Genomic DNA, 55,010 nt, shown 5'->3' on the forward strand with positions numbered 1-55,010 from the left:
CCTCCCCTCCCCCCCCCCCCCCCCCCCCCCCCCCCCCCCCCCCCCCCCCCCCCCCCCCCCCCCCCCCCCCCCCGCCACCGGGATGCGCGAGCAGATCCGCGAGGGCTGGCGGTTCGTCACCCGGCACCCGGTGATCCGGCCCTGCGTGGCCGACGCCACCGCGGTGAACTTCGTCTGCGGCGGGCTGATGACGCTCACCCCGGTGTTCCTGGTCCGCACCCTCGACGCCCCGGCCGCCGCCGTCGGCGCCCTGATGGCCACCGGCGGGCTGGGCAGCCTGCTCGGCGCGGCCGCCACGCCCCGACTGGTGGCGCGGTTCGGCAGCGCTGTCGCGTTGCGCTGGGCGGCCGTGGTCGCCACCGCCTTCGCCCTGCTGCTCCCGCTCGCCGGGCCCGGATGGGCGACGCTCTTGTTCGCACTCGGCAACGCCGGGTTCTCGGCGGGGGTCGTGGTCACCAGCATCGTGACCCGCACCCACCGGCAGACCCACACCCCGCCGGAGCTGCTGTCCCGGGTGATGGCCACGGTCCGCTTCGTCTCCTGGGGCGCGATCCCGGTCGGCGCCCTGGCCGCCGGGGCCGCCGCCGCGGCCTGGGGACCGCGGACGGCGCTGCTGCTGGTCGCCGTGGTCAGTGTGGTGAGCCCGGTGATCCTGCTGGCCGGCCCGATCCGCCGGATGCGCGACCTGGCCTGAACCGGGGGCGGGGCGGGGGCCGGTGCACGGTCCCCGCCCGCAGGCGCGTCGGCGGTGAGCGGCTTGTGGTAGCGGGTGCCGTCGACGCCGATGACCAGGGCTCTGGCCCGCTCGGTGCCGTTCGGCAGGCCCGGGGCGACCCAGCCCGGCCCGCCCCGGCGGACCCGTGCTCAACGGACCCGTTCTCGACGGACCCATGCCCAACGGCCCCGTGCCCAACGGTCCCGTTCTCAACGGACCTTCGCTCAACGGACCTTCGCTCAGCGGAACGCGGCGACGTTGCGCGCGGCCCAGTCCGCGAACGGGCGCGGCGGCCGGCCGAGGACCCGCTGGACGTCCGGGCTGATCCGGGTCTCGGCCGGGCTGGGCGCGCCGAGGATGTCCAGGGTGTCGTCGGCCAGCTCCACCGGCATGTTCCGGGCCATGCCGGCCATGGCCTCCTCCCGGCTGAGCTCGTGGAAGCGCACCGGCTCGCCCAGCGCGGCGGCCAATGCCGCCGCCTGCCCGCGCGGGGTGATCACCTCCGGCCCGGTGAGCTCGTAGCGGCCGCCGGCGTGCCGCTCGTCCAGCAGGCAGGCCGCCGCCACCTCGGCGATGTCGGCCGGATCGACGATCGGCAGGCCGACGTCCCCGAAGGGCGCGGCGACCAGCCGGTCGGTGCGCACCGACTCGGCCCACCAGAAGGCGTTGGACGCGAAGCCGCCGGGCCGCAGGATGCTCCACTCCACGCCGGACCCGCGCAGCTTGTCCTCCAGTGCGCGCAGCGCGATCCGCGTCGGGCCGACGGGCCTGGTCACCACGGCCTGAGTGGAGAGCAGGACGATCCGCCGGACCCCGGCGCCCACGGCGTCGGCGACGAGGTCGGCCGGGCGGGCCCCGGCGCCGTGCAGCTCGCCGGACAGCAGCAGGAACAGCGCCTCCGCCCCGGCCAGCACCGGCTTGAGGGCGCCCGGCTCGGCCAGGTCGGCCGCCACGTGGCGGACGCCGTCCGGCACCGCCGCCGCCCGCCGCGACACCGCCGTCACCTCCCGGCCCGCCTCTGCCAGCGCCTGGGTCAACGGCCGGCCGATGTTGCCGGTGGCCCCGGTCACCACGATCATGTTCAGCTCCCACCACTCGTCGTGCTCGTCCTTCTCGGAGGTCCTCCGAGGCCCTCAACCTAGGAGCATCGACTTACCTTTGGTAAGGACATACCTTGAAGTAAGCTCCACACATGAGGGAAGGCCCGCAGTACAGAGCGGCCGCACCGGGGTGCCGGTATGACGTGTTTCACACCGACTGCCCCGCGCGCGACGTCGTCGACCACGTGACCAGCCGCTGGGGGATCTGGGTGCTGATCTCCCTGCGGAGCAACGACCTGCGCTTCTACGAGCTGCGCGAGAGCATCCAGGGCATCAGCGAGAAGATGCTCACCCAGACCCTGCGCGCCCTGGTCCAGGACGGCCTGGTCCGGCGGGAGGTCGCACCGACCACACCGCCCCAGGTCACCTACGGGCTCACCGAGTTCGGCCGCGAACTGGGCGAGCCGCTCAGGGAACTGTTCGACCGGATCACCCGACGGCTGCCCCCACTCGACGGCGGTTCACCGCCGGGCGGAAGGCCCCTGCCGGCTCAGAGTCCGCTCGGCCAGTCGTAGCCGCTCGGCACCTTGACGGCGGCGTTCTCGGCGGCCGTGCCGTACACCAGGGCGATCTCGTCGTGGGCGTGCAGCACGATCGCCGCCGGGTCGCCGCCCACCGCCTTGCCGTCCACGTACGCGGTGAGCGTGTGGGTGGCGTCGGTGCGCAGCCCGCCCAAGTGGTCCGCGGAGGCGGAGACCTGCCACTCGGTCAGGAACTGGCCCAGGGTGAAGTCGGCCGCCACCGGCGACTCGATGTGGACGACCCCGCTGGTGTCGTGGGTGTGCAGCGGGCTGATCCGCTGGGCGCTCTCGTCGATGCCGACCAGCGCGGGGACGGTCACGGGCTGCCCGTCGGCGTAGACGTCGAGGTGGGTGTGGATGTGCAGGGCGGTGCCCTCCGCGCCGAGCATCGGCAGGCCGGCCGCCTTGACGGCCGCCGCGGCGTCGGCCGGCGCGTCCCAGGGCGGCGGGGTGGTCCGGCCCTCGGCGGTGGTCCGGGGCTGCGCCGGGACGCCCGACGGCGCTGAGCTGCCCTGGTTCTCGGCGATCACGACCGCGATCGCGCCGACCACCGCGAGCACCACCAGGACGACCAGACCGCGCACCAGCCACCGCCTGGTCCGCGCGTGCCGGACCTCCGCGGCCCGGATCGCGGCGAGGTGGGCCTTGCGCCCGGACGGCTCCGGGCTCTGCGCTGACATCGGTGCGGGCCTCCTCGATCGAGGCTGCTGTCCCTCTCAGCCTCGCAGAGTCCGCCCGGGCGGGCGCGCCGAGCCGGCCCCGGCCGCGGACCCGCCGCGCCCGGCGACCGCCGCCTCACCCCCGGTGGCCGGCTCCCCGGCGCCCGGGCCCGGGTCCAAACCGAAGGCCGCGGCCCCGGCTCCCGCACGGGGAACCGGGGCCGCGGTCGGCGCGGGCGCGCGGTCAGCGCTGGCCCGGGTAGCCCTGCTGCCCCGGGTACGGCACGTTCGGGACCTGCGGCGGGTACGGCTGGCCCTGCGGGGGCACCGGGGCCCCCGGCTGCGCCGGGTACGGCTGGGCCGGCGGGTAGGCCTGCGGCGCCGGGTACGGCTGGCCCGGCTGCGCCCCCGGGTACGGCTGCGGCTGCTGCGGAGGGTACGGCTGCGCCTGCGGCGCGCCGAAGCCCTGCTGCGGCTGCTGGTGCGGCGGCTGCGGCGGGATCATCTGCTGGCCGGGCCCGGCCTGGACGCCCATCGGGTACGCCGGCGGCGGGAAGCCCTGGTTCTGCGGGGTGTCGAAGGGCTGCGAGCTCGGGTCGATCGCCCCGGGCGGGAAGGCGGCACTCAGCTGGTCCATCTCGGCCCGCCAGATGCGGTGGATGTTCAGCCGCACCGGGTTGGCGTTGCCCGGCATCTGGACGTACATCGAGCTCCAGATGCTCGCCCGCTTGACCCGGCTGACCGGGAAGGCCTGCCGCGGGAAGGCCGCGACCACGTCGCCGGGCCGGTTGTTCCAGCGGTTGGCCGAGTTGATCACCACGTGGCTGTTGGTGAGCGTCAGGAAGTAGTACCTGCGGGTCAGCACGATGATCAGGCCGACGAGCGGAATCTCACCGAGCGCGGCCGCGAGCCACGGGCTGGGCCCGCTCTCCGCGTGCACACAGGCGATGAAGGTCTCGCCGGGCGGCGCCACCTGCGACAGCTTCTCGATGACCTGGGCCTTCTGCTTGGCCCGGAGGAATGCCATGTCTTCTGTACCTCTTACCCCGTCGTGTCCGCCGGCTCGGTGCGGCGGGAAATCGGCTGAGGTTAGCAGGTGGTGATGACACCTCGAACACCAGCGCCCCCGGGGGCGGCCGGGGCCCCGCCGGGCCGCTTCCCGGCGAGGTCGAGTCGGCACACGGAGCACCCGACGGTGGCCCGGGTGACGGGAGTTCACCGAGGGCGGACGGCTGTCGGCCGGCCGACGCCCGGTCCGCCGGGCGACGCAGGACCTTCACGAGACCCTCAGACCGTGATGACGGTGAACCCCTCCGGGGCGCGCAGCCGGACGGCGCCGGTGTGGTCGGTGGCCACCTCGATCGGCAGCCCGGCCACCGTCAGCCCGTCGATCCGCAGCGACTCGTACCCGGCCGGTACGCTCCCGCGCACCCACAGCCGGCGCCCGGGAGCGTCCGCGGCGAGCCCGAGCAGCGCCTGGAGCACCAGGACGGCGGAGGCCGCGGCCCAGGCCTGCGGGCGGCAGGAGGCGGGGTACGGGACGGGGCGGTGGTAGCGCTCGCGCGGGTGGCCGCCGTACAGCTCGGGCAGCCGGTGGTCGAAGGCCGCGGCGGCGCGCAGCAGCCCGGCGGCCAGCGGCGCGGCGTCCTCGTGCCGGCCGGCCCGGGCCAGTCCGTGCACGGCGACGGCGGTGTCGTGCGGCCAGACCGAACCGGTGTGGTAGCCCAGCGGGTTGAAACCGGCGGTGGCGGAGTCCAGGGTGCGCAGGCCGAAGCCGCTGTCCAGGCCGGGGGCGGTGAGGCGCCGCGCGACCAGCGCGCTCTCCTCGGCCGAGAGCAGGCCGGTGCCGAGCAGGTGGCCGAGGTTGGAGGTGACCGAGTCGACCGGCCGCTTGTCCCGGTCGAGGGCGACCACCGGGTGGCGGCCGTGCTCGTCCTCGGTCCAGAACCGGTCGCGGAAGCGCTCGCGCAGCCGCTGCGCCCACTGCCGCCACCGGTCGGCGCCGGGGCGGCCGAAGGCCTCCAGCAGGTCGGCGGACTTGACGGCGGCCTCGTGGGCGTAGGCCTGGACCTCGCTGAGGGCGATCGGGGCGGCGGCGATCCGGCCGTCGCGGAACCGGATGCCGTCCGAGGAGTCCTTCCAGCCCTGGTTGGAGAGGCCGCGGCCGGTGCTGTCCACGTACTCCAGGAAGCCGTCGCCGTCCGCGTCGGCGTAGCGCTCCAGCCAGTCGAGGGCGGCCTCGGCGTGCGGGAGCAGCTCCTCGACCTGCTCGGCGGGCAGGCCCCAGCGCCAGGCGTCGTGCAGCAGCAGGAGCCAGAGCGGGGTGGCGTCGGCGGTGCCGTAGTAGTGGGGCGGCAGGCGGGAGCCGGTGTCGAGGTGCTGTTCGGCGCGGCGGACCTCGTGCAGGATCTTGCCGGGCTGCTCCTCGGTGGCCGGGTCGACGGTGCGGCCCTGACGGCGGGCCAGGGTGCGCAGGGTGCCGGCGGCGAGGTCGGTGCCGAGCGGGAGCAGCATCCGGGCCGCCCAGAGCGAGTCCCGGCCGAACAGGGTGAGGAACCAGGGCGCGCCGGCGCCGAGGAAGGTGTCGGCGGGGCGCAGCGGGTCGGCGAGCAGCAGGCCGCGCAGGTCGTGGTGGGAGCGGGTGAGCCAGTGGGCGAGGTGGTGGTCGCGGCCGGTGACCTCGGGGGTGCTCCAGGGGGTGGTGCGGGCGGCGGGGAAGAGGTCGCCGTCGCGGTGTTCGGCGGTGCACTCCAGGACGGCGTGCCAGCTCTGGCCCGAGGCGAGTTCGAGGTCGTAGCCGAGGGTGCCGGTGGCGGGGTCGAGGTGGTGGGGTGCGGGGGTGAGGGTGAGGGCGGCGGTGAGCGGGCCGTCCTGCCAGCGCAGGCCGTCGTCACCGTCGGCGCGGGGTTCGACCGGGGTGCCGGTGCGGCCGGCCTTGACGGTGTCCATGGCGGCGAAGTCGCTCTCGGCGCGGATCTCCAGGCGCAGTCGGGCGGGGCGGGCGCCGGCGTTGTGGAGGGTGCAGTGCTCGACCAGGCGGCCGGGGTGGAGCTCGCGGCGGCGTTCCAGGGTGGTGGCGGGGTCGGCGGTCCGCTCGCCGAGGCCGCGCAGCACGGTGACGAAGACGGTGTGCCCGTCCGGGAGTTCGGCGGTGGCGACGGGGGCTTCGGGGACGCCGGGGGCGCCGATCTCCAGGCGGGAGAGGATGCGGCGGTCGCCGTGGTAGAAGCCGTCGGCGCCCTCGCCGATCCGGCCGTCGGGGCGGCTGGCGCAGAAGCTGGGGGCGGCCACGGAGAGCCGGGCGTCGTGCAGGAAGGGCTGGCGGTCGGGAGCGGGCATGGTCTCCTCGTTCTCGGTGCGGGGCTTGACAGTTGCTTCCACCCGGGCGCAACCTTTCTGTCATTGGAGCGTTCCAAGACATTAACTCCCCTGGTGGGGTTGATGGAACCCCCGCTTGGAACGCTCCAAGCCAAGCCTTGCGGCGACAGAACCTAGGATCACCGTCATGCATGCACACTCATCGCCCAGGATCGGCCACGGGTCCGCGGTGACCCTCGAAATGGTCGCCGCCCGGGCCGGCGTGGGCCGTCAGACGGTGTCCAACGCGATCAACTCGCCCGAGCTGCTGCGGCCGCAGACGCTGGAGCGGGTCCGGCGCGCCATCGACGAACTCGGCTACCGCCCGCACCGGGCCGCCCAGGCGCTCAAGACCAGGGCCAGCCGGCTGATCGGCTACGGCATCCGCTCCAGCAGCACCGGTGTCCCGACCCCCGTCCTCGACCAGTTCCTGCACTCGCTCTCCGAGGCCGCCGACCGGGCCGGCTACCGGGTCGTGCTGTTCGCCGTCGCCCCCGGGGACGACGGACTCACCCGCTACCAGCAGCTGCTGGACGAACACGGCGCCGACGGCTTCGTGCTCAGCGGCACCGACCGCGGCGACCGGCGCCAGGCCTGGCTGCACGAGCGCGGCGTCCCCTTCGTCGCCTTCGGCCGCACCTGGTCCGGCAAGGACGTCGGGGACTGGGTCGACGTGGACGGCGCCGCCGGCACCTCGGCGGCCGTCCGCCACCTGGCCGGGCTCGGCCACCGCCGGATCGGCTTCCTCGGCTGGCCCAAGGGCTCCGGGGTCGGCGACGACCGGGCCCGCGGCTGGCAGGACGCGATGCGCGAACTGGGCCTTCCCACCCGGGGCCGCCGGATGGAGAGCCCGGACGACCCGGAGCGCGCCACCGAGGCCGCCGAGAAGCTGCTGGCCGGCGGCGCGACCGCCGTCGTCGCCGCCAGCGACACCCTCGCGCTGGGCTGGTACCAGGCCCTGCGCCGGGCCGGCCGCACCCCCGGCCCGGAGGCCGCCGTGATCGGCTTCGACGACTCCCCGATCGCCCCGCTGCTCTTCCCCTCGCTCTCCAGCCTCGCCCAGCCGCTCGACGCGGTCGGCCGGGTCTGCATGCAGCTGCTGCTGGAGCGCCTGGGCGACCGCGGGCGGCCCGTCGAACACGTGCTGCTGGAACCGGAGCTGGTGCTCCGCGAGAGCGCGTAGCGCCCGCGCCGCCCCCGTCCCGTCCACTCCCCCGGATCCCCGCCGCCGAGGCCCACCCGAAGCACCCGTCCCCCGAAGGCCGTTCACCACCCACCCCCGCAAGGAGATCCGCATGGCCACCTCCCGCACCCTCGCCACGGCCGCCGTCTGCACGGCCGTCGCCCTCGGCGCCGTCACCGGCTGCTCCTCCTCGGGCGGATTCGGCGACACGTCGGCCAAGCAGTCCTCCGGCGCCGGTCAGAGCCTGACCGTCCTGATCGCCAGCTCCGGCGAGGCCGAGACCGCGGCGGTCAAGGCCGCCACCGCCGCCTGGGCGCAGCGGACCGGCAACACCGTCACCGTGCAGATCGCCAGCAACATCAACCAGCAGCTCGGCCAGGCCTTCGCCGGCGGCAACCCGCCGGACCTCTTCTACGTGAACTCCGACCAGTTCGCCAACTACGCCAAGGGCGGCTCGTTGTACGCCTACGGCGAGCAGATACCCGACGCCTCGGACTTCTCCGAGCAGCTGCGCAAGGCGTTCAGCCACGACGGCAGGCTCACCTGCCTGCCCAAGGACAGCTCCACCCTGGCCCTGGCCGTCAACACCACGATGTGGCAGCAGGCCGGCCTCACCGAGGCCGACTACCCCACCACCTGGCAGCAACTCGCCGACGACGCCGCCAAGCTCACCAAGGACGGCGTGACCGGCCTGGTCACCGCCCCCGACTACCAGCGGCTCGGCGCCCTGTTCAAGCAGGCCGGCAGCTGGATCACCAACCCCGAGCAGACCGCGATGACCGCCGACGCCCCCGGCAACCGGCAGGCGCTGGAGTACGTCCAGGGCCTGTTGAAGGCCGGCTCCGCCAAGTACGTCGCCGACGTGGACGCCGGCTGGGGCGGCGAGGCGCTCGGCAAGGGCAGGGCCGCGATGACCATCGAGGGCAACTGGCTCAAGGGCGCGATGGCCAAGGACTACCCGAACGTCCCGTACCAGGTGCTCCCGCTGCCCGCCGGGCCGGCCGGCCCCGGCACCCTGGCGTTCAGCAACTGCTGGGGCATCGCCGCCAAGAGCCGCCACCAGGCGGCCGGCGTCGACCTGGTCAAGCAGCTCACCTCCGCCGACCAGCAGCTGGAGTTCGCCAAGGCCTTCGGCGTGATGCCCTCCCGCACCAGCGCGCTCGCCACCTACGCCGAGAAGTACCCGGAGTCCAAGGCCTGGGTGGACGGCGTCGCCCACGCCCAACCCCCGGTCACCGTGCCCGGGTTCAACCAGGTGCTGACCCAGTTCAACACCGACCTCCAGTCGCTGCGGACGGCCGACCCGGCGGCCGTGCTGGCCGCCCTCCAGCGCAACGGCGAGCAGGTCGTCAAGAATGCCCGCTGACCCGCGCCCTCGCGTTCGGCGCGGTCTGCGCGGTCTGGGCGGTCTGCGCGAGGGGGCCTGGGGCTGGCTGTTCACCACCCCCATGGTCCTGGTCCTCGGCCTCTTCATGGTGCTGCCGATCGCGATGGCACTGTGGGTGAGCCTGCTGCACTGGGACGGCCAGTCCAACCCCTTCGACGGCAGCGCGGACTTCGTCGGCCTGGACAACTACCGCCGGCTGTTCACCGTGGACGGCCTGGACCGCACCCTGTTCGCCACCTCGCTGCGCAACACCCTCTACTACGTGGTGCTGACGGTGCCGGTGCAGACCGTGCTCGCGCTGGCCCTGGCGCTCGCCGTCAACCAGCGGCTGCTGCGCGGCCGCGGCGCCCTGCGCACGGTGTTCTACTTCCCGTCCGTCACCAGCTCGATCGCCGTCTCGACGGTCTTCCTGTTCCTCTTCCAGGGCAGCGGCGCCGTCAACCGGATGCTGGGCTGGGTCGGCGTCCAGGGCCCCAACTGGTTCGCCGATCCGCGCGGGCTGGTCTGGCTGGTGCTCGGGTGGTTCGGCGTGGACCAGCCCGTGCCGACGGCCGGCGGCCCGCTCGGGCTGGCCTGGTCGGAGTGGTTCGCCGGGCCCTCGGTCGCGATGTGCACCCTGATCCTGATGGCCGTCTGGACCACCTCGGGCACCTTCATGCTGATCTTCCTGGCGGCCCTCCAGGACGTCCCGCGCGAACTGGAGGAGGCCGCCGCCCTGGACGGCGCCGGCCGGCGCCAGGTGCTGCGCCACGTCACCCTGCCCGCCCTGCGGCCGGTGCTGTTCCTGGTGCTGACCCTGGGGCTGATCTCCACCTGGCAGGTCTTCGACCAGGTGTACGTGATGGGCAAGGGCGCGCCCGGCAACACCACCCTCACCCCCGCCTACCTCTCCTACTCCTCCGGCTTCGACAACGCCGACTACGGGCAGGGCGCCGCCATCGCGTTCGTCCTGCTCGGCCTGGTCCTGCTGCTCACCGCCGCGCAGCGGTGGGCCCTGCGGGAGCGGGACGGCGCCCCGGGGCCCCGCTCGAAGGGAGTCCGCCGTGCGGCGCGCTGACCACGGGACGGGCACGGAACGGCCCGTGCTCGCCCGCTTCCCCCGGCCGCTGCGCCTGCTCGGGTACGCCGCGCTGCTCGGCTTCGCGCTGCTCTACCTGCTGCCGTTCCTGCTCCAGTTGGCGAACAGCTTCAAGACCGACCCGGACGCGGCCGCCCACCCGATGACGCTGCTCCCGGACGGCGGCACCCTCGACTCCTACCGCCGGCTGTTCGGGCTCGCGCACGGCGTGGAGAACGTGCCGTTCCTCGGCTGGCTGGGCAACAGCGTGCTGGTGACCGTCCTGGTCACGGCCGGGCGGGTGCTGTTCGACTCCATGGCGGGCTACGCCCTGGCCCGGATCGCCTTTCCCGGCCGCCGGCTGCTGTACGGCTTCGTGCTGGCGGTGATGGCGGTGCCGGGTGTGGTGCTGCTGATCCCGAAGTTCCTGGTGCTCAAGAGCTTCGGGATGTTCGACACCTACGGTGGGATGGTGCTGCCGCTGCTGGTCGACGCCGCCGGGATCTTCATCATGCGGCAGTTCTTCGTCTCGGTGCCGCGCGAGATCGAGGAGGCGGCGCGGATCGACGGCGCCGGGACGTTCCGGATCTTCTGGTCGGTGGTGCTGCCGATGTCCCGGCCCTCGCTGATCACCCTCACCGTGCTGTCCTTCCAGGGCTCCTGGAACGAGTTCACCCACTTCCTGGTCTCCACCCAGTCCAGTGAGCACGACACCCTGACGACGGGTCTGGCGCACTTCGTCTCCGGCGGCCTCGGCTCCGGGACGCAGTACCCGCTCAAGCTGGCGGCGGCGCTGGTCTCCACCGTGCCGGTGGCGGTGCTGTTCTTCTGCTTCCAGCGCCAATTCGTCCGGGGTGCCAACTCCGGCTCGTCAAAGGGCTGAAACCCGGCCAAAAGGTACGCATATCGGCCTGTTCAGTTAAAGCTGAGGTCAATAATCAGGTGCTTTCTTGCTGATAATGTGATCACCTGTGTACGCTGCGGCGCTCCTCACCGCAGGGGAGGGAATGGCCTGACCCGTTTCACTCAGGCCCCGTCAGACCAGGAGTTCCACCATCAACACCGCCATCCGCACGGCCGCCCGCGGTGCGCTGCCCGTCGCCGTCACCGCCTCCGTCCTCGCCGCCGGCCTCACCGCCTGCGGCACCGCCGAGCAGCTCTCGGCCGGCCAGAAGGTGTCGAAGGCCTTCGGCAAGGTCGGTGACGGCAAGTCCGCCGACTTCACCCTCTCCGTGGACGCCACCCCGGAGCAGATCGTCGCCTTCACCAAGGCCAGCGGCGGCGAGGCGATCGACGAGCAGAGCGCGAAGAGCCTGTCCGGCCTCTCGGTCTCCGTCGCGGTCTCGGCCGACAAGCCGCTCAAGGACCTCGACGCCTTCAAGAACGCGGGGGCGGGCGACCGGAAGAACCAGCAGGACATCACGCTCGACAAGTCGGTGCGGATCTCCTACCTCGTCGCGGACAAGAAGGGCACCCCGCTCTTCGAGTACCGCCAGGTCGACGCCAAGGGCTTCCTGCACCTCGACCTCAAGAGCGTGCTCAAGCTCACCGGCCAGGACCCGGCCGAGGCCGACACCATCGCCAAGGACCTCTCCCCCGACCTGGCCCCCGCCAAGAGCCTGCTGGACGGCAAGTGGGTCTCGCTCGACCTCCAGCAGCTCGCGGACGAGGCCAAGAAGCAGGACGGCGCCAAGGGCGGCAAGCCGGAGGCCGTGCCCTCGGTCGACCCGGCCGCTGGCAAGGAGCTCGTCAACTCGCTCAAGGACGTGTTCAACCGGACGGTCACCTTCGAGGACAAGGGCACGAAGGACGGCACCGAGCACATCTGGATGAGCGCACCGGCCCGCCAGGCCGTGGACGAGCTGTACAAGGCCGTCAAGCCGCTCTCCGCCAAGTTCCCGCAGCAGTTCAAGAAGTTCCCGACCGAGGCCCCGACCGACGTCCCGGACCGCAAGGTCGGCGTCGACCTGTACCTCAAGGACGGCGCGCTCAACTCGGCCACCTTCGATCTGTCGCAGCTGGAGAAGAAGGTCGACCCGGGCGTCAGCTTCCCGGTGAAGCTCGCCTTCAACCAGGACGCGCCGAAGGTCGAGGCCCCGGCCGACGCCACCCCGATGACCAGCGAGGACCTGATGAAGTCCTTCCTCGCGCTGGCCACCGGCGGCCAGGACCCGACCGCCGGGGACGACGCCACCGGCGTCCCGCCGTTCAACACCGAGGCCGCGCCGCTGACCGACGCCCAGCTCAAGTCGCTGGCCGCGCTCGGCATGTCGGAGGCCCAGGCCAAGGCGTTCAACAAGATGGGGCTGGGCTTCGAGGACATCAAGGCGATGGCCGAGGAGAAGTGACCCGCTCCTGAGGGGTGCCGCTACCGCCTCTGACGCGCCCCCGCATGCGCCCCTGACGCACCGACCGGCCGGCCGCTCCCGCGGTCGGCCGGTCGTGCCCGTTCAACCGCGCTTACGCGGGCCCGTCCTGGCCCGCACCGGCGCGGCCTCGGGCTCGCCCAGGCTCGCGGCCCGGACGGCCTCCATGGCCGCCACCTCGTTCGGCACCCGGGTGCGGGCGCCCAGACCGAGGATGCCGCCCTCCTCGTTGGCGTCCGCGACCACGGTCGCGATCTCCAGCAGGAGTTCCCGGTACCCGGCGAGTTCATCCGGGGCCCGCTCGGCCACGATCCGGGTGGCGGCCCGGATCGTCTCCAGCGCGGGCCCGCGGTACCCGGCGTAGCGGGTGTCGGGGCGCAGCCCGGTGTCGAAGGTCGAGGCCGCCGCCAACTCGCGGACGAAGCGCCGCGGATGGGTGCTGCTCGCCTCGCGCAGCAGCTTGACGATCGCTATCACCTCCTCCGGGTCCGCGACGCCCTCGGCGAGGGCGACCAGCACGCCGGAGGCCATCAGGGCCCGGCCCAGCGTCGTCCACTCCTCGGGGGTGAAGTCCAACTCCCCCGCGCCGTCGGCGACCCGGCCGATCCGGATCACCTGGAAGCCGACCTCGGCGAGCACGGCGGGGATCAGCCGCACCGACTCCACCGTACGGGCCCGGGCCCGGTCCGACAGCTCCTCCCAGGGCAGGAACACCGCCCGGCCGTCCCGCTGGCCGGGGAGCAGCGCCTCCGGTTCGGCGCCGGTGCCGTAGCGGTGCTCGTGCTCGTGCTCGTGCTCGTGCTCCAGCCGGGCCAGCACCTCGGCCTCCTCCTCGGTGAAGTCCTCGAAGCCGCCGACGGCGTCCGGGGCGACCTGCTCGGAGGTGGGCACCATCAGGCAGCCGACCGCGGCGAGGCGCTCGCCGAGCTGGCGGGCCTGGCGCCGGTTGGCCGTCCGCAGTTCCTCGGGCAGTTCCTCCCAGGGCAGCAGGGCCGGGCGGCTGCCCGCCTCCTCGCCGTCCTCGACCGCGGCCGCCACCCGGCTGCGGTGGATGGCCCGGGCCAGTTGCCGGGTGACCTGGGCGTCGGTGTAGTCGGCCAGGCTCTCGATCACCCTCCCCTGCGCCTCCAGCCGGGCCTTCATCCGGCCGCACTCGTGCAGCACGGCCTCGGCGTCCAGCAGGGTCTGCTCGGCACGGCGGTCGCCGGCCTTGCCCAGTACGTCCTGGCCGACCATGATCACGATCATGAAGACCAGCTGGGCCAGCGTGGACAGGAAGCTCATGAAGGCGAACGGGTACGGGTCGAAGGTCTGCACCCCGAGCTGGGACAGGCCGATCCAGAGCACCTGGGTCACGGCGGCGAGGTAGAAGGCCCACATGCTGCCCAGCCGCCCGGTCAGCCAGGCGGCGATCCGCCCGTTGACCCCGGCGACCTGGTCCAGGGCCTGCGGCGGCGGCTGCACCCGGTGCCGCTGGATCCACGGGTGCCCGCTGGTCTCCAGCAGGCTCACCCCGCGCCCGAGCGCCCGGTCGTGCCGGTCCAGGTGCGCCTGGAGGTCGGCGACCCTGGCGAAGATCGCCTCGGCGTTCTCGTAGGTCTGCACCGCCCTGCGGTCGGCGGCCTGGCCCAGCACCCGCTGGCCGACCAGGATCGCCAGGCAGAGCGCCAGTTGGACGACGTTGTCCAGGAACAGCAGGAAGCCGAAGGGGTAGGGGTCGATCGAGTGCAGCGGCCCCCAGGTCGCCAGCGCCATCCAGCCGGCGACCAGCACCAGGGTCACGTACAGGGCGGGCATCGAGCCCACGGCCCGGGTCAGCGCGGCCGCGATCGCGCCGTTCAGCCCGACCTGTTCGTCCGCCACCGTCACCGGGTGCTGCCGCGGCTGGTCGATCGCCGTACCGGCTTCCGTCACGCCCGCTCCTCATGGTCGAACGCCGGCGCCCGCCGCCGGAGTCGTGCCCATGATGGCAGCGGCCGGGTCGGCCTGGGCGGCCGGACGCTTCCCGGGGCAGGATCTTAACGCTCCGTCAACACCCGTACGGTGCAGGCCGTGCAGCTCGACCCGGCCGTGGCGCAGGTGGTTGCGGTGGCCGTCGGCGAACTCCAGCCGCAGACTGCGGTCCGCGGGGGCGTCCACCACGACGGCGCTCTCCACCGTGCCGTAGGAGGATTCGCGGTACACCCACACCCGGTCGCCGATGTGGAACTCCGCGGTCTCGGAGACGATCACCGGGCCCACCTCCTCGCTCCTCCGGTGCTGGTTCACCGGTCTGCTCGGCCGGTCTGTTCACCCGGCTGTACGGAGCGCGGTGGGTCGGGTACTCAGCGGGCGCGCAGTTGCTTCGGGGCGGTGGGGGCCGGCAGCGTGGTCGGCTCCCCGGCCTGGTCCACCGCGGTGCCGTCGGTGAAGCGGGAGCACTCGGCGCCCGCGCCGACGGTGAGGGTGCGGGCCACCGGGTCGTAGCGGAGCGAGGCGCCCTCGGCGAGGGATCCCGGGCCGTCCGAGGGCGGTGCCAGGCTCAGGCTGGGGACGGGCGCGGACTCGTCCACCGAGACGACCGTCCAGCCCTGGGCGGTCAGGGTCGTCCGGGCGCGCCCCAGGGCCTCCGTCCACTGGGTCGGGCTCACTCCGGCGAGGGTGAAGTGGGCGCCGAGCACGGCCGTGCGGGGCTGGTCGGCGCCCCCGTCGTTCATGCTCTCCAGGAGGTGCTCCAGGCCGCGGGCATGGCAGACGCCCTGGACCCGGGCGGTGATTCCGTCGTCGCCGACCGGCGCCGGGGTCAGTGCCACGCCGGGCGGCAGGGCGAGGGCGTCGTAGACGGCCTGGGTCCGGGCGTCCAGGTGCGCGGCGACGGCGGCCGGGTCGGCCACCGGGTACGGCTCCCCCGACCAGACCCGCGGGACCTTCGCCGCGACCGTCACGGCGCCGCGGTAGCCGACCGTGCCGAGCACCGCCGCTCCGGCGACCGTCGTGAGCAGCGCCACCCGCACCGCCTTGCGGCCGCCCCGGCCGTCCGTCCGAACACGCTTCGTCATGATCACCATCGTGCCCGGCCGGGCCGAGCCACCGCCTGAGTACCCGTACTCAGACGGCGGCCCGGCGGTGCTCAGGCGTGAGCGGCGGCGCACTCCGGGTGGCCCCAGCTGCTGCCGACCTTGGTGATCTTGTCGCCCTTGGCGTACGGGCGGCTGCACGGGCAGGTGCCGGGGAAGCGGGCGTTCAGGGTGCGCGAGCCGCCGCCACTGCGCTTGGCGGCGCCGGATCCGGTTCCGGTTCCGGTGCCGGTTCCGGTGCTGGCGGAGGCGGTGCGCGGCTTCGTGGCCCTGGGCGTCTTGACCGCCGCGGCCGGGTCGGGCACCGGCAGGTCGGCGGCCGTCCCGGCGGCGGCCTGCTGGGTGCGGGCGGCATCGCTGGCGGCCTTGTCGGCGATGGCGTTCAGCGGGTCGCCGTCTACCTGGTGGGCGGGAACGTAGACGAAGGTGACGTCCCGGCCCTCCAGCAGCTCGTCGATCCGCTGGATCAGCTCACGGTTGGCCACCGGCTTGCCCGCGGCCGTCTTCCAGCCGTTGCGCTTCCAGCCCTTGAGCCACTTGGTGACCGAGTCCCGGGTGTACGTGCTGTCGAGCCGGACCTCCAGCGGGACGGCCGGGTCGGTGGCGGACAGCAGCTGTTGAAGCGCCGTCAGCTCGCCGATGTTGTTGGTGCTGTGCCCGAGCGGCCCCGCCTCCCAGCGCTGGGGCGCCCCGGTGGCATCCGCGACCACGTAGGCCCAGGCCGCCGGGCCGGGGTTCCCCTTGGCTGCTCCGTCACACGCTGCAATGACTCGTTCGACCATGCCCCCGATCATGCCTGGTCAGGCGCCTCGGAGCCAAAGCGGGTCAGCTGCGCAGCAGGGGCAGCAGCAGCGCGGCGGACCAGCTGAACGGGAGCCACCGGGCGGCCCTACGCCCGTGGCCCGAGCCCGCCCGCGACCTCCGGCCGATTGCCGCTCGGCCCGCCCGGCGCAGCATGATGGCCCCCATGTGGGGCAAGTGGATCGACTGCCGGGTCCGGCCCGGCGCCCGCGCGGCCTTCGCCGCCGGACAGCGCTGCTGGTCGGCGATCGCGGACCAGCCGGGGCTGCTCGGGCAACTGGGCGGCTGGGACCGCACCGGCGACCGGGCCCTGCTGTACGCCCTCTGGACGGACCGGGCCGCCTACGACCGCTTCATGCGCGAGCGCCACGACGAGGTCGCCACCGAGGCCGCCCAGCAGGGCAGTTGGGACTCGATCCGGGTCGCCACCGGCCCGGTCGTCCAGGCCTTCCCCGGCGCGGCCCCCTCCCTCCCGGAGGCCCTCCGGCACGCCACCCTGCTGCGCGCCGCCGACTGCCACCTCCTCCCGGCCCGCGCCGACCACTTCCTCACCGTCCAACGCGACGTCTGGGCCCCCGGCATGGCCGCGGCCGGCGGCCTCCTCGCCGGCACCGTCACCCGCCTCGCCGCCGACCGCTACCTGGTCACCACCCTCTGGACCTCCCCCGAGGCCCACGCGGACTACACCACCCACACCTTCCCCACCCTGCGCGCCCGCGCGAACGTCCCCGCCGACGTCGCCACCCTGACCGGCCACGTCGTACCCCTGGAACCCACCTGGCACGTCACGTAGGCGGAGTCGCGTCTGCCGCATCAACTCCGCACGGGGTGGGCGCGGCTTCGACCCAGATCGTGTCCGGCCGATCACTGCTCGGCATGCGGGCCCGGCACCGTGGCGGGACGATGGACACAGGGGGAAGTCGTTGGAATGGCCCGGACGTTGTGCCAGTTTACAGGGGCGATGGAAGGAACTCCGACATGGCCACCGTGACGAAGGATGACCCGGGTTGTCGCGGGGACATCGTCTTCATCGGGAACATCCGTCTTCTGCCGCCGACTCCTTGACGGGGTCCACAAGAGCGCCGCGCGGTGCCTGCGGGCAGCCTCCTTCCGTTCAGCCCCCTGCACTGACATCCTCGGGCGTCAGGCGTGACCGCCGACGCCCCTGGCCCTGACCCTGGGTCAGCGCACCACCGGCACCCCCTCCGGCCGACCCGCGAGCAGCGCGGCGACGTGGTCGGCGCAGCGGAGGGCCGCCTCGGCCATGGCACCCCTGGTCATCCCGGCGACGTGCGGGGTGAGCAGGACGTTGGGCAGCCCGGAGAGCGGCGAGACGAAGGCGGCGTGCTCGTGGGCGAAGGTGTCCACGGCGGCCGCCGTCAGTGGGTGGGCCGGGTCGCGGAGGGCCTCAGCGAGGGCCTGCTCGTCGACGATGCCGCCGCGGGCGGTGTTCAGCAGGATCGAACCGGGCCGCATCCGGGCCAGTTCGGCCCGGCCGATCAGCCCCCGGGTGTCCGGGGTGAGCGGGACGTGCAGGGACACCACGTCGCTGGTGGCGAGCAGGGCGTCCAGGTCGGCGACCGGGCGTACGGCGGCGCGGGCCGGGTGCCGGGTGAGGGCCGGCCGGCGGGTGAGGGCCTGGACGCTCATGCCCAGCGCCGTGGCCCGCTCCGCCAGCGCCCGTCCGATCCGGCCCAGCCCGAGGATGCCCAGGGTCAGCTCCGACAGCCCGACCGCCGGCGCGCCCGGTGTGCTCCAACGGCCCTGCTGCGCGGCCTCGTTGTACGGCACCAGGTGCCTGGTCAGGGCGAGCAGCTGGGCCAGCGCGAACTCGGCGACGGCGTTCGCGTTGGAGCCGGGCGTGTGGGTGACGGCAACGCCGTGCCGGGCGGCGGCCGTCAGGTCGACGTGGTCGGTGCCGGCGCCCGCCCGTCCGATCACCCGTAGCCGGTGGGCCAACGCGGGGTCCGTCGCCGCCGCCAGGAGCGCGGCGCGCAGCGGGACCCCCGCACGGGACTTGAGCGCGTGGAAGCCCAGCCCGCCCCGCACCAACTCGGCGGTCAGCGCCGCCTCGTCGAACAGGTCGACGTCGGTGAACTCCACCCGCCCCGCCCACCGGGCCGTCACCCCCGCCGGATCCGCCACCCGCCGCAGGTTCAGCGTGACGGCCAGACCGTGCCCGCAAAGCCGCTCCAGCTCCCGGTCGAGCAACTCCCCGGGCGCCGCGTCCAGCACCAGAACCCGCCTCGGCCCCACGGCCACCACCCCCCTCACGCCCACGCCGTCAGTGTGCAGCCACCCCCGATCATGCCCGGTGCCACTGACACTCCCGCGCCGGCCACCGGCGTCACCGAGGAGCCGGACGGTCTGGTGGACCCGGAGTTCGCCGAGGCCGCCGAGAACCCCCGCTTCGGCGTCGCCATGGTGGGCGTCGCCGGCCTGTCCCCGCTGCTCATCGCCGGTGTCGCGGCCGTCGTCGACGCACTGCTCCACCTCCTGCGGGGACGCCGAAATCCCGTTGCGCGGGCGGCGGGGTCACGACCATGATCCGTGAATGGAGCCGACAGAGCAGACGGAGCAGGCGGAAGAGGAGATCGACCTGGGCGAGGTGACGCTGCGCCGTTTCCGCGGCGAGGCGGACTTCCTCGAGTTCTTCCGGGTCATCGAGGAGTCGCTGGAGCACCTGCGGCCCTGGATGCCGTGGGTCGCGGAGCACAGCGAGGCCAAGACCGCCGAGTTCCTGGCCGAGCGGCCGGGGAAGTGGGAGAGCGGCGAGGACTTCACCTACGCGATCCTGCTGGACGGCGCGATCGTCGGCGCCTGCGGGCTCTTCCGGCGCGCGGACACCGCCGACAACGGCCGGGAGATCGGCTACTGGCTGCACCCGGCCGCCACCGGCCGCGGGATCGCCACCCGTGCCGCCCGGGCGCTGGTCGGCCAGGCCTTCCGGCTCCCCGGCGTGGACTTCGTCGAGATCGTGCACGACCCGGCCAACCTCGCCAGCGGCGCCGTCCCGGCCCGCCTCGGCTTCACCGAGCACGCGCGCCGCCCGGCCGAGGCGCTCGCCCCGGCCGAGACCGGCGAGGAGCAGATCTGGCGGCTCCGACGGAGCTGACGGGCAGCCAACTGACCGCCGGACCAGCTGACCGCCAGACCAGCTGACCGCCGACCGGCCCGGTGGTACGAGGGCCCGGCGGTCCGCCGCCGTGGGGGATTGCGGGCGGACCGCCGGGCGGCGCCGGTCGGACGGGACGATCCGGCCGGGCGCCGTGGGAACGCACGCGACCGGAGACTCACGCCTCCGTGCGGAGCGCCCCATTTCGAACCCCGCAGGCCGGCCGCATACCCTCTGCTGCGGCCTTGCGCGTTCGTTCCCACGCCCAGGAGAGCCCCGCGCGGCATGCCGGATAACACTTTTCCTCCCGCCACCTCCGCGCCGCCCCGCCGCCCCGGCTCCCCGACTCCCCGGCCACGGCCGCCCCCTCCGGCACCCTTGGTCGTCTACCCTCGGCTCCAGCCGCCGCCCCGGCCCCCGCAACCCCCCTCCCCTCGGCGGCGGCGACGAGAAGGACGACGAGAAAGCCGAGCCCCACCGTGCCGAACGCCCCCGTGATCCGCAGCGACGCCCCCGGCTCCTTCGCCTGGGGCGTCTTCCACGAGCGCCACCCCGAACTGGTCCGCCGGGTCCTCGGCGCCCTCCCGTACGGCCCGGAGCAGCGGGCGGCCGTGGAGCGGCTGCTCGCGGAGAGCACCAGCGGCGTCCTGGAACCGCCGGCCGCGGACGGGCCGGACGCCGCCCGCTGGCTGGCGTGGGGCGAGGGCCTGTGGGGCAGGCCGTGGGGCGAGGCCCCGTTCCTGTGGGCGGAGAGCTGGTTCTACCACCGCCTGCTCGACGCCACCGGGTACTTCGGGCCCGGCGCCTGGAGGGGCGTCGACCCGTTCGCCCCGTTCAAGGACGCCGAGCTGGCCGGACCGGCCGTCGACGAGGAGCTGGCCGCGCTCGACGGGCTCGACGCCCTGCCGGAGCCGCGCCGGTCGGACGCGCTGCTGCGGTCCGCGCTGTGGGGCAACCGCGCCGACCTGAGCTTCCAGCTCACCGCGGGGCCCGGCGGCGGACCGGCCGACGCCGACCTGCTCGCCGACGACAGCGCGCTGCTCCGGGCCGAGCTGCAGCGGGCCGGCGGCGGGCGGGTCCACGTCATCGCGGACAACGCCGGCCGGGAGCTGCTGCCGGACCTCGTCCTGATCGACCACCTCCTGCGCACCGGCCCGGTCGCCGAGGTCGTCCTCCAGGTGAAGCCCCGGCCGTACTTCGTGTCGGACGCGACCACGGCCGACGCCCTCGCCGCGGTCGAGCGCCTGCGCACCGCGCCGTCACCGGCGGCCGGGGCCGTCGGCCGCCGCCTGTGGCGGGCGTTGAACGACGGCGCGCTCACCATCCGCACCCACCCGTTCTTCTGCGCACCGCTCCCGTACCACGACCTGCCGGACGACCTGCGGTCCGAACTCGCGGGCGCCGCGCTGACGATCCTCAAGGGCGACCTCAACTACCGCCGCCTGGTGGGTGACCGCCACTGGCCGCCGACCACCCCGTTCCACACCGCGGCCGGGCACTTCCCCTCGCCCGTCGCCGCCCTGCGCACCTTGAAGTCCGACGTGGTCGTCGGCCTCGCCCCCACCACCGTCGCCCAGCTCGACGCCACCGGCACACCGTGGCGCACCACCGGCCGCCACGCCGTGATCCAGGTCCACACGCACCGGTAGCGGGGGCTACGGTGTGACCGTCCGTCACCGAGGCACGCCCGCACCGAAGGAGCCGACCCCCATGGCCGAGCCGCACACCACCTCCGGCCAGGGACGGGGCCGGGGCCGGGGCCGCGCCCACGACCTGGTGGCGGCCGCGCTGGACCGCGCCACCGCCGTCGCGCACCTCAACGCCTTCATCACGCTCGACGCCGAGGGGGCGCTCGCGCAGGCCGCCCGCAGCGACGCCCGCCGTGACGCCCGGGGCGGCGGCCCGACGCCGTGGTCCCTGGTCGTCAAGGACAACACCCATGTCGCCGGCCTGCCCAACACCGCCGGCACCCCGGCCCTCGCCGACTTCGTGCCCGCCGCCGACGCACCCGTGGTGGCGGCGCTGCGGTCGGCCGGGGCGATCGTGCTGGGCAAGACGAACATGCACGAGCTGTCCCTGGGCGCCACCTCGTGCAACCACACCTTCGGCGCGGTCGGCAACGCCACCGACCCGGCCCTGTTCGCGGGCGGCAGCAGCGGCGGTACGGCCGTCGCGGTGGCGGCGGGCGTGGCGGAGGCCGGGCTCGGCACCGACACCGGCGGGTCGGTCACCATCCCGGCCGCGCTCAACGGCGTCTACGGCCTGCGGCCCAGCGCCGGGCGCTACTCCTCGGCGGGGGTCACCCCGCTGTCCACCACCCGGGACACCCCCGGCCTGATGGCCCGCACGCTGGACCGCCTCACCGCGCTGGACGCCCTCGTCACCGGAGCCCGCGAAGCCACCGCAGCCCGCAGAACCACCGGAGCGCGCGGAACCGCCGGAGCCACCGGCACGGCCGACACCCCCACCGCCCCGGCCCGCCCGCTGCGCCTCGGCCTGCCGAGGCAGGTGTTCGCCGAGGACCTGGAAGCCGCGGTCCGTACGGCCTGGGAGCAGGCCCTCGACCGCCTCACCGCCGCGCGGACCACGTGGGTGCCGGTGGACACGGCGCACCTGGTCGAGTACGACGCCCGGATCGGATTCCCGCTGGTCTTCGGCGAGTTCGCCACCGCCCTGGGCCGCTACCTGACGGAGCACGGCGCGGGGGTCGGCCCGGCCGAGCTGATCGCCGCGGTCGGCGACCCGGACCTCGCGGCGCTGCTCGGAGCCACCGCCCTGCCCGGCTCCCCCGGGTACCCGGGCGAGGCGGGCCTGCGCAGTGCGCTCGCCACCCGCCGCACCCTCCAGGAGGCCTACGCCCAACTGTTCACCGCCCACGGCCTGGACGCGCTGTTGAGCCCGACCGTCCCGGTGTGCGCCCGGCCGCTGCGCCGGTACGAGGACAGCCTCCCGCTCAACGGCCGGGACGCGCCCACCTTCCACACCCTGATCCGCAACACCTCCCCGGCGGCCACCGCGGGCCTGCCCTCGGTGACGATCCCACTCCCGGTCACCGGCTCCGCCCCGGTCGGCGTCCAACTGATCGGGCGCCGGCTGGCCGACCGTGAACTGCTCGCCACGGCCGCCCGGGTCGACGCCGTCCTCCGGTGCCCATGAGCACGGCGCACTGACCCGAACCGCGTCGCACCGGCGCATCCGCACGCCGGGACCACGCCTCCGACGCCGTCCGAGAAAGGCTGTACCGGAACCGTCCTGCTCCTCATACTTCCGGACAGCGCCTGTCAGGAGCAGCTCATCCCGTGCTGCTCCCGGAGGCCCGGCCCCCAGGAGGAGGACCATGCGCAGGACCACCGCCCGTATCCCCGGGACCACCGCACTGCTCGCCCTGCTGACCGCCACCACCCTCGCCACCTCCGCGCCCGGCGCCGCCGCCGTGCCCGCCCGCACCGTCGCCGCCGAGCGGCTCGCCGCGGTCAGCGACGCCGTCCTGAACGCCGAGGTGGACGGGACGGCCTGGTACGTCGACCGGGCCGGCGGCCGGGTCGTGGTGACCGCCGACAGCACCGTCTCCCCGGCCGCACTCGCCCAACTCGTGCACGCCGTCGGCCCCGACGCGCCCGCCCTGACCGTCCAGCGCGTCCCCGGACACTTCACCCCGCTGCTGGCCGCGGGCGACGCCGTCTACGGCGGCCGCTACCGCTGCTCGCTCGGCTTCAACGTGGTCGACAGCGGCGCCCACTACTTCCTCACCGCCGGGCACTGCGGGAACGTCGCCGCCACCTGGTACGCGGACAGCGCCCACCGCACCGGGATCGGCCCGACCGTCGCCTCCACCTTCCCCGGCCACGACTACGCGCTGGTCCGCTACGACAACGAAGCGCTCGACCACCCCGGCGGGTTCAGCTCCGCCCCCGACGCGTACGTGGGCGAGGCGGTCACCCGCACCGGCTCGACCTCAGGCACCCACACCGGCACCGTCACCGGACTCGACGTCACCGTCCGCTACACCGGCGGCGGGACGGTCCGCGGCCTGATCCAGACCGACGTCTGCGCCGAGCCGGGTGACTCCGGCGGCCCGCTGTACGAGGGCGACAAGGCGCTCGGTCTGACCTCCGGCGGCAGCGGGGACTGCACCACCGGCGGGACGACCTTCTTCCAGCCGGTGAACGCGGCCCTCGCCGCATACGACGTCAGCGTCTACTGACACACCGGACCTACCGACGCACCGGGCCTACCGCCGCACCGGGTCTACCAACGCACCCGGTCCACTGACACACCGGCCGCCCGGCCGCCGCTCGATCCGAGCAGCGGCCGGGCGGCCGTCCCGCGCCGAACGGGCCCTCAGCCCGCGTACACGTCCTCGACGTAGCGGCCCGCCTCGACCAGGCCCTGCAGCCAGTCCTGCGCCTGCCGCTCGTCCGCCTCCGGCGTGCGCTCCCGGTAGAGCACCCGGAAGGCCTCCCGCACGCCGGGCGCCATCCGGGCGCCGTCGCCGCACACGTACACCTCGGCCCCGGCGGCGAGCAGCTCCCAGACCTCCGCCGCCTCGGCCGCGATGCGGTCCTGGACGAAGCGCCGCCCGTCCTGCGGCCGCTCGCTGAACGCGGGCCGCATCGAGACGGCGCCGGCCCGCTCGGCCTCCTCCAGCTCGGCCCGGTGCAGGTAGTCGGCGTCCGGGGCGTCGCAGCCGAAGTACAGCAGCGCCGGGGCCAGCTCGGCGCCCGTGCCGAGCAGCGCGCGGCGGTCGGCGACGGCGCCGCGGAAGGGCGCCAGGCCGGTGCCGGCCGCGATCATGACCACGGGGGTGCGGTGGCCGATCCGGAACGCCTCCCGGCAGGGCTGGACCCGGGCCAGCACGGTGTCGCCGACGGCCAGCCGGTCGAGGTAGCCGGAGCCGGTGCCCCGGAAGGTGCCCCGGCCCGAGCGGGCGGGCGCGCTGAGCACCGAGACCATCAGGTCGATCTCGTCGCCGTCGACCGACGGCGAGGAGGAGATCGAGTAGTGCCGCGGCCGGATCGGCGGCAGCAGGTCCAGCAGGACCGGCCAGCTCAGCGCCTCCCGCAGGGCCGGGTGGTCCTCGACCAGGTCGAGCAGCGTGCGCGGGTCGTCCGCGGGCAGCGCCCGCAGCGCGGCCTGCTCGGGCGGGCAGGGGTTGAGCCCGGCCAGCACGGCGCGCTGTTCGGCGGTGGGGCGGTCCTGCAACTCGACGTGATGGGTGAGCAGTTCGCGCACGCTCAGCGGGCGGTCGACGGCCGGGCCGGTGCGCCGGTGGGCGACGATCCCGAGCACCGTGTCGAGTTCGGCGCCGAACAGCGCGGCGGCGCGTTCCACCAGGGCCGGGTCGTTGGCCGGCAGCACGGTCAGGTGGTCGGCGGTCCGGTAGTCGGTGCCGTCCGGCAGGGCGAGCCGGACCAGGCGCTTCACCCGGTGGTAGCCGGGGTCGGTCAGGCTGTCGACGGCGGTGACGGTCAGCTCGCTCATGCCGTGCCGGGTGGCGAGCGCGTGCAGCGGGCCGCCGACCAGCTCGGTCACGGTGAACCCGGCCTCCTCCCGGGGCGGGGCCACCGCCTCGGCGTCGCCGTGCCGGGTCAGCAGCAGCTCTACGAGCGCCTCGGTGAACTCCCGTACCGTACCGGCCAGGTCACCGGAGGCGTCGGCCTCGGCGCGGGCGAGCAGCCGGGTGCCGCCGAGGGCGCCGAGCCGCTCGTCGATCAGGGTGGGGACGCGCTGGTAGGTGGCGGCATAGGTCCGGTCGCCGATGCCGAGCACCGCGTACTCGACGCCGTCGGCCGCGCCGTCCGGGGCCTCGCGCAGTCGGCGGACGAACTCGGCCGCGTCGTCGGTGGGTTGGCCGTTGTAGGAGGCGGCCGTGATCACCACCGGGCGGTCGGTGGGCAGCCCGTCGGCGTAGGCGTCGAGCGGCGCGATCGCGGTGTCGCAGCCGAGTTCGGCCGCGACGTCGGCGAGTTGGCGGCTGAACTCCCGGCTGGCACCGTAGTTGGACCCGTGCAGGAGCAGCAGGCCGGTGCCCTGGCGGACCCGCGCGGCGCGTTCCGCCGCGGACCCGGACCCGACCGGCCGGCCCGCCCTGGCCGCCTGCGCGGAGGGGGCAGAGGGGGCGGTGCCGGCCAGCGGCGCGGGGGTGCGCGGGGCGAGGGCGAGGGTGAAGCCGTCGGGCTTGATGGTGAGCGTCTGCTTGAGGGTCAGCCGGTAGTCGGCGTGGTCGATCAGCCGGTAGCGGTGGACCAGCATGCCCAGCAGCATGGTCGCCTCGTGCAGCGCGAACTGCCGCCCGATGCAGGCGCGTTCGCCGGTGCCGAAGGGCTTGAAGGCGTGCGGCGAGCGGGTCGCCTCGCGCTCCGGGTCGAAGCGGGAGGGGTCGAACAGCTCCGGGTTGTCACCCCAGGCCGGGTCGCGGTGCAGCATCGGGGTCAGCACGAAGATCGGCGTCCCCGGACGGACCGGGATCCGCCCGCCGAGCAGGGTCTCCGCGCGCGCCTCCCGGCTGAACTGGGGCGCCGTGGGCCACAGTCGGAGCGCCTCGTTGAGCACCTGCCGGGTGTACCGCAGCCGGCCGACGTCCTCGTACGAGGGCTCCGGGTCGGCCCGGTCGCCCCAGAGCGCGTCCACCTCCTCCTGGACCAGCCGGAGTTCGGACGGGTGCTTGGCCAGGTAGTGCAGTGCGAAGGAGAGCGCGCCCGAGGTGGTCTCGTGCCCGGCGATCAGGAAGGTGATCACCTGGTTGCGGATGTTCTCCATGTCCAGCTTGCTGCCGTCGGCGGGGTGGACGGCACCGAGCATCAGGCCGAGCAGGTCCTGCGCCGGGCCGGCCTCGGCGCCGTTCCCGGCCCGGGCGGCGATCACCTCGTCGACCACGCCGGCCAGGTAGTCGGCGTCCCGCCGGAACGCGGCGTCGCGCTCGCGGTGGTCGAGATCCGGGTCCCGGGTGAGCTTGGTCATCGCCCACTCCAGGCAGCGCACCATCGCCTCCACGAACGGGTGGGGCTCGTCCCGTTCGAAGGAGCCGAAGTCGAAGCCGAACCCGGCCAGCCCGATGGTGTCCAGGGTCATCCGGGTCATGTCGCCGGGCACGTCCACGGTCAGCCCGGCGGCCGCGCGGCGGTCCCAGGCGCCGATCACCCGGCGGGCCACCTCCAGCATCACCGGGTGGTAGGTGCGCATCGAGCCGAGCGCGAAGGCGGGCATCAGGATGTCGTGCGCCCTGGCCCAGTTCGGCTCGTCGTTGTACGCGGTGAACAGACCGTCCCCGGTGAACTCCCGGACGTTCTCCAGCGCCGGGCCGACGGACTTGGTGAAGCGCTCCTCGTCGGCCAGTTCCTCCACCAGCTCCAGGCTGCTGACGATCAGGGTCTCGCGGCCGTGCAGGCGCTGGAAGAACGCGGGGCCGTGCGTTCTGGCGAGTTCCATGGTGCGCAGCACGGGGACGCCGACCGGCGGCAGGTCGGAGATGTCCACCAACGGGACGCCCGGGGCGGCGGCGGCCCGGGGCCCGGCCTGGAGCCCGGTCCGGGGCTCCGCCTGGGGCTCGGCCCGGAACGCGGGCATGGCCTCGGCGGTCGGTGGCGCCGGCACGGCCTCGGTCGTGGTGTCGGTCATCGGTAGGTCCCTCCCACGGCAGGAAAGTTCTCGGTATCTCCACTCTCTGCCCTCGTCAGGAGCGCCGGGCCGCGATCACTACATGATTGTGTAGTGCCGGCGGCTGCCCGACCCTTGCCCACGGCCTGTCAGATCTGGCGTGGGCGGCTGCCGCGGAAGGAGAGACGATGATGCGACCGACCGACGGTTGCGGTCCGGTGCCGGGCACCCGCGTGGACGCCGCGGTGGTCTGGCGCAACCGGGCGCTGCGCCTGCTGGACCACAACCCGGTGCCCATCGCGGTCTGCGAGTGGGGCGGCCGGATCATGATCGTCAACCGTGCGATGGCCGCCGAGTTCGGCGGACTGCCGGGGCAGTTGCGCAACCGCCGGATCCTGGAGTACTTCACCCTGCGGGACGACACCTCGCTGCAGACCCTCGCCGAGGCGATCCGGCTGCACCGCCGCTCGCAGTACTCCGTCGGGGTGTCCTGGACGCCCGCCGGCGGCACCGAGCGCGAGGGCGAGATGACCGTCGACCTGGTCAGCGACACCCCGGAGCAGACCCCGAACATGCTGCTCTCGCTCCGCGCCCTGGCCGTACCGGCCGCCCGCCAGGCGCCCCCGGCGCCGCCCCCGCGCCCGGAGGCCAGCCCGATCGAGGCCCGCATCCTGGCCGCCGCGGCCCGGGGCGCCACCACCGCCCGGATCGCCAAGGAGATCGGCCTCACCGCGGACGGCGTCAACTACCACCTCACCCGCCTCTCCCGCCGCTGGCAGCTTCCCAACCGCACCGCCCTGGTCGCCCGCGCCTACGCCCTCGGCGTCCTCGACCCGGACGCCTGGCCCCCGGCCCCGGCTCACCCGCACTGACGGGCCGGGGCCCGCGAACGGACGTATCTGACTGGCCGTCACCCCCGGCGCGTGCTCTTGTGAGGCACATGTTCATCTCATCGCCGGCCCGTCTGGCCGCCCCGCTCACCGTCCCGCTCGCCGCCGCCGTACTCGCCCTCGCGGGCGCGGCGCCCGCCACCGCCGCCGTGCTCCCCGCCGACGTCACCGCCGAGCAGTGCCAGGAGGCCGGCGGCACCGTGCAGGGCGGGGGCTACTGCGTGGGCGCCGTCGGCGAGGACCAGTGGGGGGCGGACATCGACGGGCAGGGCATCGCCTGACCCACCCGCCGGCGCCCTGGACACCCACCCGCCGAGGCCCGCCGCGCGCCCCGGTGTCACCGTCGGGTCACCGCCGCGTCGGCGGATCGTCGCAGCCCGGTAGCGGACCGGTAAAGCCACCACCCCCCTCCCCTCCCCCGCGCTGACCAGCCGCTACGCTCTGGGCCGCGCCGCGCCACGGGGGCCGGCGGCACCACCACGGGGGGACCCACAGTGCGCTACCTGGTCCGCGACCGCATGTTCGCCTTCCACGAAGAGGCCTGGATAGAGACCGAGCACCGGGAGAAGCTCTACCGCGTGAACCGGAAGTTCTTCCGGCTGCGCCGCACCTTCGCCCTGGAGGACACCCGCGGCGAGCACGTCGCGAGCATCGTCCGCAAGGCCTTCACGATCCACCACACCCTGCTGATCAAGCAGAACGGCCAGCCGACCGCCAAGATCAGCAAGAAGATGTTCACGCTCTTCGGCGACCGCTTCAAGGTCCGCCTCGGCGACGGCCGCCGGCTGCGGGTCAACGGCAACCTGTGGGACCGCGAGTTCGACATCCAGCACGAGGGCACCACCCTGGCGCACGTCTCCCGGCGCTGGTTCACCGTCCGCGACGCCTACGCCGTCGACGTCCTGGAGCAACGGGACGCCCTGCTGCTGGTCGTCCTCGCGGTCTGCGTCGACCACGTACTCCAGGACGCCAAGGGCGACCGGCTGACCAACCTCTGACGGCGGCCCTCCGCTCCGACGGCCGCCCTCAGCTCCGACGGCCGCCCTCCGCCTCGGCAACGCCGTCCGCTCCGACGACGCCCTCCGTCAGGAGGCGCCCAGCACCACCCGGTCCTCGGCGATTTCGGCGAGCAGGGCGTCCAGCTTGGCCCGGTCCACCGAGGGCATCACGAAGACGTGCACATAGCTGCGCCGGGTGCTCTCGTCGCCCGGGACCATCACCACGTCCTGGGAGGACAGCGACCACTTGGCCACCAGCTCCGGGCTCGGCTTGCGGAACCGCACGGTGACCGCGCCCGGGGTGCGGGCCGGCCAGAGCTCGACGCCGAGCTCCCGCTCCATGGCGACCAGGCGCCGCTCCAGGTAGGCCGCGAGCTCCTGGGCCTCGCGGATCCGGCCGACCTGGTCGCGGTAGGAGTACCGGGACAGGTGGTCCCAGAGGACCAGCGGGGAGAACCCGTTGCGGGAGCCGGCGAAGGTGGTGTCCGGCGCACCGATGTAGTCGGGCTGGGACGGCGGCGAGATCTGGTACTTCACCTTGGTCATGTAGATGCCGCACGGCCAGGGCGCGCCGGCCCACTTGTGGCCGCTCATCGCGATCGAGGAGACCATGTCCAGCTCGCCGTGCCCGGCGGTGGGCAGCCGCAGTCCGAAGTCGAACTCGGGCAGCTCCGCCTCCGGCGTCCAGCCGTACGCCTGCGGGTCCTGGGCGGCCATCCGCAGGAACGGCGCGTAGCCGGCGCCGAGCGCCCCGTCCACGTGGATCCAGAAGCCGCGGCGCACGTCGACCAGCGGGCGCCCGGTCCGCTCGCAGCTGCCGTAGACGACCTCGCGCCGCACCAGCCCGTGCCGCTCGAAGATCGGCAGCAGCCGCTCGCAGACCGCGCGGACGTCGTCGTGGGCGCCCTTGAAGGTGCTGCCGAGGTTGAGGTTGACGAAGACCGGGTGGCCCTTGGCGGCGAAGAACTCCACCAGGACGGCGAGGGCGTCGACGTCTATCTCGCCGGAGCCGTCCCAGGACAGGCCGGACGGGCCCGGGCGGGACGGCACCTCGGTGGGCCAGTCGCGGCGGCCGGTCACCGGGTCGACCAGCGGGCACTCGTCCGGGTACTTCTCCAGGCCGACGGCGTGGAAGGTCTCCACGCCCAGCACGGCGACGGCCTTGGCGAAGGAGTAGTGGGTGTCCTCGGAGTAGAACGCCACCGGGTGGTGGGCGTTCGGGTTCCGCCGGTCGGGGTCGGCCTTGACGTAGCGCACGGCGTCCAGGGGCTCGGTCGGCGGCTGGATCAGCGCCTTGCCGCTCAGGTAGTCCCGGGCGTTCCACAGCGCGTACATGTTGCCCTCGGTGGAGCCCATGGACAGCATGTAGCCCCAGTAGGACTCCGGATCGGCCGCGTCGTGCGGGCGCTCGGCGTGCCAGAGCTTCGCGTAGTAGTCGAGCACGGCCCGCTCGACGACCTTGGTGTTGGGCTTGTAGCCGCCGCTCTGGAACGGGTCGCCGAGGTTGTTGATGTTGTTCGGCAGGAACCGGGCGAGGTCCAGCGCGGTGCCCTGCATGTCCTGGGTGGCCTGGTAGCCGACCAGGTGCTTGCGCTTGCGGGTCAGGTACTCGTCCACGGCGTCGAGCGCGCGCAGCCGCCCGGCCTCGTCCAGGCCGCCCTCGGGGAGGGCGAAGTCGCCGCCGTCCAGCTCCGGACCGGGGTCGACGGCGGTCGCTGCGGCACGGAAGGCGGTCGGGCTCATGGGCGGGGCGCTCCGGAGGTGCGGGGACGACGGCGGGAGGTCGCCACCGTCACCCTGGGTGTCGGGGAGGACCGTCGGTAAGGATGGAACTTTTGGACACCCGAGGGAAGGCCTTCCGAAGAACATTCGGTTCCTGGTCGATCAGGTTTGCGAATCTGCGGAACGGACTGGGATCCTGGCAGGCATGCCGAACAATCCGCAGGCCCGGCGGGCAGCCCTCGACGACGTCGACCGGGCGATCGTCCGCGCCCTGGCCGACAACGCCCGCCTCCCGAACAACGCCCTCGCGGCCGCCGTCGGCATCGCCCCCTCCACCTGCCTGGCCCGGGTCCGCGCCCTCCAGGAGCGCGGCATCATCCGCGGCTTCCGCGCCGAACTCGACCCGGCCGCGATCGGCCTGCCGCTCCAGGCGATGATCTCGGTGCGGCTGCGCGCCCACACCCGGGAGCAGAACGAGAGCTTCCGCAGCACCGCCCCCGACCTGCCCGGCGTCCTCGCCGTCTTCCACATGGCCGGCTCGGACGACTACCTGCTGCACGTCGGCGTCGCCGGGCCCGAGTCCCTGCGCGACTTCGTCGTCGACCACCTCACCACCCACCCCGCGGTGGCCCAGACCCGCACCAACCTGATCTTCGAACAGATACCGGGCCGCCGCTACCTCGCCCCCGGCCCCTGACGGCCGGCCCGCACGCCCGCCCGATGGGCCGTCAGTTTCGTGCGGACGCAACCGATCCCGCCCTGGCCGCATGGTAGGACTCGACACCCTGACGACCAGTCACCCCAGGAAGGCGGAACATGCCCATCTCGCTGAACCACACCATCGTCCCGGCCGTCGACAACGAGGCGGCGGCGCGCTTCTTCGCCTCCGTCATGGGCCTGGACTACCCCGGCCCCGACCGGCACTTCGCGCCGGTGCGGGTGAACGACTCGCTGACGCTGGACTTCCTGACGACGGAGGACCCGTCCGGCCACCACCTGGCCTTCGACGTGGACCCGGAGACCTTCGACGGGATACTCGACCGGCTGCAGGCCGCCGGGGTGCCGTACGGCGACGACCCCCGCGAGCCCGACAACGGCCGGACCGACCACCCGCTGTGCGCCCGCGGGCTGTACTTCACCGATGACGCCGGGAACCTCTACGAAGTCATGTCGCCGCGGTAGCACGGCGGTTCGGCCCTACGGCCGGTCGCGGGGCCCGCGGCCGCCGACGATCCGGCGCAGACGCACGGGTGCCCCGCACGTGGGTACGTGCGGGGCACCCGCTCAGGTGCCGAGGTCAGGCCGGGCGGATGTGCTCGGCCTGCGGGCCCTTCTGGCCCTGCACGATGTCGAAGGACACCTTCTGGCCCTCCTGGAGTTCACGGAAGCCCTGGGCGTCGATGTTCGAGTAGTGGGCGAACACGTCGGGGCCGCCGCCGTCCTGCTCGATGAAACCGAAGCCCTTCTCCGCGTTGAACCACTTCACAGTGCCGGTAGCCATGCGCTCCTCCTTCACGGGAACTGACCGGGTCCCGCCGATGCGGGCCCGGAGGTGATCGCCCTGGTCCGGAGAGGCGTCGAAACAGCAAAAACGCCCACGGCACGTAACCGCGGGCGAGAACTTCGGAACCACGACTGCTTGATCAAAACGTTACACCGCGGGGGCTCCCCCTGCCAGGGAACCGCGCACCGGACACGCGGCGGCACATCCCTGCCACCCGTACGCACCCCAACGCACCCCGGTCGCATCGAGCCGCCGGTGCCCGCGGACCCGAACGGGACTCACCCCCGCCGAACGGATGCGCGGGGCCTGGCATCGGCACACCCTGGGAGGGAAGCCGACCTCGGAGGAGAGCGATGACCAGTACCGGTGGCACACGGGAACCGAGTGCCATGGCGCACATGTCGATCTCCGGCGCGCCCGCCGCGGCGAACGTGGTCGCGGACACGGTCGGGCAGTCGTTCCGGCTGATCACCGTCCCCGGCCCCGGTGGCGCGGGGGACTACGTCTCACCCGCCGATCAGGTCGTCCGCACCCGCTGGCAGGTGGACACGTCGGCGCCGGTCGAGGAAGCCCCCGCCCGCCCGGTCACCCTCGCCGAGGCCGGCACCGACGCGGTGAGAGTGGAACTCAGCGGTCGGGCCGACGCCGTCGTCAAGGTCGAGGCACTGATCCGTGCCCGCTTCCGCGCCGGACCGCCGACGGGATTCTCACAGGCGTTCGAAGTGTGGCCGGGGAGCCCGCCGCAGGCCACGGACCGGCCCTGACCGGGTGACGTGCGCCCGGCCTGGCGTCAGACCCGCCGCGCCGCAAGGGCGAGCGGCCGCAAGCGCGAGCGACCGCAAGCGCGAGCGACCGCAAGCGCGAGCGACCGCAAGCGCGAGCGACCGCAAGCGCGAGCGACCGCAAGCGCGAGCGACCGCCAGGCCGCCGACCGGGGAGACCCGGGCGCCGAGCCTGGCGGCCGCTTCGCCCACCGTGGCTGTCAGGAGTCGGAGTAGCTGAGGTCCCCGACCGTCCAACTGCTGACGTCCTCGATGGCGATGCGGTACATGCCACCGGTGTGGGGAAGCCCGAAGTCACCCTGGAGGATCTTCGCCCGATGGAGGTGCAGATGGGTGGGCCGTTCGGGCGCGCCGTCGGCGGGTGGCGCGAAGAGGGCGGCGAACGGCTTCAGGTGTTCTGAGGCCTCGAGGACCTCCGCCACCCGCTCCAGCCACAAGGTCACCGGCGCGAGCCGGCCGGTGATCACGGCTCCGGGGACCACCACGGTCAGGGACATCTGGTTGCTGTGCTCGGACTCGACCATCGCGGCGATGTCGACGAGCAGCCCGTCGGGGTTCGACATGCGCCCCAGGCTACGACAATGCCGCCGCGGCGCCCAGGGGCGGCCTGGCGGCCACGGCGGTTTCCGGCAGCGCTCGCGGTGCGGCGGCGCGCCGCGAGCGCTGCCGCGCCGCCGGGTCAGAGCTTGAACATCGTGGTGTACGGCTGGGTGATGCGTTCCCGTCGCGTTCCGAAGTCGACGAGTACCGCGATGTCACTGTCACCCTCGACGCCGATGGCCCAGCCGAGGCCGTAGGTGTCGTGGGTCACGCGGTCACCGACGGCGAAGTGCTTGCGCGGGGCTTCGGTCCGGGCTTTGAAGGGGCTGGCGGGCAGGACGCGGCGGACTGCTGCAGATTTCGTCATTGCCTGCAGTATGCGCCGAAAACGCGCGGCCGGGCCGTTTCGGCGCACCCGGTTTCGAAGTCATCCCCCCACGGCGGGCCCAAGCCTGCTAGGCTCGTTCCAGTTGCAGTAGTGGTTCCCATGAACTTTGTGTGCGCCTGCTGATGTTTCGCAGGCGCATTTTTGTTTCCCGGGTCTTTCCCGGGTGGGTGCTCATCGCGGCGACTCGAAGCGCGCGCTGTGCACGCTTCGGACAGCCCCTTGAAGGAGATTTTTTATGGCTAATGGCACTGTGAAGTGGTTCAACGCGGAAAAGGGCTTCGGCTTCATCGAGCAGGACGGCGGCGGCCCGGACGTCTTCGCCCACTACTCGAACATCAACGCCAACGGCTTCCGTGAGCTGCTCGAGGGCCAGAAGGTCGAGTTCGACGTCACGCAGGGTCAGAAGGGCCCGCAGGCCGAGAACATTCGTCCGCTGTAGTTTCTGCCACGGCACCCGCCTGGTAGCGAGGGGCCCGCACCGCGTACATGATGCCCGGTGCGGGCCCCTCGGCATTGCGCCACGACGCGCTTCCCCGGCTGTTTCCGGCCCCCTGGCCCCGCCACCCGGCGGTCATCCCCACGCGAGACGCCCAGCGCCGCGTCCGGATCGCCGCCCCGCCGTGACAGCTCACGGTTCGAGGTTCTCCGCTCCCGCCCTCCGCGGTGAGCGGCCGACCGTAGGTGACGTGCCGCACGGTTCCACCGTCCACGCCCCGCTCTCCACACTTTCGGCCCGTTCCTCGTGGCCTCCTGCCGGCGCCTCGCGCTGCGGAGCTTCCTCGCGACGTGCCGCCCCAGGAAGGTCTCACATGAACCGCTCCAGTCGCTCCTCGTACCAGAACGCCAACTCCCGCTCCTCGGCGTCCTCCCGGTCCTCGGCATACTCCCGCTCCACCTCGTCCTCCCGTTCCGGCGGCAGCTCCTTCTACGGAGACCGGCCCGCCCGCGGCCGTAGCGCCCGCCAGAGTCCTTCTCCGCAGGGCGAGTTCGCGATGCCGGTGAGCACCACCCCGGCGCTCCCGGCCGTCGAGTCCTTCGCCGAGCTGGACATGCCCAAGGCGCTGCTGTCGGTGCTGACCCGCCAGGGCCTCACCACTCCGTTCCCGATCCAGGCCGCGACGCTGCCCAACTCGCTGGCCGGACGGGACGTCCTCGGACGTGGTCGGACGGGCTCCGGCAAGACCATCGCGTTCGGCCTCGCCGTGCTGGCCCGCATCGCCGGCCGACGCGCCGAGCCGCGCCGCCCGCTGGCCCTGGTGCTGGTCCCCACCCGCGAGCTCGCCCAGCAGGTCACCGACGCGCTCACCCCGTTCGCGCACGCGCTGCGGCTGCGGATGGTGACCGTGGTGGGCGGGATGTCGATCGGCCGCCAGGCACAGGCGCTCAACCGCGGGGCGGAGGTCGTGGTGGCCACCCCCGGCCGGCTCAAGGACCTGATCCAGCGCGGCGACTGCCAGCTCGACGGGGTCGGCGTCACCGTCCTCGACGAGGCCGACCAGATGGCCGACATGGGCTTCCTGCCGCAGGTCACCGAACTGCTGGAACAGGTCGCCGAAGGCGGTCAGACGATGCTGTTCTCCGCCACCCTGGACCGCAACGTCGACCGCCTCGTGCGGACCTTCCTCAAGGACCCGGTCACCCACTCGGTGGACCCGTCCGCCGCGGCGGTCAGCACCATGGAGCACCACGTGCTGCACGTGCAGAACTTCGACAAGGACGCCACGATCGCCCACATCGCCTCCCGCGACGGCGGGGTGATCATGTTCACCGACACCCGGGACCGCGCCGACGCACTGGTGGAGGACCTGCTCGCCAACGGGGTGAAGGCCGCGGCCCTGCACGGCGGCAAGTCCCAGCCCCAGCGCACCCGGACCCTGGAGCAGTTCCGCACCGGCCAGGTCACCGCGCTGATCGCCACCAACGTCGCGGCCCGGGGCATCCACGTCGACGGCCTCGACCTCGTCGTCAACCTGGACCCGCCGACCGACCACAAGGACTACCTCCACCGGGGCGGCCGCACCGCCCGGGCCGGGGAGTCCGGCACCGTCGTCACCCTCGTCCTGCCCAGCCAGCGCCGCCAGACGGCCCGCCTGATGACCACCGCCGGGATCACCCCCGTCACCACCCGCGTGAGCGCCGGTGACGAGGACCTGGCCCGCATCACCGGCGCCCGCGTCCCCACCGGCGTGCCGGTCGTCATCGCCGACCCCGTCGTCGAACGCCCCCGCCGCGGCGCGGCCACCAACCGCGGCCGCCGCGGCCGCCCCGCCCCCACCGGCGGCGGCACCCGCGCCGACGGAGCGAGCCGCGCCACCCAGGCCTCCTCCGGCCGCCGCCGGGCACCCCGGCGCGTCGCCCTCGCCGCCTAGGAGAGCAGGCCCGGACCGCTCCCACGGTCCGGGCCCCGGCGGCCGTCGCGCCGCCAGCACCCCGACCACCGCCGGCCCCGGCGGAAACGACACCACGGAGCCCTCATGGCCCTCACCCTCGAACGCCCCGCGACCACCACCACGGTCCGCGACCTCATGACCGGCCCCGAGCTGCAGATCAGCGACGACGTCATGCTCGATGTCGCGATCCACATCCTGCACAGCTCCGGCGCCGACCACCTCCTGGTGCGCGACGACGACGGCCGCTGCGCCGGGCTGCTGACCCGCCTGCACCTCGCCCCGTTCCAGAACCGCACCCGGTCCACCGAGCGCACCCCGGTCCGTGACATCGCCTTCGACCGCGCCCCGTTCGCCACCACCGACATGCCCGCCGCCACCGCGGCCTCCGCCATGAGCGCCCGCGGCCTGACCACCTGGCCGGTGGTCGATCCCGACGGCCACGCCGTCGGCCTGCTCAGCCTCTAGCGTCGGGCGCGGGGGCGCGAACTGGACCGGACGGCCGGACTGCCGTCCGGTCACCGATGTTTACGTATCCTCCACGAATGTGTCCAGGAAGTGGAGTTGATGCGTCCTGACCCCTTGTCAGGCGGAACGATCCTCCCTACCTTCGTGCTTCGGGATCCCGGCCCGCTCGGTCAGCCGCAGGGGCCGCGGCCCGCACCATCACCGGAGGCACCACAAGATCTGGAGGTTTCCCATGCCCGGAACCATGATCGACGAGGTCCGCGACGCGGGTCCGCTGCTGGTCGATGACGAGACCATCGCGTTCGAGGACGACGACCGCGGCGACCGCGAGGCCACGGCGTGTCTCGCCGACCCGTGGGTGACCGCCACCACCCGTTTCGCCTGCGACTTCAACTCCTGACGGTGACCGGTTCCATCGCCGGCCGCAGCGGCTGGTCCGACGAGACCTGGTCGTACCTGAACGACCCGCGGATGCCGGCGGTGGAACACGGTTGGAAGCTGCACGTCTCGGCCCGCCCCGGCGGGCTCGACACCGTACTCGCCCTCGCCCTGCCGGTACTGGCCCGGTACGTCTGCCACGCCAAGTGGGCCAACAACCCGGAGGTGCTGCGGGAGCTCAACTCCGGCACCCGGAGCGCCGCTTCGGTCGGAAAGGCACTCACCGTCTACCCGGCGCCGGGCACCGCCGTCGCGCTGGCCGGGGAACTGGTCGCGGTGCTGCGCGGGCAGCAGGGACCGCAGGTCGTGAGCGACCGGCGGGTCGACCCCGACGCACCGGTCTACTACCGGTACGGGCCCTTCACCGGCGACTACCGCACCGGGCGCGGCGGGCGACTGGAGTCCGTCATGGTCGGCCCCGACGGCCGGGCCTTCGACGGGCTGGCGGCCGCCTCCTACCGGTGCCCGCCCTGGGCCGAGGACCCGTTCCCGCGCAAGGCGGCGCCGTCCCAGGACTCCCCCGGCCTCGGCGGCGGCCGCTACCTGATCACCGGCGGCATCGCCCGCAAACCGCAGGGCAACGTCTACCGGGCGGTGGACCTGACCACCGGGCGGCCCGTGGTGGTCAAGCAGGCCCGGGCCTTCGTGGCTGAGGACGAGTCCGGTGCGGACGCCCGCGACCGGCTGCGCAACGAACGGGCGGTGCTCACCGCCCTCGACGGCCTCCCCGGCGTCCCCCGGGCCCTCGACGCCTTCCGGCACCGCTCGGACGAGTACCTGGTGATGACCAGCTGCGGCGACCGGGACCTGCGCCGGGATGTCCAGGAGCACGGCCCGTACGAGGCCGCCCGGCTCGCCGAACTGGCCCTCCGACTGCTGCGCCTGCTGGACGGCATCCACCGCCGGGGCGTGGTCGTCCGTGACCTGAAACCCGACAACATCGCGCTGGACGCCGAAGGCCGCTGCCACCTGGTCGACTTCGGGATCAGCGCGCTGGACGGCGCCGGCCCGGACGGCTCGACACCCGGCTACAGCGACCCGGTGCGGCGCCCGGCCGGGCAAGCCGCGCGGCCCGCCGACGACTTCCACGCCCTGGGCGCGACCCTCGGCTTCGCCGCCACCGGCCTGGACCCGGTGGTCGTCGACGGCAACACCGCCGTCAACCGGGACCGCACCCTGACCGGGCTGGCCTGGGCACTGCCCGGCCGGGAGCACCGGCAACTCCGCGCGTTGATCGCCGAGTTGACCAGCCCGGACCCGGCCGTCCGCACCACCGGTGCGGCCCGGCTCCGCGGTGGCCCGGCTGTCGGGACTCCACCCCCGCCGGTACCGCGCCGGACCCGGCTCGCCCCCGACCGGCTCCGCGCGGTCGTCGAGCACACCACCGCGTACTGCGTCGCCGAGGCGCACCGGATCGCCGACCCGGTGCTCGCCGCCCGGGCGGCCGTCCCGACGCCGATCGACGTCTACGGCGGCAGCGCCGGGCTCGGCCTGGAGCTGCTCCACCACCTCCACCGGCCCGGGGTGCCGGAGGCCGTGGCGGCGCTGGCGGAGTGGACGGCGGGGCAGTCCCGGCGGCTGTCCCCGGGGTTCTACTCGGGCCGCACCGGGGTCGAACTGTTCCTCACCCGGGCCGGATTGCCCGTCGGCGGAGGCGAGGACCTGCCCACCCGCGGTCCGGACGGCGGACCGCCCGAGGCCGACCTGATCGAGGGCGTGGCCGGGATCGGCCTCGGCCGACTGCTGCTCGCACGTTCCCAACCCGCCGCCCGGGACCGACACCTCGCCGTCGCCGCCGAGTGCGCCCGGCTGCTGGCCACCGGCCGGGCCCGCCTGTCACCCGCCGGGGCCGACACGCCCGGCAGTGCCGCACTGCGCGAGGGCCTGGCGCACGGCACCGCGGGGGTCGCGTACTTCCTGCTGGAGTACGGGAGTTCCGGCGGCGATCCGGCCGACCGGCACCGGGCCGAGCAGGCCTGCGCCCGACTCGCCGCCGACACCCCGGGGCTGATCGCCCGGGCCACCGCGCCGGGGGCGACCCGCCGCTACGGCTCCTGGTGCCGGGGCCTGGCCGGGATCGGATCGGTGCTGGTCCGGGCCGCCGACCGGCTGGCCGAACCCGGTTACCTGGACCTCGCCCGGCAGACCGCCCGCACCTGCGCCGCGCTCGCGCCCCGGATGCCGCTGGTCACCCAGTGCTGCGGGCTGGCCGGGGTCGGCGAGCTGCTGGTGGACGTCGCCGTCGCGTCCGGCTCCGGGACCGAGTCGGGTGGCGGTACCGGAGCCGAGGAGTTCTGGGACGCCGCCGACACCGTCGCGGCGATCCTGCTGAGCCGCAGCGGCGGCCCGCCGTCCCGCCCGGTGTTCCCGGACGCCGGCCTGGCCCGGCCGAGCGCCACCTGGGCCGGCGGCTCCGCCGGAGTGCTCGGCTTCCTCCGCCGACTGCACGAGCGGGGCGGACCGCGCCTCGGCCTGCTCGACTGACCGCGCCCGGCCGGCCGTCAACGCTCCCGCTCGGCCCGTCCCGGGCGAGGGCGCTCGGCCTATGCCCGGCGAGGGCGCTCGGCCTGTGCCGGGCGAGGGGTCACGGAAGGACCTCGCCCTCGACCGCCGGCCCGGCCGCCGCCCAGTACCCGCGGTCCGTCGGCGGCCGCGACCGCAGGTCGTCCCGGACCTGCCCGGCCAGCCGCCGGGTGTCCCGCCGGTTGACCGTCGCGCCGATGCCCGCGCCCAGCAGCAGCGGGGTCACGGACGGCATCCGGCGCACCCAACTGCGGGTGAGCCGGCGCCGCACCTGCTGGCGCACCTCCGCGCCCAGGGCCAGCGCCGCGAAGCCCGCCGGGCGGGTCAGCAGCATCGCGTCGATCCCCCGGCGGTTCGCCCAGGCCCCCAGGTAGGCCCCGGCCCGCTGGGTGGCACTGCCCGGCGCCGGGACGCCGTAGACCTCGTGCAGCTCAGCGATCAGCTTCACCTCCACGGCTGCCACCGCCAGCGTCTCGGCCGCGATCTCCAGCGGCATCGCGGGCGGCACCGGCAGCATGGCCGCGGCCCCGACGCCCGCGCCGAGGGCGGCGGAGGCCCGGGTGGCACCGGACACCAGCAGATCGGCCAGCTGCTCGGGGTCGGCCGCGTCCGGGTGCTGGGAGCGCAGGGTCGCGAGGTCGCGGACCGGGATCCGTGGCGCCGTGCGCACCAGCTGCTCGGCCAGCGCCTTGCCGCCGAGCGCCGCGCCGCGGGCCGCCAGCCGTCCCCCGCTGCCCAGCCGCCCCGCCACGCCCGCCACCAGCGCCCGCCCCCGCCCGCGCTCCGCGTGGTACTCGGCGACCTGCCAGGCCCCGGTGGGCCGCTCGGCCTCCTCCACCAGCTCGGCGAGGCCCTCGGCCAGACCCCCCTCCGGACCGGATCCGGACCGGGAAACAGGCTCGGGACGCGCCGGACCGGAACGGCCCGCCCGCTTGAAGCGCCCCGGCTTTCGGAAGACTGCCATGCACTTCGGGTACCCCGTCCGCCCGCCCGACACGCCCAGATCCCGGGCTCGGCCCGGCGATCCAGCCGTTCCCGCAGGTCAGGCGACCCTCGATTCGAGGGTCGGAGCCCGGCCTGCCCCGGCCGGCACTCCAGGTCCCGCTCAGTTGGGGGCGGCGGTCATGGAGGTGACGGCCTCCGCCACGGTGCCCCGGTAGATGCTCATCCTGGGCTCCAGCACCTTGGCGCCGGCGCCGAGCGGGAAGTTCTGGGTGCTCGACAGGGGCATGTTGGTGCCCTCGTCGTCGGCCAGCACGTTGAGCTCGTCGATGCCGGGGGCGGTACCGGTGGTGGCGCCGCTCGGGTCGAGGTCGATCACCGCGTAGGCCTTCTGGCCCGCCGCGACGGTGAACCGCGTGGTCCCGCTGGCGAGGATCGGCTTGATGTTCTTGCTCCGGTCGCGCGCGGTGGCATTGCCGAGGTCGACGCCCGGGGAGGAGCTGAGGGTGCAGGAGCTCCCGCCGGTGTTCTGCACCTCGATCACCCGCTGGCTGGGCGCCCCGGAGCGGGCCGACACGTGGATCGAGAGGTGCTGGACGTCGCACGGGCCACCGGCCGCGGACCCGGATCCGGACTTGGTGCTGCCGCCGGACGGCGCGTGCGTGGCCGGGCGCGAGCCCGTGCCCGTGGTCGGCGCGCCCGCCGTGGCCGCACCGCCCGCCGTCGGCTTCGCGGCCACCGTGCTGCTCGCGGAGGGCGCCGGCCCGGCGGCCGGGTCGGTGTTGTCGGGCCCGCAGGCGGTCAACGCCAGCCCCGCGCCGGCGAGAACGGTGGCGACGAGCAGCGGACGACGGTGACGGACGGACATGGCGGCTCCCCGATGACGGTGTGTGCTGACTGCCTCGAACACTTCACAGGACGTCGGCCCACCGGATTCGGTGGCACACCCGGCGTCACAATCACCAGGACATGACAGGGACGGGACTGTGACACCCGTTCGGGGACGGGCCGGTTGACAACACCCGCCCGGTGATGATCGGTCAGCCCGACCGGTGGTGGCCCGCCAGCTGGCGGAAGTCCGGGTGGCCGTGCAGGAGTTCGGGGTAGGTGCCGGTGGCGGAGGCGGTGCTCCGCCGCCGTCCCACCCCCGCCGCCGCCGCGACAAGGACTTGGTATGAGCACGGCAAAGGGTTCCCCGCCCGCGCGCCCACCATCTGGACGGACGGACGGCCGAGTTGATGTGGTGTCCGGACCCGGCCCGCGGGCCCACAGGCCCGTAGTCCCGCAGGCCCGTACGGACGAACCTCCCACACCCTCACACTCGGGAGCAGACGCATGCGCACCCCCCTCAAGGCCGCCGCCCACACCCTCACGGCACTGGCCCTGGCCGCCTTCGGCACCACCACCCTGGCCGCCGGCGCCGAGGCACAAGCCGCCCCGGCCGCCGCCCACTTCGGAGCCAAGCCGCTCCACCCCGGCACCACCACCAAGAGCCCGACCGCGACCTCCGGCAACACCCTCTCGGTCCGCTCCTCCGCCACCCAGGGCGTGGTCTCCCCCACCCCCAAGGTGTACCTGGTGTTCTGGGGCTCCCAGTGGTCCTCCGACCCGGCCGGGGTCGCGCCCGACATGCAGAACATGTTCAAGGGCCTCTACGGCAGCCAGGACACCTGGGGCACCATCCTCAGCCAGTACTGCGAGGGCGTCGCCAAGGGCACCACCACCTGCGGCACCAAGGGCACCCACGTCCAGCACCCGGCCTCCTCCCCCCTGGCCGGAGTCTGGTTCGACAACGCCGCCGCCACCCCGGCCAACGCCACCGCCGCCCAGATCGCCGCCGAGGCCGGCAAGGCCGCCGCCCACTTCGGCAACACCACCCAGGCGCCCAACCTCAACGCCCAGTACGTGGTGGTGTCCCCCACCGGCACCCACCCGGACGGCTTCCCCAACTCCGGCTTCTGCGCCTGGCACGACAAGACCAGCAGCTCCTACGGCACCCTGGCGTACACCAACCTGCCGTACATCCCCGACAACGGGGCGGGCGCCTGCACCACCTTCACCGACGGCCGGCTGCTCTCCGGCATCGAGTCCACCGAGACCCACGAGTACGCGGAGACGGTCACCGACTTCTGGCCCAGCATCGGCTGGAACGGCGGCGGCGGTGAGATCGGCGACGCGTGCCAGAACCTCGACGCCTACGTCACCCTGAGCACCGGCACCTTCGACCTCCAGGGCCTGTGGTCCAACAGCGCCAACAAGTGCGTGACGCACGGCTGACGGCCGCCCGGTGAGCTGTGGGGGCCGAAGGGGTTCCGTCCTTCCCTCCCCCCCCCCCCCCCGCTGCGGCTTTCCCGTACCGGGCGCCGAGGAGGGCCGCGCGGCCGTCAGGCCTCGGTGGCAGTGTGCTCCGAGGCCAGGATCGCCCAGATCTCCTTGTCGTGGCGGACGCCGTTGTGCAGGAACCACTCCCGCAGCACGCCCTCCCGCTGCATCCCGACCCGCTGGGCCACCGCCCGGCTGCGGGCGTTGGCGGCCGAGCACCACCATTCGGCGCGGTGCAGGCCGCGGGTGGTGAAGGCGTAGTCGAGCAGCCGGCGGACGGCGGCGGTGATCAGCCCGCCGCCCTCGCCGGCCGGCTCGGTCCAGGCGCCGATCTCGCAGTTGCCGCTCCTGGTGTCGAAGTGCACGAACATCACGCCGCCGACCAGCGTGCCGTCGCGCCAGATGCCGTAGATCCGGCTGGAGTCGGCGGCCTGGCCGTCGGCGTAGCGCTGCAGGGTGGCGCGGGCCGAGTCCAGGTCGGTGGTGCGGGTGGCCCACGGGATCCACGGGTCGGTGTGGGCGCGGGCGCGGTCGATGTGGGCCAGGAACTCGGGGGCCTGCCAGGGCTCCAGCGGGCGCAGTTCGGCGTTCTCGGCGAGCGGGACGGAAAACACGGGCGGGCCTCTCGGGGTGGTGCGACGGGTGTGGGGGCGGGTGTGCGACGGGTGTGCGGTGGGCGTGTGGTGGCTGTGCGGTGGGCTGTTCGGATCATTCATAACAAACGTTTGGTATGTACGATAGCCCCCATGACGCCAGCCCGTGGAGACCATGACGCCCGCCGCTCGGAAGTCTCCGAGGGGGTGTGGCGGGTGCTCTCCGCCAAGGGTTTCGAGGGGCTGACGCTGCGCGCGGTGGCGGCCGAACTGGGCGCCTCCACCGGGCTGCTGACGCACTACTTCCCGAACAAGCGGGCGCTGCTGAGCCACGCCCTGGAGGAGCTCGACCGCCGCTCCGCCGCCCGGCCCCGGCGGCTGGCCCCCGCCGACGGCACCCCGCCGCCGCCCGAGGGGCTGGCCCGACTGCGGGCCGCGCTGCTCGACGTGCTGCCCCTGGACGAGGCCACCGAGTCCGGCAACCGGATCTGGGTCAGCTCCTGGGACGTCGCCCTGGCGGACCCGGAGCTGGCGGCTGCGCACGCCGGGCGCTACGCCCGGTCGCGGGTGGCGCTCACGGCGCACGTGGCGGACGCCCAGCGGCTCGGCGAGCTCCCGGCCGGCGCCGATCCCGCCGGGCTCGCGGCGGGTGCGCAGGCCTTCGTGCTGGGGCTGGTGGTGCAGTCGCTGTTCGCCCCGGCGGAGTTCCCGGCGGAACGGCAGATCGCGCTGCTCGACGCCTATCTGGCGGGGCTGGCCGGTTAGTCCGTCCTGGCCGGCGGAAGTTCGAGCGGAGGCCCGCGTCAGTTCGGCCGTGGGCTCGCGGCAGTTCGGCCGTGGGCCGGGTTCCGGCTGCGCGGACAGCGGCGTCCCGGGCGTCTCTGTCCGGCTTTTGTCGGATTTCGCCGGTCGGCCGTTCGGGCGGCTGTTTCGTTCAAGGGTGGGGGATTCGCCCGGAATTCCGGTTTTCCACCCAACCGGCTTTCGTGGCGGCCATGACACGCATTGTCACGGGTTATGCGCGGTGGGTGCTGGATTACCCGGAGGTGATAAACGGCCACGGAAAGTACGCACGGGCGCGATGGCCTGCGGAAATTCGCAGGTGGCGCCCCCAGCAGGATTCGAACCTGCGACCTACCGCTTAGAAGGCGGGTGCTCTATCCGCTGAGCTATGGGGGCGGGACGGACGGCGCCCTGGCGGGCGTGACCGTGGCCGGGATCGGGCGACGAGCGCTGGGCGCGCGCGTTGTCCGGCCCCGTACCTGAGGGTGGGGGTGGGGGTTGGTGGGCCCTCGCCCTGTCGGGGACAGGATAAGGGTGTCCAGTTCCTCGGCCGGTGTGACGACACCGTCGTTGGTGTGTCGGTTCGGTGGAGCGGTCCGATAATCGCAGGTGGAGACCGTGTGTGCAGCGGTCTGGCACTGTTCCGGGCCGGACGTTGTGCAGTCGTTACGGGGCTGCCTCCCCACCCGTTATGGATTCGACACGGAGAATGTCCCGCCGCCGGTGCGGGTGGGGGCTCCTATTCGGCTCGCTCCGGCGTGATGACGTGCGCGGACGGCCCGGCCCGGGTGTTCCGCCGCGTCGCGGAGGCGGCCGCGATCTGCCCGTTTGTTGTCATGAGCGCGAAGAGATGCTACCCGAGCGGTGTACGAAGGCCGAAATTCACCCCTGTGAGTGACGGCCGTTTTTCACCCTGCCGATCGGCCTACTAGTTGTCCACAGGATTTCCGAACCGGGTGGTCGTGATTTCTTCCGGGACGCACTCTGAACTCGCACCGCTCGATTCCGTACGGTGCGTCGGCGAGAACGGAGAGTGCGCTGTGAACGAGGTTCAGGTGACGGTGGTGGGCAATGTCGCGACCGAGGTGAGCTACGGGGAAACCGCCGGCGGGGTGCCGATGGCGAACTTCCTCCTCGGCTGCACCGAGCGGCGGTACGACCGCGAGCGGGCCTGCTGGGCGGACGGCGAGACGCAGTGGCTGAGGGTGACGGCCTGGCGGGCGCTCGCGGTGAACCTGATCGGCTCGCTGGCCAAGGGCGAGCCGGTGCTGGTGACGGGTCGGCTGCGGGTGCGGGAGTGGACGGAAGGGGAGGTGAAGCGCAGCCGGGCCGAGATCGACGCCCGGTCGATCGGACACGACCTCACCCGGGGTACCACGGCGTTCCGTTGGGCGGCGGGCGTGCGCGGGCAGCCGGCGGGCGCGGCGGGGCCACCCGGCGCGAAGCCCGCGGGCGAGTCGGTGCCCGGGTGGATCGCCGACGCGCTGGAGTCGCGCCGGGCTTCGGCGGTGGCCGCGGCGCCCGCCCGGCCGGAGCCGCCGCCGGGTGCGCGGGTGCTGACGGGGCAGCAGGGCGAGGTGTCCGAGGGGGAGCGGGGAGGTGAAGACCGGGCGCTGCTGGGCTGACGGGTCGGTGACCTTCCCTGTCGACAAATATGTTGATCGAGAACGTTGTTGCGCCCGCACGCGCAATCTCGTCCGGATAACGGAAAGTCGCGCGGAGATTCTGTCGCTGCGTCAGCTTGTGTGGAACCTGAGGGGGTTGATAACGATCCAGATACGGAATCGTCCTGATTTCGCATGGGGGTTTCGGGGCCTCCGGGGCTCAATAGGATTCACTTGGTTCACACCCGCAGCAGTGCCACAGGGGGCACGCGCGGCACGGCAAGTCGGCGGGCTGCCCACTCGGTGCAAGCCCGCTCCGGAGGGATCCCAGATGTTCAAGCGGCAGGGGCGGAGTCTGTCCCGCATAACCACTGTCATGCTCACGACCAGCGTTGCACTGGGCGGAGGCCTGTTCGCGGCCGGTGCGGCGGTCGCGGCCGACACCCCGGCCTCGGGCGTGACCGCGATCGTCCAGCCGGAGATGTTCGGCGAGCGGGTCGACGTCAAGGGCAAGGAGAGCGTCGACGCGGGCCTGTTCACCCTCAAGACGACCTCCGGCGAGCTGCTGCAGACCTACTGCATCGACTTCGACAACCCGGTGTACCTGGACAGCAAGGCCAAGTACCACGAGGCCGACTGGTCCGCGAGCTCCCTCAACGGCAACGCGAACGCCCCCAAGATCCGCTGGATCCTGGAGAACTCGTACCCGCAGGTGCCGATCGACGCCCTGCGCAAGGCGATCGGCGACAACGAGCTCTCGGAGAAGGACGCCGCGGCGGGTACCCAGTCCGCGATCTGGAAGTTCTCGGACGACAAGACCGCGACCCCGCGCAACGAGCACGCCAAGAAGCTGCGCGACTACCTGACGGGCGACGCCAACAAGGGCGTCGCGGCCGAGCCGAAGCCCTCGCTGACCCTCACCCCGGACTCCGTCTCCGGCAAGTCGGGCGCCAAGCTCGGCCCGTTCGTGCTGAACACCAGCGCCAACGAGGTCAAGCTCGCGGTCTCCGGCGACGCCGCCGACAAGATCAAGGTGCTGGACAAGGACGGCAAGCAGGTCAACGGCACGCTGGCCGGCCCGGTCGCCAAGGACACCCAGCTGTTCCTGGACGTCCCCGGCGGCACCCCGGACGGCAAGGCCGTGCTCAAGGCCACCGCCGACACCACCGTCCTCAGCGGCCGGGTCTTCATGAGCGGCCTGGACGACCAGGGCAAGCACAGCCAGACCATGATCCTGGCCGGCTCCAAGAAGCTCAGCGCCGCGGCCGCGGGCCAGGCCACCTGGAAGCAGGCCCAGGGCCCGATCGTCGACAGCTCCGCCAAGGAGGAGTGCGCCAACGGCGGTGTGCGCGTCTCCGTCACCAACACCGGTGACCAGCCGGCCGAGGTGACCGTGCAGCCGGGCCAGAAGATCACCGTGCAGCCCGGCAAGACCGAGACCGTGCTGGTCAAGGTCGCCGAGAAGACCAAGTACGACATCACCGTCACCGGCCCGAACGGCTTCTCCAAGAAGTTCTCCGGTGTCCTCGACTGCAAGACCGGCGTGACCCCGACCGGCGCCCCGACCACTCCGGCCGCCACCGGCACCACCACCGCCACCCCGTCGAGCACCCCGAGCTCCGGTGCCGCCCAGCCGGCCCCGTCGACCACCAGCGCCGCCCCGGGCACCGGTGGCCTGGCCCAGACCGGTGCCAATGACTCCACCCCGATCCTCGCCGCCGTCGCCGGTGGCCTGGTCGTGGCCGGTGGCGCCGCGGTCTTCGTCCTGCGCCGCCGCGGCCGTCACGGTCGCACCACCGCCTGAACCGACTGAACCGTGCGAACCGCCTGAGCGGTGCTCCGGGAGGCGCTGACCTCCCGGAGCCCTGAACGAGCGGAACCCGGCCCGGCTCCCCGCACCAGCAGCGGGGACCCGGGCCTTCGCGCTTCCCGGCCCCGGCCCGGTACGGCCACCCCGGTATCCGCCGCACCGGTACGGACACCCCGGTGCGACGGATACCCCGGTGGGGTCACCCCGGCGGTTCGGGGCTCCCGGCCGGGTGCGGCACAATGGAACGCTGCAAGACGAATACTCCCGACGACGCCGGAGCGATCTCACGTGGCGGAATACATCTACACGATGCGCAAGGTGCGCAAGGCGCACGGAGACAAGGTCATCCTTGACGACGTGACGCTCAGCTTCCTCCCCGGGGCGAAGATCGGCGTCGTGGGCCCCAACGGTGCCGGTAAGTCCACCGTGCTGAAGATGATGGCCGGCCTGGAGCACCCCTCCAACGGCGACGCCTTCCTCTCGCCCGGCTACACCGTCGGCATGCTCCTCCAGGAGCCCCCGCTCGACGAGACCAAGACGGTCCTGGAGAACGTCCAGGACGGCGTCAAGGAGATCAAGGGCAAGCTCGACCGCTTCAACGAGATCGCCGAGCTGATGGCGACCGACTACTCGGACGCGCTGCTCGACGAGATGGGCAAGCTCCAGGAGGAGCTGGACCACGCCGAGGCCTGGGACCTGGACGCCCAGCTGGAGCAGGCCATGGACGCCCTGGGCTGCCCGCCCGGCGACTGGCCGGTCACCAAGCTCTCCGGTGGCGAGAAGCGCCGCGTGGCGCTCTGCAAGCTGCTGCTGGAGGCCCCCGACCTGCTGCTGCTCGACGAGCCCACCAACCACCTGGACGCCGAGTCGGTGAACTGGCTGGAGCAGCACCTGGAGAAGTACAAGGGCACCGTCGTGGCCGTCACCCACGACCGGTACTTCCTGGACAACGTCGCCCAGTGGATCCTGGAGCTCGACCGCGGCCGCGCCTACCCGTACGAGGGCAACTACTCCACCTACCTGGAGACCAAGCAGTCCCGTCTCAAGGTCGAGGGCCAGAAGGACGCCAAGCGCGCCAAGCGGCTCAAGGAAGAGCTGGAGTGGGTCCGCTCCAACGCCAAGGGCCGCCAGGCCAAGTCCAAGGCCCGCCTCGCCCGTTACGAGGAGATGGCGGCCGAGGCCGACAAGATGCGGAAGCTGGACTTCGAGGAGATCCAGATCCCGCCGGGCCCGCGCCTGGGCAACGTCGTCATCGAGGTCGAGAACCTCAACAAGGCCTTCGGCGAGAAGATCCTGATCGACGACCTCAGCTTCACCCTGCCGCGCAACGGCATCGTCGGCATCATCGGCCCGAACGGCGCCGGCAAGACCACCCTGTTCAAGATGCTCCAGGACCTGGAGACCCCGGACAGCGGCACGGTCAAGGTCGGCGACACCGTCAAGATCAGCTACGTCGACCAGACCCGCTCCAACATCGACCCGAAGAAGACCCTCTGGGAGGTCGTCTCCGACGGTCTGGACTGGATCAACGTCGGCCAGGTCGAGATGCCGTCCCGCGCCTACGTGTCGGCCTTCGGCTTCAAGGGCCCGGACCAGCAGAAGCCGGCCGGCGTGCTCTCCGGTGGTGAGCGCAACCGCCTGAACCTGGCGCTCACCCTCAAGCAGGGCGGCAACCTGCTGCTCCTCGACGAGCCCACCAACGACCTCGACGTCGAGACGCTCTCCTCGCTGGAGAACGCCCTGCTGGAGTTCCCCGGCTGCGCCGTGGTCATCTCCCACGACCGCTGGTTCCTGGACCGAGTGGCCACCCACATCCTCGCCTACGAGGGCGAGAGCAAGTGGTTCTGGTTCGAGGGCAACTTCGAGTCGTACGAGAAGAACAAGATCGAGCGACTGGGCGCCGACGCCGCCCGTCCGCACCGGGCCACGTACAAGAAGCTGACCCGAGGCTGACACCCAGCTGTCACAACGGCCCGGCAGACTGCCCCCCGGGGCGGCCTGCCGGGCCGCGGCCCGTCACCGAGGTTCGGCGGCGGGCGACCGGACACCGAGGAGAACACCCGTGGCTCGCCACATCTACGCCTGCCCGCTGCGCTGGTCCGACATGGACGCCTTCGGCCACGTCAACAACGTGGTCTTCCTGCGCTACCTGGAGGAGGCCCGGATCGACTTCATGTTCACCCAGGCCGCCGAGGCCGGCGCCGGGGAGTTCGCGGGCGGCTCGGTGGTGGCCCGCCACGAGATCGACTACAAGCGCCCGCTGGTGCACCGGCCGGAGCCGGTCACCGTGGAGACCCGGGTGACGCACATCGGCGGCGCCTCGCTGACCGTCTCCTACGACATCAAGGACGTCCACGAGGACGGCTCCGAGACGGTGTACGTCCGGGCCTCCACCGTGGTGGTGCCCTACGACCTGGCCGCGGGCCGGCCGCGCCGGATCTCGCCGGTGGAGCGGGAGTTCCTCTCCCGGTTCATGGACGAGGCCCCGGTCGGCGCGGCAGTCTGAAAGTCCCTGGACCTCCGAACCGATTCGAGCTGAGCAGCGTTGACCGTCACCGCCCGCCTCGCCCTGACCGACACCGGTGAGGCCGCCGACCTCTCCGCCTTCCTGCTGCGCCTGCTGCGCTTCGACAAGGCGGCGGCCGTGCGGCTGCAGGCGGTCGACCCGGCCGCGGCGGACGGCGTGCTGTCGGCGGACGGCGTGCTGGCGGTCTTCGGACGGCTGCCGCTGGGCGAGTCCGGCGTGCTGGCGATCCGCACCGCCCGGCTGGACGGCCTGGACGAGCCGGTGGACCTGACTGTGTCCGCGGGCCAGTTGCTGGACGGCGTGGACGCCGACTCGGGCGCCGTCGCGCTGCCCGCGCCGGTGACCGGTCCGGCCTGGGCCGGGCTGCTGCCGCCGCGGGTCGGCTGGCGGCCGGTCGGGACCCCGCCGGCGGCCGAGGTGTGCCGCGAACTGATGGCGGCGGTGCGGGAGTTCCGCGAGCGCAGTGAGGCCGTCCCGGCGCACCACCGCACCCGCGCGGTGCTGGACCGGTTGGCGGACGAGGTGTGGTCCCGCCCGGTCTCGGTGCTGCCGGAGCTTCCGCTGCGCGCCGTGCACGCCTCGTACCGGATCGGTTTCCTGAGCCCCGAGGCGCCGCTCTCGGTGCACCGGGCGGGCGGCTGGCTGCGGTTGAGCTCCCCAGTGGGCTCGGTGGTGGTACGGACCGCGGCGGCGCCGGGCGCGGGGCTGGGCCTCAGCCCGCTGCGCTAGCGACCGCTCAGCCCGGGGTGTTGATCATCGAGGCGGCGGCGTAGGTGAGGTAGTCCAGCAGTTGCCGCTCGTGCTCGGCGGGCAGTTCCAGGCTCGCCACGGCGGCCCGCATGTGGGTGAGCCAGGCGTCGTGGGCGGCCTTGTCGACCTTGAACGGGGCGTGCCGCATCCGCAGCCGCGGGTGACCGCGCCGGTCGCTGTAGGTGCGCGGGCCGCCCCAGTACTGCATCAGGAACAGCGCCATCCGCTCCTCGGCCGGGCCGAGGTCCTCCTCGGGGTACATCGGCCGCAGCAACTCGTCCTCGGCGATGCCCTCGTAGAAGCGGCGGGTCAGGCGCCGGAAGGTGGCCTCTCCGCCGACCTGCTCGAAGAAGGTCTCCTCGCTGAACGTGCCTCGTCCGATCTCTGTCACCCGACCATGGTCGCAGACGCCGACGGGGTCGTACACCGGGACCAAAGGCGTACGACCGCGTCGGGGTTCAACGACGTTCACCGACGTTCACCGACGTTCAGTGACGTCCGGCGACGGCTACGCGTCCTCCCACTTGAACAGCTTCCAGGCGATGCCGGTGAACACGGCCGCGAAGAGCAGCAGTCCGCCCATGGCGGGCAGGGCGTCCATGACGCCGCCGCCGCGGGTCAGCACCGACTGGGCGGCCGACACCAGGTGCTTGAGCGGCATGACCTGGGAGACGGTCCTCAACCAGCCCGGGGCGCCGTCCAGCGGGAAGAACGAGCCGGACAGGAAGGACATCGGCAGCACGATGAGCTGCGAGATGCCGTTCGCGGCCTCCTCGGTCCTGGCGACCGAACCGGCCAGCAGGCCGATCGACATGAAGGCGAGCGTCGCGCAGCCCACCAGCGGCAGGATCAGCCACCAGTTGCCGGTGAGCTTGAGCCCGAAGAAGCTCGTTGCGACGATCAGGAAGGCGGTGGTCTGGAGGAAGGCGGTCACCAGCGAGACCACGATCCGGGAGCTGACCACCGCGCCGGCGCTGACCGGGGCCAGTCGCAGGCGCCGCAGCACCTTGGACTTGCGCCAGCCGACCAGGGTCAGCGAGGCGCCGAAGACCGCGCCGGTGGCGACGGCCCAGCCGAGCAGGCCGGGGGTGAGGAACTGGATCGGCTTGAGCGACTGGTCCTCGACCTGCTGGGAGTCCAGCACGTAGGCGGCCGGCTGGTGGGTGGCGGCCTGGTTGGCGCTCTGGACGATCGAGTTGAGGATGCCCTGGACCGCGCCGGCCTTGACCTGGTCGGCGGCGGTGTAGCGCAGCTCCACCTTGCCGTCCGGGCCCTGCTCGATCATCGCGTCGAAGTCGCCCTTGCGGACCTTCTCCAGCGTGCCGGCCTCGTCGTCGGTCCTGGTGATGCTGAGGACCTTGTCCAGGCCGGCCCGCTGGTCGCCCTGGATCGAGTCGAACAGCTTGACCGCGCCGACCTGGGCGACCTTGGCGTGCGGGCTGGAGGAGCCCTTGGAGACGGAGCCGAAGAAGACCAGGAAGACCAGCGGGAACAGCAGGATGAAGAAGGTCGCGGTGCGGTCGCGCTTCATCCCGAGCAGCATCGCGCGGGACAGGCTCCAGAACGCGCTGACCCGCTCCCGCTCGTCGGCGGAGCCGGCCGAACCGCCGCGCTGGGCGGGGACCTTCGGCTCGGTGGAGGTGCTGGTCATGCGCGGAACTCCCGTCCGGTCAGCTGGAGGAAGACGTCCTCCAGGGTGGCGCCGCGCACTTCGAGGCCGCGCAGCGCGTTCTGCTCGGCGAGGACGCTGAGCACCGGGGCGGGAAGGCGGGTGGAGACGGAGAGCGAGACGGTGTCGTCCTCCAGCTGGGCGATGTCGGCGCCGGCCGCGGCCAGCAGCTCGCGGGCCCGCTCGACCGGCAGCTGGCCGGAGGCCACGCTGATCCGGACGGTGTCGTCGATCTCGCGGATCAGCGCCGCCGGGGCGCCGGTGTGCAGGACCTTGCCGTGGTCCATGATCGAGACCCGGTCGCAGAGCACCTCGGCCTCGTCCAGGTAGTGGGTGGTCAGGACGACGGTGCGGCCCTCGGCGTTGATGTCCCGCAGCAGGTCCCAGAGGTTGCGGCGGGCCTGCGGGTCGAGGCCGGCGGTGGGCTCGTCCAGGAAGACGAGCTCCGGGTCGTGCGCCAGGGCGCAGGCGATCGACAGGCGCTGGGCCTGGCCGCCGGACATCTGGTCGGTGAGGGTCGCCGCCTTGTCCGAGAGTCCGACCCGCTCCAGCATCGCATCGGCCCGCTTGGGGCCGACCCCGTAGAACGACGCGAAGGTGTGGATCGTCTCCCGGGCGGTCAGCTTCCGGAAGAAGGCGGAGGCCTGGAACTGCACGCCGATGCGCGGCAGCAGCTTCGGGTTGCGCGGCCAGGGGGCCATCCCCAGCAGCTCGACCCGGCCCTCGTCGGGCTTGCGGACCCCTTCCAGGATCTCCATGGTGGTGGTCTTCCCGGCCCCGTTGGGACCGAGGATCCCGTAGAACTCGCCGGCCTCGACGGTGAGCGACACCCCGTCGACGGCCTGCACATCCCCGTACCGCTGGCGGATGCCGTCAGCGGATATAGCAGCAGTCATGAAGCCAGAGAATAGGGCTCACGGGGCGTCTTGTGCACACCGTGGACGGGAATTTGTGGATTCCCTGAGGGAGGCAGGAAAAAGCCGGGCCGGGCGAAATTACGAATTCCGCCCGGCCCGGCCGGAGTTGCCCCTGACGGGTGCTCAAGGTGCAGGTCAGGCGCGGTGCACCGTGATCGTCGTCCAGGCGCCGATGTGGATCCGGTCGCCGTCTCCCAGGGGGATGGCGGTGTTCGGGGAGATCGGTTCCTCGCCCCCGTTCACGGTGGTTCCGTTGGTCGATCCCTGGTCCACCAGAACCCAGCTGCCGTCCGCCTGTTCGGCGAGCAGCGCGTGCTGGTGCGAGGCGCCCGGGTCCTCCGGCGGCACCGACAGGTCGATCTCCGGGACGGTGCCCCGGTGCTGGCTGCGCCGGCCGATCCGCAGCTGGCCGCGGCCGGTCAGCGGGATGCGGCGCTCGGGGCAGTACGGCGGGAAGAACAGGCCGGCCGCCTCGGGGCCGCTGCGGGCCATCATGTCGGTGAAGTAGTCGCGGTCGGCCGAGACCACCGCGATCCAGTTGGCGCGCACCGGTTCGGCCGGGGCGGGCTCCGGCCGGGCGCCGGGCTGGGGCTGCGGCGGGGCCAGGTGGAAGGACGTGCCGAAGTCGCCGCCGCGGGTGTTCGGGCCGGGGCCGGCGGGCTGGGCGTACACCGGGCCGGAGTCCTCGCGGACCGGGGCCTCCGGGAAGGCGCCTTCGGGCGGCGGGTAGCCGTAGGTGTGGGGGTACTCCGGCTGCTGCTGGTACTCCGGGGCCTGCGGCTGGTGGGGCTGGTGCGGCTGGTGGGGCTGGGGCTGTGGGGCCGGGGCGCCGCCGTAGGCCGCCGGGATGTTCAGCGGCGGGGGCTGGGCCGGGCCGGGCGCGGGCGCACCGCCGGCCGGCGCCTGGCGGCCGGGGGGCGTGGACAGCTCGTAGTCGTAGCCGCACTCCTCGCAGAACCGCCCGGTCTGCGGGCTGCGGCAGATCGGGCAGACGGCCAGGCCCTCGGTGAGTCCGGGGGTGCCCGGCGGCGGGTAGCCGCCGGGCGGCGGGTACGCCCCGGGCGGGGGCGGCGGGACGGACCCCGGCGGGGCCGGCGGGGGCGGCGGCGCGCCGAAGCCGGCACCGCCGTGCTGCGGGTGTCCGGCGGGCGCCCCGGGCGCGCCCGGGTAGCCCCCGTGGGCGCCGGGCGCCGGGACCGGTGGGGTCATCGGGAAGCCGCAGAAGTCGCACCAGTCCTCGGCCTGCGACTCGTGGCCCCTCGGGCAGATCGGCATCAGGTCCCCCTCGTTTCGGGCCGGTGCGGTGCGGCTTCGCGCCGGGCGGCCGGCCCGATCACGTCTACAGCGGTCACTTCGCGGTCACTTCTTCACACGTACCGTCTTGGTCGACCGGGTCTCAAGGGTCATCGAGTCGGCCTCGCTCACGTTCTTACGGAACCGAACCGTACCCTCCTTCGGGTCCACCACGTCCACCACCTTCTGCAGCAGCTTGAAGGTGCCCTCGTTGCCGGTCGCGTGGGCGATCCGGACGGCGGCGCCG

Annotated in this window: 54 protein-coding genes and 1 tRNA gene (1 of these 55 only partly in view); 31 read left to right on the top strand and 24 right to left on the bottom strand. The window is 73.4% G+C overall.

The annotated features are described in order from the left end of the window. Positions 1-82 precede the first annotated feature (82 nt). Positions 83-694: an MFS transporter gene (locus ACZ4W5_RS12695; protein ID WP_465654154.1), complete on the top strand. Its 612-nt coding sequence runs from the start codon at positions 83-85 to the stop codon at positions 692-694. A gap of 260 nt (positions 695-954) precedes the next feature. On the opposite strand, the gene ACZ4W5_RS12700 is transcribed toward ACZ4W5_RS12695, so the two are convergent. Beyond that, positions 955-1,794, bottom strand: a complete 840-nt coding sequence (locus ACZ4W5_RS12700) for an SDR family oxidoreductase (protein WP_465654155.1) — start codon at positions 1,792-1,794, stop codon at positions 955-957. Positions 1,795-1,907: 113 nt separating this feature from the next. Here ACZ4W5_RS12700 and ACZ4W5_RS12705 point away from each other — a divergent pair, with 113 nt between their 5' ends. Further along, positions 1,908-2,330, top strand: a complete 423-nt coding sequence (locus ACZ4W5_RS12705) for a winged helix-turn-helix transcriptional regulator (protein WP_465654156.1) — start codon at positions 1,908-1,910, stop codon at positions 2,328-2,330. Here the strand turns inward: ACZ4W5_RS12705 and ACZ4W5_RS12710 are convergent. The 3 genes from ACZ4W5_RS12710 to ACZ4W5_RS12720 all read right to left on the bottom strand — a co-directional run bounded on the left by ACZ4W5_RS12710 (position 2,306) and on the right by ACZ4W5_RS12720 (position 6,376). Then, positions 2,306-3,016 carry a hypothetical protein gene (locus tag ACZ4W5_RS12710; RefSeq protein WP_465654157.1) on the bottom strand — a complete coding sequence of 237 codons (711 nt, stop codon included), beginning with the start codon at positions 3,014-3,016 and terminating at the stop codon, positions 2,306-2,308. The two genes, ACZ4W5_RS12705 and ACZ4W5_RS12710, sit on opposite strands and share 25 nt — an antisense overlap. A gap of 223 nt (positions 3,017-3,239) precedes the next feature. Next, entirely contained in the window at positions 3,240-4,022 is a 783-nt protein-coding gene (locus ACZ4W5_RS12715; protein WP_360236687.1) for a hypothetical protein, read from the bottom strand. A gap of 260 nt (positions 4,023-4,282) precedes the next feature. Then, positions 4,283-6,376 carry an amylo-alpha-1,6-glucosidase gene (locus ACZ4W5_RS12720; protein WP_465654158.1) on the bottom strand — a complete coding sequence of 698 codons (2,094 nt, stop codon included), beginning with the start codon at positions 6,374-6,376 and terminating at the stop codon, positions 4,283-4,285. Positions 6,377-6,500: 124 nt separating this feature from the next. On the opposite strand from ACZ4W5_RS12720, the gene ACZ4W5_RS12725 reads away from it, so the two are divergent. From ACZ4W5_RS12725 to ACZ4W5_RS12740, 4 genes are all read left to right on the top strand, one after another. Then, on the top strand, positions 6,501-7,535 hold the full coding sequence (locus tag ACZ4W5_RS12725; RefSeq protein WP_465654159.1) for a LacI family DNA-binding transcriptional regulator: 1,035 nt from the start codon (positions 6,501-6,503) through the stop codon (positions 7,533-7,535). A 112-nt stretch (positions 7,536-7,647) separates the two neighbouring features. Next, complete coding sequence (locus tag ACZ4W5_RS12730; RefSeq protein ID WP_465654160.1) at positions 7,648-8,901, top strand: extracellular solute-binding protein; 1,254 nt, start codon at positions 7,648-7,650, stop codon at positions 8,899-8,901. Then, positions 8,891-9,979, top strand: a complete 1,089-nt coding sequence (locus tag ACZ4W5_RS12735) for a carbohydrate ABC transporter permease (RefSeq protein WP_465654161.1) — start codon at positions 8,891-8,893, stop codon at positions 9,977-9,979. Before ACZ4W5_RS12730 ends, ACZ4W5_RS12735 begins: the two co-directional genes overlap by 11 nt. Further along, positions 9,966-10,862 (top strand): carbohydrate ABC transporter permease, encoded by an 897-nt coding sequence (locus ACZ4W5_RS12740; RefSeq protein WP_465654162.1) that lies wholly within the window; start codon positions 9,966-9,968, stop codon positions 10,860-10,862. Before ACZ4W5_RS12735 ends, ACZ4W5_RS12740 begins: the two co-directional genes overlap by 14 nt. Before the next feature lie 153 nt (positions 10,863-11,015). Here the strand turns inward: ACZ4W5_RS12740 and ACZ4W5_RS12745 are convergent, their stop codons facing one another. Next, positions 11,016-11,174: a hypothetical protein gene (locus ACZ4W5_RS12745; RefSeq protein ID WP_465654163.1), complete on the bottom strand. Its 159-nt coding sequence runs from the start codon at positions 11,172-11,174 to the stop codon at positions 11,016-11,018. On the opposite strand from ACZ4W5_RS12745, the gene ACZ4W5_RS12750 reads away from it, so the two are divergent. Next, the gene (locus ACZ4W5_RS12750) at positions 11,155-12,327 is read left to right on the top strand and encodes a hypothetical protein (RefSeq protein WP_465654164.1); all 1,173 of its coding nucleotides are present in this window, start codon (positions 11,155-11,157) and stop codon (positions 12,325-12,327) included. The genes ACZ4W5_RS12745 and ACZ4W5_RS12750 overlap by 20 nt on opposite strands. A 102-nt stretch (positions 12,328-12,429) precedes the next feature. On the opposite strand, the gene ACZ4W5_RS12755 is transcribed toward ACZ4W5_RS12750, so the two are convergent. From ACZ4W5_RS12755 to ACZ4W5_RS12770, 4 genes are all read right to left on the bottom strand, one after another. Then, the gene (locus ACZ4W5_RS12755) at positions 12,430-14,259 is read right to left on the bottom strand and encodes a DUF1003 domain-containing protein (protein ID WP_465654165.1); all 1,830 of its coding nucleotides are present in this window, start codon (positions 14,257-14,259) and stop codon (positions 12,430-12,432) included. A 9-nt stretch (positions 14,260-14,268) separates the two neighbouring features. After that, entirely contained in the window at positions 14,269-14,577 is a 309-nt protein-coding gene (locus tag ACZ4W5_RS12760; RefSeq protein ID WP_465654166.1) for a hypothetical protein, read from the bottom strand. 92 nt (positions 14,578-14,669) lie between these two features. Beyond that, positions 14,670-15,383 (bottom strand): hypothetical protein, encoded by a 714-nt coding sequence (locus ACZ4W5_RS12765; RefSeq protein WP_465654167.1) that lies wholly within the window; start codon positions 15,381-15,383, stop codon positions 14,670-14,672. A gap of 71 nt (positions 15,384-15,454) precedes the next feature. After that, on the bottom strand, positions 15,455-16,183 hold the full coding sequence (locus tag ACZ4W5_RS12770; protein WP_465654168.1) for a ribonuclease H family protein: 729 nt from the start codon (positions 16,181-16,183) through the stop codon (positions 15,455-15,457). A gap of 185 nt (positions 16,184-16,368) precedes the next feature. Here ACZ4W5_RS12770 and ACZ4W5_RS12775 point away from each other — a divergent pair, with 185 nt between their 5' ends. Beyond that, the gene (locus ACZ4W5_RS12775) at positions 16,369-16,995 is read left to right on the top strand and encodes a DUF4937 domain-containing protein (protein ID WP_465654169.1); all 627 of its coding nucleotides are present in this window, start codon (positions 16,369-16,371) and stop codon (positions 16,993-16,995) included. A 389-nt stretch (positions 16,996-17,384) separates the two neighbouring features. On the opposite strand, the gene ACZ4W5_RS12780 is transcribed toward ACZ4W5_RS12775, so the two are convergent. Beyond that, entirely contained in the window at positions 17,385-18,482 is a 1,098-nt protein-coding gene (locus ACZ4W5_RS12780) for an NAD(P)-dependent oxidoreductase (protein ID WP_465654170.1), read from the bottom strand. Between the two features lie 27 nt (positions 18,483-18,509). On the opposite strand from ACZ4W5_RS12780, the gene ACZ4W5_RS12785 reads away from it, so the two are divergent. From ACZ4W5_RS12785 to ACZ4W5_RS12805, 5 genes are all read left to right on the top strand, one after another. Next, complete coding sequence (locus tag ACZ4W5_RS12785) at positions 18,510-18,749, top strand: hypothetical protein (protein WP_465654171.1); 240 nt, start codon at positions 18,510-18,512, stop codon at positions 18,747-18,749. A gap of 7 nt (positions 18,750-18,756) precedes the next feature. Then, positions 18,757-19,317: a GNAT family N-acetyltransferase gene (locus ACZ4W5_RS12790; protein WP_465654172.1), complete on the top strand. Its 561-nt coding sequence runs from the start codon at positions 18,757-18,759 to the stop codon at positions 19,315-19,317. Positions 19,318-19,796: 479 nt separating this feature from the next. Next, positions 19,797-20,966 (top strand): damage-control phosphatase ARMT1 family protein, encoded by a 1,170-nt coding sequence (locus tag ACZ4W5_RS12795; RefSeq protein WP_465654173.1) that lies wholly within the window; start codon positions 19,797-19,799, stop codon positions 20,964-20,966. Between the two features lie 61 nt (positions 20,967-21,027). Further along, on the top strand, positions 21,028-22,473 hold the full coding sequence (locus ACZ4W5_RS12800) for an amidase family protein (protein WP_465654174.1): 1,446 nt from the start codon (positions 21,028-21,030) through the stop codon (positions 22,471-22,473). Positions 22,474-22,654: 181 nt separating this feature from the next. Continuing rightward, a complete protein-coding gene (locus ACZ4W5_RS12805) occupies positions 22,655-23,521 on the top strand; it encodes a S1 family peptidase (protein ID WP_465654175.1) in 867 nt (288 codons plus the stop codon). A 137-nt stretch (positions 23,522-23,658) separates the two neighbouring features. Here ACZ4W5_RS12805 and ACZ4W5_RS12810 read toward each other — a convergent pair whose 3' ends face one another. Continuing rightward, positions 23,659-26,883: a bifunctional cytochrome P450/NADPH--P450 reductase gene (locus ACZ4W5_RS12810; RefSeq protein WP_465654241.1), complete on the bottom strand. Its 3,225-nt coding sequence runs from the start codon at positions 26,881-26,883 to the stop codon at positions 23,659-23,661. A 218-nt stretch (positions 26,884-27,101) separates the two neighbouring features. On the opposite strand from ACZ4W5_RS12810, the gene ACZ4W5_RS12815 reads away from it, so the two are divergent. The 3 genes from ACZ4W5_RS12815 to ACZ4W5_RS12825 all read left to right on the top strand — a co-directional run bounded on the left by ACZ4W5_RS12815 (position 27,102) and on the right by ACZ4W5_RS12825 (position 28,801). Further along, positions 27,102-27,785 carry a LuxR C-terminal-related transcriptional regulator gene (locus ACZ4W5_RS12815; RefSeq protein WP_465654176.1) on the top strand — a complete coding sequence of 228 codons (684 nt, stop codon included), beginning with the start codon at positions 27,102-27,104 and terminating at the stop codon, positions 27,783-27,785. A gap of 68 nt (positions 27,786-27,853) precedes the next feature. Then, positions 27,854-28,084 (top strand): hypothetical protein, encoded by a 231-nt coding sequence (locus tag ACZ4W5_RS12820; protein ID WP_360236744.1) that lies wholly within the window; start codon positions 27,854-27,856, stop codon positions 28,082-28,084. 213 nt (positions 28,085-28,297) lie between these two features. After that, complete coding sequence (locus ACZ4W5_RS12825) at positions 28,298-28,801, top strand: LURP-one-related/scramblase family protein (RefSeq protein ID WP_360236747.1); 504 nt, start codon at positions 28,298-28,300, stop codon at positions 28,799-28,801. Positions 28,802-28,888: 87 nt separating this feature from the next. Here ACZ4W5_RS12825 and ACZ4W5_RS12830 read toward each other — a convergent pair whose 3' ends face one another. Continuing rightward, positions 28,889-30,544, bottom strand: coding sequence for a PLP-dependent aminotransferase family protein (locus ACZ4W5_RS12830; protein WP_465654177.1), 1,656 nt, complete (start codon positions 30,542-30,544; stop codon positions 28,889-28,891). Between the two features lie 184 nt (positions 30,545-30,728). Between ACZ4W5_RS12830 and ACZ4W5_RS12835 the strand changes: the two genes are divergently transcribed. Together ACZ4W5_RS12835 and ACZ4W5_RS12840 are read left to right on the top strand one after the other, a co-directional pair. Then, positions 30,729-31,220 carry an Lrp/AsnC family transcriptional regulator gene (locus ACZ4W5_RS12835; RefSeq protein WP_360236753.1) on the top strand — a complete coding sequence of 164 codons (492 nt, stop codon included), beginning with the start codon at positions 30,729-30,731 and terminating at the stop codon, positions 31,218-31,220. A gap of 119 nt (positions 31,221-31,339) precedes the next feature. Continuing rightward, on the top strand, positions 31,340-31,705 hold the full coding sequence (locus tag ACZ4W5_RS12840) for a VOC family protein (RefSeq protein ID WP_465654178.1): 366 nt from the start codon (positions 31,340-31,342) through the stop codon (positions 31,703-31,705). A 115-nt stretch (positions 31,706-31,820) separates the two neighbouring features. Here the strand turns inward: ACZ4W5_RS12840 and ACZ4W5_RS12845 are convergent, their stop codons facing one another. Beyond that, positions 31,821-32,024, bottom strand: a complete 204-nt coding sequence (locus ACZ4W5_RS12845) for a cold-shock protein (protein WP_360236759.1) — start codon at positions 32,022-32,024, stop codon at positions 31,821-31,823. 401 nt (positions 32,025-32,425) lie between these two features. On the opposite strand from ACZ4W5_RS12845, the gene ACZ4W5_RS12850 reads away from it, so the two are divergent. Then, positions 32,426-32,791, top strand: a complete 366-nt coding sequence (locus ACZ4W5_RS12850) for a hypothetical protein (RefSeq protein ID WP_465654179.1) — start codon at positions 32,426-32,428, stop codon at positions 32,789-32,791. Positions 32,792-33,009: 218 nt separating this feature from the next. On the opposite strand, the gene ACZ4W5_RS12855 is transcribed toward ACZ4W5_RS12850, so the two are convergent. Beyond that, positions 33,010-33,372: a hypothetical protein gene (locus ACZ4W5_RS12855; RefSeq protein ID WP_360236765.1), complete on the bottom strand. Its 363-nt coding sequence runs from the start codon at positions 33,370-33,372 to the stop codon at positions 33,010-33,012. Between the two features lie 116 nt (positions 33,373-33,488). After that, on the bottom strand, positions 33,489-33,716 hold the full coding sequence (locus ACZ4W5_RS12860; RefSeq protein ID WP_360236768.1) for a hypothetical protein: 228 nt from the start codon (positions 33,714-33,716) through the stop codon (positions 33,489-33,491). Positions 33,717-33,972: 256 nt separating this feature from the next. Between ACZ4W5_RS12860 and ACZ4W5_RS12865 the strand changes: the two genes are divergently transcribed. From ACZ4W5_RS12865 to lanL, 5 genes are all read left to right on the top strand, one after another. After that, positions 33,973-34,176: a cold-shock protein gene (locus ACZ4W5_RS12865; RefSeq protein WP_031068443.1), complete on the top strand. Its 204-nt coding sequence runs from the start codon at positions 33,973-33,975 to the stop codon at positions 34,174-34,176. A 553-nt stretch (positions 34,177-34,729) separates the two neighbouring features. Beyond that, on the top strand, positions 34,730-36,106 hold the full coding sequence (locus ACZ4W5_RS12870; protein ID WP_465654180.1) for a DEAD/DEAH box helicase: 1,377 nt from the start codon (positions 34,730-34,732) through the stop codon (positions 36,104-36,106). A 105-nt stretch (positions 36,107-36,211) separates the two neighbouring features. Further along, positions 36,212-36,592: a CBS domain-containing protein gene (locus ACZ4W5_RS12875; protein ID WP_465654181.1), complete on the top strand. Its 381-nt coding sequence runs from the start codon at positions 36,212-36,214 to the stop codon at positions 36,590-36,592. 232 nt (positions 36,593-36,824) lie between these two features. Next, positions 36,825-36,992, top strand: a complete 168-nt coding sequence (locus ACZ4W5_RS12880) for an SflA family class IV lanthipeptide (RefSeq protein ID WP_402487752.1) — start codon at positions 36,825-36,827, stop codon at positions 36,990-36,992. 2 nt (positions 36,993-36,994) lie between these two features. After that, positions 36,995-39,514, top strand: coding sequence for a class IV lanthionine synthetase LanL (gene lanL / locus ACZ4W5_RS12885; RefSeq protein ID WP_465654182.1), 2,520 nt, complete (start codon positions 36,995-36,997; stop codon positions 39,512-39,514). A gap of 100 nt (positions 39,515-39,614) precedes the next feature. Here lanL and ACZ4W5_RS12890 read toward each other — a convergent pair whose 3' ends face one another. Further along, the gene (locus tag ACZ4W5_RS12890) at positions 39,615-40,517 is read right to left on the bottom strand and encodes a hypothetical protein (RefSeq protein ID WP_465654183.1); all 903 of its coding nucleotides are present in this window, start codon (positions 40,515-40,517) and stop codon (positions 39,615-39,617) included. Between the two features lie 141 nt (positions 40,518-40,658). Beyond that, positions 40,659-41,363: a DUF4232 domain-containing protein gene (locus ACZ4W5_RS12895; RefSeq protein WP_465654184.1), complete on the bottom strand. Its 705-nt coding sequence runs from the start codon at positions 41,361-41,363 to the stop codon at positions 40,659-40,661. Between the two features lie 467 nt (positions 41,364-41,830). Here ACZ4W5_RS12895 and ACZ4W5_RS12900 point away from each other — a divergent pair, with 467 nt between their 5' ends. Further along, positions 41,831-42,772 carry a hypothetical protein gene (locus ACZ4W5_RS12900; RefSeq protein WP_465654185.1) on the top strand — a complete coding sequence of 314 codons (942 nt, stop codon included), beginning with the start codon at positions 41,831-41,833 and terminating at the stop codon, positions 42,770-42,772. Positions 42,773-42,879: 107 nt separating this feature from the next. Here the strand turns inward: ACZ4W5_RS12900 and ACZ4W5_RS12905 are convergent, their stop codons facing one another. Continuing rightward, positions 42,880-43,431, bottom strand: a complete 552-nt coding sequence (locus ACZ4W5_RS12905) for a GNAT family N-acetyltransferase (protein ID WP_360242637.1) — start codon at positions 43,429-43,431, stop codon at positions 42,880-42,882. A 132-nt stretch (positions 43,432-43,563) separates the two neighbouring features. Between ACZ4W5_RS12905 and ACZ4W5_RS12910 the strand changes: the two genes are divergently transcribed. Next, positions 43,564-44,175: a TetR/AcrR family transcriptional regulator gene (locus tag ACZ4W5_RS12910; protein WP_360242634.1), complete on the top strand. Its 612-nt coding sequence runs from the start codon at positions 43,564-43,566 to the stop codon at positions 44,173-44,175. A 338-nt stretch (positions 44,176-44,513) separates the two neighbouring features. Here the strand turns inward: ACZ4W5_RS12910 and ACZ4W5_RS12915 are convergent. Further along, a tRNA-Arg gene (locus ACZ4W5_RS12915) sits at positions 44,514-44,589 on the bottom strand. A gap of 644 nt (positions 44,590-45,233) precedes the next feature. Here ACZ4W5_RS12915 and ACZ4W5_RS12920 point away from each other — a divergent pair. The 5 genes from ACZ4W5_RS12920 (at position 45,234) to ACZ4W5_RS12940 (ending at position 50,863) form a co-directional block, all read left to right on the top strand. Further along, positions 45,234-45,818, top strand: coding sequence for a single-stranded DNA-binding protein (locus tag ACZ4W5_RS12920; protein WP_360242631.1), 585 nt, complete (start codon positions 45,234-45,236; stop codon positions 45,816-45,818). A 355-nt stretch (positions 45,819-46,173) separates the two neighbouring features. Beyond that, entirely contained in the window at positions 46,174-47,601 is a 1,428-nt protein-coding gene (locus tag ACZ4W5_RS12925; RefSeq protein WP_465654186.1) for a Cys-Gln thioester bond-forming surface protein, read from the top strand. Positions 47,602-47,895: 294 nt separating this feature from the next. After that, complete coding sequence (ettA, locus tag ACZ4W5_RS12930; protein ID WP_360242625.1) at positions 47,896-49,560, top strand: energy-dependent translational throttle protein EttA; 1,665 nt, start codon at positions 47,896-47,898, stop codon at positions 49,558-49,560. 109 nt (positions 49,561-49,669) lie between these two features. Then, a complete protein-coding gene (locus ACZ4W5_RS12935; RefSeq protein WP_465654187.1) occupies positions 49,670-50,113 on the top strand; it encodes an acyl-CoA thioesterase in 444 nt (147 codons plus the stop codon). 39 nt (positions 50,114-50,152) lie between these two features. Then, entirely contained in the window at positions 50,153-50,863 is a 711-nt protein-coding gene (locus ACZ4W5_RS12940) for a DUF8185 domain-containing protein (RefSeq protein WP_360242619.1), read from the top strand. A gap of 7 nt (positions 50,864-50,870) precedes the next feature. Here ACZ4W5_RS12940 and ACZ4W5_RS12945 read toward each other — a convergent pair whose 3' ends face one another. The 5 genes from ACZ4W5_RS12945 to ACZ4W5_RS12965 all read right to left on the bottom strand — a co-directional run. Next, complete coding sequence (locus ACZ4W5_RS12945; RefSeq protein ID WP_360242616.1) at positions 50,871-51,275, bottom strand: globin; 405 nt, start codon at positions 51,273-51,275, stop codon at positions 50,871-50,873. Between the two features lie 117 nt (positions 51,276-51,392). Further along, positions 51,393-52,535: an ABC transporter permease gene (locus ACZ4W5_RS12950; RefSeq protein WP_465654188.1), complete on the bottom strand. Its 1,143-nt coding sequence runs from the start codon at positions 52,533-52,535 to the stop codon at positions 51,393-51,395. Beyond that, a complete protein-coding gene (locus tag ACZ4W5_RS12955) occupies positions 52,532-53,449 on the bottom strand; it encodes an ABC transporter ATP-binding protein (protein ID WP_360242610.1) in 918 nt (305 codons plus the stop codon). Before ACZ4W5_RS12955 ends, ACZ4W5_RS12950 begins: the two co-directional genes overlap by 4 nt. A gap of 156 nt (positions 53,450-53,605) precedes the next feature. Beyond that, positions 53,606-54,745 carry an FHA domain-containing protein gene (locus ACZ4W5_RS12960; RefSeq protein ID WP_465654189.1) on the bottom strand — a complete coding sequence of 380 codons (1,140 nt, stop codon included), beginning with the start codon at positions 54,743-54,745 and terminating at the stop codon, positions 53,606-53,608. An 84-nt stretch (positions 54,746-54,829) separates the two neighbouring features. Continuing rightward, positions 54,830-55,010 carry the end of a vWA domain-containing protein gene (locus tag ACZ4W5_RS12965; RefSeq protein ID WP_465654190.1) on the bottom strand. It continues 1,175 nt past the right edge of the window, so the window shows 181 of its 1,356 coding nt (coding positions 1,176-1,356); its start codon lies off the right edge, out of view; its stop codon occupies positions 54,830-54,832.

Source organism: Kitasatospora sp. NPDC029367, assembly GCF_055569135.1.

Excerpts from the sequence above, each read along its gene's own strand:
- ACZ4W5_RS12865 (WP_031068443.1), top strand. The coding sequence starts at position 33,973 with ATGGCTAATGGCACTGTGAAGTGGTTCAACGCGGAAAAGGGCTTCGGC.
- ACZ4W5_RS12810 (WP_465654241.1), bottom strand. The coding sequence starts at position 26,883 with ATGCCCGCGTTCCGGGCCGAGCCCCAGGCGGAGCCCCGGACCGGGCTC.
- ACZ4W5_RS12730 (WP_465654160.1), top strand. The coding sequence starts at position 7,648 with ATGGCCACCTCCCGCACCCTCGCCACGGCCGCCGTCTGCACGGCCGTC.
- ACZ4W5_RS12900 (WP_465654185.1), top strand. The coding sequence starts at position 41,831 with ATGCGCACCCCCCTCAAGGCCGCCGCCCACACCCTCACGGCACTGGCC.
- ACZ4W5_RS12800 (WP_465654174.1), top strand. The coding sequence starts at position 21,028 with ATGGCCGAGCCGCACACCACCTCCGGCCAGGGACGGGGCCGGGGCCGG.
- ACZ4W5_RS12820 (WP_360236744.1), top strand. The coding sequence starts at position 27,854 with ATGTTCATCTCATCGCCGGCCCGTCTGGCCGCCCCGCTCACCGTCCCG.
- ACZ4W5_RS12950 (WP_465654188.1), bottom strand. The coding sequence starts at position 52,535 with ATGACCAGCACCTCCACCGAGCCGAAGGTCCCCGCCCAGCGCGGCGGT.
- ACZ4W5_RS12890 (WP_465654183.1), bottom strand. The coding sequence starts at position 40,517 with ATGGCAGTCTTCCGAAAGCCGGGGCGCTTCAAGCGGGCGGGCCGTTCC.
- ACZ4W5_RS12960 (WP_465654189.1), bottom strand. The coding sequence starts at position 54,745 with ATGCCGATCTGCCCGAGGGGCCACGAGTCGCAGGCCGAGGACTGGTGC.
- ACZ4W5_RS12840 (WP_465654178.1), top strand. The coding sequence starts at position 31,340 with ATGCCCATCTCGCTGAACCACACCATCGTCCCGGCCGTCGACAACGAG.
- ACZ4W5_RS12880 (WP_402487752.1), top strand. The coding sequence starts at position 36,825 with ATGCCCGGAACCATGATCGACGAGGTCCGCGACGCGGGTCCGCTGCTG.
- ACZ4W5_RS12710 (WP_465654157.1), bottom strand. The coding sequence starts at position 3,016 with ATGTCAGCGCAGAGCCCGGAGCCGTCCGGGCGCAAGGCCCACCTCGCC.
- ACZ4W5_RS12700 (WP_465654155.1), bottom strand. The coding sequence starts at position 1,794 with ATGATCGTGGTGACCGGGGCCACCGGCAACATCGGCCGGCCGTTGACC.
- ACZ4W5_RS12850 (WP_465654179.1), top strand. The coding sequence starts at position 32,426 with ATGTCGATCTCCGGCGCGCCCGCCGCGGCGAACGTGGTCGCGGACACG.
- ACZ4W5_RS12715 (WP_360236687.1), bottom strand. The coding sequence starts at position 4,022 with ATGGCATTCCTCCGGGCCAAGCAGAAGGCCCAGGTCATCGAGAAGCTG.
- ACZ4W5_RS12925 (WP_465654186.1), top strand. The coding sequence starts at position 46,174 with ATGCTCACGACCAGCGTTGCACTGGGCGGAGGCCTGTTCGCGGCCGGT.
- ACZ4W5_RS12815 (WP_465654176.1), top strand. The coding sequence starts at position 27,102 with ATGATGCGACCGACCGACGGTTGCGGTCCGGTGCCGGGCACCCGCGTG.
- ACZ4W5_RS12770 (WP_465654168.1), bottom strand. The coding sequence starts at position 16,183 with ATGGTCGAACGAGTCATTGCAGCGTGTGACGGAGCAGCCAAGGGGAAC.
- ACZ4W5_RS12860 (WP_360236768.1), bottom strand. The coding sequence starts at position 33,716 with ATGACGAAATCTGCAGCAGTCCGCCGCGTCCTGCCCGCCAGCCCCTTC.
- ACZ4W5_RS12845 (WP_360236759.1), bottom strand. The coding sequence starts at position 32,024 with ATGGCTACCGGCACTGTGAAGTGGTTCAACGCGGAGAAGGGCTTCGGT.
- ACZ4W5_RS12955 (WP_360242610.1), bottom strand. The coding sequence starts at position 53,449 with ATGACTGCTGCTATATCCGCTGACGGCATCCGCCAGCGGTACGGGGAT.
- ACZ4W5_RS12875 (WP_465654181.1), top strand. The coding sequence starts at position 36,212 with ATGGCCCTCACCCTCGAACGCCCCGCGACCACCACCACGGTCCGCGAC.
- ACZ4W5_RS12765 (WP_465654167.1), bottom strand. The coding sequence starts at position 15,383 with ATGACGAAGCGTGTTCGGACGGACGGCCGGGGCGGCCGCAAGGCGGTG.
- ACZ4W5_RS12895 (WP_465654184.1), bottom strand. The coding sequence starts at position 41,363 with ATGTCCGTCCGTCACCGTCGTCCGCTGCTCGTCGCCACCGTTCTCGCC.
- ACZ4W5_RS12725 (WP_465654159.1), top strand. The coding sequence starts at position 6,501 with ATGCATGCACACTCATCGCCCAGGATCGGCCACGGGTCCGCGGTGACC.
- ACZ4W5_RS12870 (WP_465654180.1), top strand. The coding sequence starts at position 34,730 with ATGCCGGTGAGCACCACCCCGGCGCTCCCGGCCGTCGAGTCCTTCGCC.
- ACZ4W5_RS12805 (WP_465654175.1), top strand. The coding sequence starts at position 22,655 with ATGCGCAGGACCACCGCCCGTATCCCCGGGACCACCGCACTGCTCGCC.
- ACZ4W5_RS12830 (WP_465654177.1), bottom strand. The coding sequence starts at position 30,544 with ATGAGCCCGACCGCCTTCCGTGCCGCAGCGACCGCCGTCGACCCCGGT.
- ACZ4W5_RS12855 (WP_360236765.1), bottom strand. The coding sequence starts at position 33,372 with ATGTCGAACCCCGACGGGCTGCTCGTCGACATCGCCGCGATGGTCGAG.
- ACZ4W5_RS12735 (WP_465654161.1), top strand. The coding sequence starts at position 8,891 with ATGCCCGCTGACCCGCGCCCTCGCGTTCGGCGCGGTCTGCGCGGTCTG.
- ACZ4W5_RS12785 (WP_465654171.1), top strand. The coding sequence starts at position 18,510 with ATGCCCGGTGCCACTGACACTCCCGCGCCGGCCACCGGCGTCACCGAG.
- ACZ4W5_RS12835 (WP_360236753.1), top strand. The coding sequence starts at position 30,729 with ATGCCGAACAATCCGCAGGCCCGGCGGGCAGCCCTCGACGACGTCGAC.
- ACZ4W5_RS12790 (WP_465654172.1), top strand. The coding sequence starts at position 18,757 with ATGGAGCCGACAGAGCAGACGGAGCAGGCGGAAGAGGAGATCGACCTG.
- ACZ4W5_RS12775 (WP_465654169.1), top strand. The coding sequence starts at position 16,369 with ATGTGGGGCAAGTGGATCGACTGCCGGGTCCGGCCCGGCGCCCGCGCG.
- ACZ4W5_RS12695 (WP_465654154.1), top strand. The coding sequence starts at position 83 with ATGCGCGAGCAGATCCGCGAGGGCTGGCGGTTCGTCACCCGGCACCCG.
- ACZ4W5_RS12910 (WP_360242634.1), top strand. The coding sequence starts at position 43,564 with ATGACGCCAGCCCGTGGAGACCATGACGCCCGCCGCTCGGAAGTCTCC.
- ACZ4W5_RS12705 (WP_465654156.1), top strand. The coding sequence starts at position 1,908 with ATGAGGGAAGGCCCGCAGTACAGAGCGGCCGCACCGGGGTGCCGGTAT.